Source organism: Paenibacillus sp. FSL H7-0442, from assembly GCF_038593105.1.
GTDB lineage: Bacteria > Bacillota > Bacilli > Paenibacillales > Paenibacillaceae > Paenibacillus > Paenibacillus polymyxa_D.
Window position 1 is genome coordinate 2485172 of record NZ_CP151963.1, and the last position, 57671, is coordinate 2542842.

At 44.6% G+C, this 57671-nt stretch carries 52 protein-coding genes and 1 pseudogene (2 of these 53 running past the window's edge); 35 read left to right on the forward strand and 18 right to left on the reverse strand.

Annotated elements, in window-relative coordinates:
- From MHH57_RS11185 to MHH57_RS11195, 3 genes are all read left to right on the forward strand, one after another.
- A protein-coding gene (locus tag MHH57_RS11185) for an amino acid adenylation domain-containing protein (RefSeq protein WP_342435093.1) crosses the window boundary here: on the forward strand, positions 1 to 4238 show its end. It extends 6982 nt beyond the left edge of the window; the window shows 4238 of its 11220 coding nt (coding positions 6983-11220); its start codon lies beyond the left edge, outside the window; the stop codon is at positions 4236 to 4238.
- A 266-nt stretch (positions 4239 to 4504) separates the two neighbouring features.
- Positions 4505 to 6406, forward strand: a complete 1902-nt coding sequence (locus MHH57_RS11190) for a serine hydrolase domain-containing protein (protein ID WP_069011683.1) — start codon at positions 4505 to 4507, stop codon at positions 6404 to 6406.
- A 99-nt stretch (positions 6407 to 6505) separates the two neighbouring features.
- Entirely contained in the window at positions 6506 to 9562 is a 3057-nt protein-coding gene (locus tag MHH57_RS11195; RefSeq protein ID WP_342435094.1) for an endonuclease, read from the forward strand.
- 220 nt (positions 9563 to 9782) lie between these two features.
- On the opposite strand, the gene MHH57_RS11200 is transcribed toward MHH57_RS11195, so the two are convergent.
- Positions 9783 to 10142: a hypothetical protein gene (locus MHH57_RS11200; RefSeq protein WP_029514846.1), complete on the reverse strand. Its 360-nt coding sequence runs from the start codon at positions 10140 to 10142 to the stop codon at positions 9783 to 9785.
- Between the two features lie 365 nt (positions 10143 to 10507).
- On the opposite strand from MHH57_RS11200, the gene greA reads away from it, so the two are divergent.
- Positions 10508 to 10987 (forward strand): transcription elongation factor GreA, encoded by a 480-nt coding sequence (greA, locus tag MHH57_RS11205; protein WP_013310174.1) that lies wholly within the window; start codon positions 10508 to 10510, stop codon positions 10985 to 10987.
- 134 nt (positions 10988 to 11121) lie between these two features.
- On the opposite strand, the gene MHH57_RS11210 is transcribed toward greA, so the two are convergent.
- Together MHH57_RS11210 and MHH57_RS11215 are read right to left on the reverse strand one after the other, a co-directional pair.
- Positions 11122 to 11661 carry a transcription repressor NadR gene (locus MHH57_RS11210; RefSeq protein ID WP_029514848.1) on the reverse strand — a complete coding sequence of 180 codons (540 nt, stop codon included), beginning with the start codon at positions 11659 to 11661 and terminating at the stop codon, positions 11122 to 11124.
- Positions 11658 to 12812, reverse strand: a complete 1155-nt coding sequence (locus MHH57_RS11215; RefSeq protein WP_069011676.1) for an IscS subfamily cysteine desulfurase — start codon at positions 12810 to 12812, stop codon at positions 11658 to 11660. The genes MHH57_RS11210 and MHH57_RS11215 overlap by 4 nt, the downstream gene beginning before the upstream one ends.
- Positions 12813 to 12978: 166 nt before the next feature.
- On the opposite strand from MHH57_RS11215, the gene nadA reads away from it, so the two are divergent.
- The 4 genes and pseudogenes from nadA to MHH57_RS11235 all read left to right on the forward strand — a co-directional run bounded on the left by nadA (position 12979) and on the right by MHH57_RS11235 (position 16444).
- Positions 12979 to 14085, forward strand: a complete 1107-nt coding sequence (nadA, locus tag MHH57_RS11220) for a quinolinate synthase NadA (RefSeq protein WP_165150061.1) — start codon at positions 12979 to 12981, stop codon at positions 14083 to 14085.
- Positions 14086 to 14246: 161 nt separating this feature from the next.
- The gene (locus tag MHH57_RS11225; RefSeq protein WP_223830783.1) at positions 14247 to 14576 is read left to right on the forward strand and encodes a hypothetical protein; all 330 of its coding nucleotides are present in this window, start codon (positions 14247 to 14249) and stop codon (positions 14574 to 14576) included.
- Entirely contained in the window at positions 14542 to 15375 is an 834-nt protein-coding gene (gene yidC, locus MHH57_RS11230) for a membrane protein insertase YidC (protein WP_069011673.1), read from the forward strand. Before MHH57_RS11225 ends, yidC begins: the two co-directional genes overlap by 35 nt.
- A gap of 342 nt (positions 15376 to 15717) precedes the next feature.
- Positions 15718 to 16444: pseudogene (locus MHH57_RS11235) on the forward strand (phosphatase PAP2 family protein).
- Positions 16445 to 16484: 40 nt separating this feature from the next.
- Here MHH57_RS11235 and MHH57_RS11240 read toward each other — a convergent pair.
- Positions 16485 to 17135, reverse strand: coding sequence for an undecaprenyl-diphosphatase (locus MHH57_RS11240; RefSeq protein ID WP_029514856.1), 651 nt, complete (start codon positions 17133 to 17135; stop codon positions 16485 to 16487).
- A 146-nt stretch (positions 17136 to 17281) separates the two neighbouring features.
- Here MHH57_RS11240 and MHH57_RS11245 point away from each other — a divergent pair, with 146 nt between their 5' ends.
- Together MHH57_RS11245 and MHH57_RS11250 are read left to right on the forward strand one after the other, a co-directional pair.
- Positions 17282 to 17995, forward strand: a complete 714-nt coding sequence (locus MHH57_RS11245; protein WP_069011671.1) for a response regulator transcription factor — start codon at positions 17282 to 17284, stop codon at positions 17993 to 17995.
- Entirely contained in the window at positions 17992 to 19368 is a 1377-nt protein-coding gene (locus MHH57_RS11250; RefSeq protein ID WP_029514860.1) for an ATP-binding protein, read from the forward strand. Before MHH57_RS11245 ends, MHH57_RS11250 begins: the two co-directional genes overlap by 4 nt.
- Before the next feature lie 82 nt (positions 19369 to 19450).
- On the opposite strand, the gene MHH57_RS11255 is transcribed toward MHH57_RS11250, so the two are convergent.
- Complete coding sequence (locus MHH57_RS11255) at positions 19451 to 19924, reverse strand: C40 family peptidase (RefSeq protein ID WP_029514862.1); 474 nt, start codon at positions 19922 to 19924, stop codon at positions 19451 to 19453.
- Positions 19925 to 20277: 353 nt separating this feature from the next.
- Here MHH57_RS11255 and MHH57_RS11260 point away from each other — a divergent pair, with 353 nt between their 5' ends.
- Both MHH57_RS11260 and MHH57_RS11265 read left to right on the forward strand, forming a co-directional pair.
- Positions 20278 to 21312 carry a glycosyltransferase family 4 protein gene (locus tag MHH57_RS11260; protein WP_342435095.1) on the forward strand — a complete coding sequence of 345 codons (1035 nt, stop codon included), beginning with the start codon at positions 20278 to 20280 and terminating at the stop codon, positions 21310 to 21312.
- 5 nt (positions 21313 to 21317) lie between these two features.
- Positions 21318 to 22013, forward strand: a complete 696-nt coding sequence (locus MHH57_RS11265) for a succinylglutamate desuccinylase/aspartoacylase family protein (protein WP_069011670.1) — start codon at positions 21318 to 21320, stop codon at positions 22011 to 22013.
- A 229-nt stretch (positions 22014 to 22242) separates the two neighbouring features.
- On the opposite strand, the gene MHH57_RS11270 is transcribed toward MHH57_RS11265, so the two are convergent.
- Positions 22243 to 23586, reverse strand: coding sequence for a sugar phosphate nucleotidyltransferase (locus MHH57_RS11270; RefSeq protein WP_029514867.1), 1344 nt, complete (start codon positions 23584 to 23586; stop codon positions 22243 to 22245).
- A gap of 62 nt (positions 23587 to 23648) precedes the next feature.
- Positions 23649 to 24485 carry a DUF6492 family protein gene (locus tag MHH57_RS11275; RefSeq protein WP_029514869.1) on the reverse strand — a complete coding sequence of 279 codons (837 nt, stop codon included), beginning with the start codon at positions 24483 to 24485 and terminating at the stop codon, positions 23649 to 23651.
- 208 nt (positions 24486 to 24693) lie between these two features.
- On the opposite strand from MHH57_RS11275, the gene MHH57_RS11280 reads away from it, so the two are divergent.
- Positions 24694 to 25539, forward strand: a complete 846-nt coding sequence (locus MHH57_RS11280; protein ID WP_069011669.1) for a YheC/YheD family protein — start codon at positions 24694 to 24696, stop codon at positions 25537 to 25539.
- Positions 25540 to 25719: 180 nt separating this feature from the next.
- Positions 25720 to 26499, forward strand: coding sequence for an ABC transporter ATP-binding protein (locus tag MHH57_RS11285; protein ID WP_069011668.1), 780 nt, complete (start codon positions 25720 to 25722; stop codon positions 26497 to 26499).
- A gap of 17 nt (positions 26500 to 26516) precedes the next feature.
- Here MHH57_RS11285 and MHH57_RS11290 read toward each other — a convergent pair whose 3' ends face one another.
- Entirely contained in the window at positions 26517 to 27443 is a 927-nt protein-coding gene (locus MHH57_RS11290; protein ID WP_069011667.1) for an AEC family transporter, read from the reverse strand.
- A gap of 209 nt (positions 27444 to 27652) precedes the next feature.
- The gene (locus tag MHH57_RS11295; RefSeq protein ID WP_209950193.1) at positions 27653 to 28546 is read right to left on the reverse strand and encodes a rhodanese-related sulfurtransferase; all 894 of its coding nucleotides are present in this window, start codon (positions 28544 to 28546) and stop codon (positions 27653 to 27655) included.
- A 200-nt stretch (positions 28547 to 28746) separates the two neighbouring features.
- Here MHH57_RS11295 and MHH57_RS11300 point away from each other — a divergent pair, with 200 nt between their 5' ends.
- The 3 genes from MHH57_RS11300 (at position 28747) to MHH57_RS11310 (ending at position 33581) form a co-directional block, all read left to right on the forward strand.
- The gene (locus tag MHH57_RS11300; RefSeq protein WP_069011665.1) at positions 28747 to 30036 is read left to right on the forward strand and encodes a glycoside hydrolase family 27 protein; all 1290 of its coding nucleotides are present in this window, start codon (positions 28747 to 28749) and stop codon (positions 30034 to 30036) included.
- A 256-nt stretch (positions 30037 to 30292) separates the two neighbouring features.
- On the forward strand, positions 30293 to 31336 hold the full coding sequence (locus MHH57_RS11305; RefSeq protein WP_039274589.1) for a carbohydrate kinase family protein: 1044 nt from the start codon (positions 30293 to 30295) through the stop codon (positions 31334 to 31336).
- A gap of 505 nt (positions 31337 to 31841) precedes the next feature.
- Positions 31842 to 33581, forward strand: coding sequence for a proline--tRNA ligase (locus MHH57_RS11310; protein ID WP_342435096.1), 1740 nt, complete (start codon positions 31842 to 31844; stop codon positions 33579 to 33581).
- Here the strand turns inward: MHH57_RS11310 and MHH57_RS11315 are convergent.
- The gene (locus MHH57_RS11315) at positions 33578 to 34342 is read right to left on the reverse strand and encodes a fused MFS/spermidine synthase (RefSeq protein WP_080658550.1); all 765 of its coding nucleotides are present in this window, start codon (positions 34340 to 34342) and stop codon (positions 33578 to 33580) included. The two genes, MHH57_RS11310 and MHH57_RS11315, sit on opposite strands and share 4 nt — an antisense overlap.
- A 218-nt stretch (positions 34343 to 34560) precedes the next feature.
- On the opposite strand from MHH57_RS11315, the gene MHH57_RS11320 reads away from it, so the two are divergent.
- Positions 34561 to 35280: a YebC/PmpR family DNA-binding transcriptional regulator gene (locus MHH57_RS11320; protein WP_013310214.1), complete on the forward strand. Its 720-nt coding sequence runs from the start codon at positions 34561 to 34563 to the stop codon at positions 35278 to 35280.
- A 128-nt stretch (positions 35281 to 35408) separates the two neighbouring features.
- On the opposite strand, the gene MHH57_RS11325 is transcribed toward MHH57_RS11320, so the two are convergent.
- From MHH57_RS11325 to MHH57_RS11340, 4 genes are all read right to left on the reverse strand, one after another.
- Positions 35409 to 36769, reverse strand: a protein-coding gene (locus MHH57_RS11325; protein ID WP_342434813.1) for an IS1182 family transposase whose coding sequence is annotated in 2 segments (ribosomal slippage) — positions 35409 to 36199 and positions 36199 to 36769 — 1362 coding nt in all. Because the reading frame shifts where the segments join, the coding sequence is not laid out codon by codon here.
- Between the two features lie 117 nt (positions 36770 to 36886).
- Entirely contained in the window at positions 36887 to 38113 is a 1227-nt protein-coding gene (locus MHH57_RS11330) for an oxalate decarboxylase family bicupin (RefSeq protein WP_342435171.1), read from the reverse strand.
- Between the two features lie 86 nt (positions 38114 to 38199).
- On the reverse strand, positions 38200 to 38679 hold the full coding sequence (gene ybaK, locus MHH57_RS11335; protein WP_069011189.1) for a Cys-tRNA(Pro) deacylase: 480 nt from the start codon (positions 38677 to 38679) through the stop codon (positions 38200 to 38202).
- Between the two features lie 17 nt (positions 38680 to 38696).
- A complete protein-coding gene (locus MHH57_RS11340; RefSeq protein ID WP_069011188.1) occupies positions 38697 to 39032 on the reverse strand; it encodes a ribosomal protein L7/L12 in 336 nt (111 codons plus the stop codon).
- Between the two features lie 314 nt (positions 39033 to 39346).
- Here MHH57_RS11340 and MHH57_RS11345 point away from each other — a divergent pair, with 314 nt between their 5' ends.
- The 10 genes from MHH57_RS11345 (at position 39347) to MHH57_RS11390 (ending at position 50197) form a co-directional block, all read left to right on the forward strand.
- Positions 39347 to 40255, forward strand: a complete 909-nt coding sequence (locus MHH57_RS11345; protein ID WP_080658555.1) for an ROK family protein — start codon at positions 39347 to 39349, stop codon at positions 40253 to 40255.
- A gap of 35 nt (positions 40256 to 40290) precedes the next feature.
- The gene (locus MHH57_RS11350) at positions 40291 to 40899 is read left to right on the forward strand and encodes a DUF1349 domain-containing protein (RefSeq protein ID WP_029515109.1); all 609 of its coding nucleotides are present in this window, start codon (positions 40291 to 40293) and stop codon (positions 40897 to 40899) included.
- Between the two features lie 211 nt (positions 40900 to 41110).
- Entirely contained in the window at positions 41111 to 42526 is a 1416-nt protein-coding gene (locus tag MHH57_RS11355) for a glycoside hydrolase family 1 protein (protein WP_029515108.1), read from the forward strand.
- A gap of 231 nt (positions 42527 to 42757) precedes the next feature.
- Complete coding sequence (locus MHH57_RS11360; protein ID WP_029515106.1) at positions 42758 to 43138, forward strand: VOC family protein; 381 nt, start codon at positions 42758 to 42760, stop codon at positions 43136 to 43138.
- Positions 43139 to 43493: 355 nt separating this feature from the next.
- Positions 43494 to 44045 (forward strand): phosphodiesterase, encoded by a 552-nt coding sequence (gene yfcE, locus MHH57_RS11365; RefSeq protein WP_029515104.1) that lies wholly within the window; start codon positions 43494 to 43496, stop codon positions 44043 to 44045.
- Positions 44046 to 44163: 118 nt separating this feature from the next.
- Positions 44164 to 45195, forward strand: coding sequence for an agmatine deiminase family protein (locus tag MHH57_RS11370; RefSeq protein ID WP_342435097.1), 1032 nt, complete (start codon positions 44164 to 44166; stop codon positions 45193 to 45195).
- 29 nt (positions 45196 to 45224) lie between these two features.
- The gene (gene aguB, locus MHH57_RS11375; RefSeq protein WP_029515101.1) at positions 45225 to 46100 is read left to right on the forward strand and encodes an N-carbamoylputrescine amidase; all 876 of its coding nucleotides are present in this window, start codon (positions 45225 to 45227) and stop codon (positions 46098 to 46100) included.
- Positions 46101 to 46241: 141 nt separating this feature from the next.
- Entirely contained in the window at positions 46242 to 46772 is a 531-nt protein-coding gene (locus MHH57_RS11380; protein ID WP_342435098.1) for a hypothetical protein, read from the forward strand.
- Between the two features lie 286 nt (positions 46773 to 47058).
- A complete protein-coding gene (locus MHH57_RS11385; RefSeq protein ID WP_342435099.1) occupies positions 47059 to 49080 on the forward strand; it encodes an NAD(P)/FAD-dependent oxidoreductase in 2022 nt (673 codons plus the stop codon).
- Positions 49081 to 49276: 196 nt separating this feature from the next.
- Positions 49277 to 50197 (forward strand): phosphotransferase family protein, encoded by a 921-nt coding sequence (locus MHH57_RS11390; RefSeq protein ID WP_318628351.1) that lies wholly within the window; start codon positions 49277 to 49279, stop codon positions 50195 to 50197.
- A 104-nt stretch (positions 50198 to 50301) separates the two neighbouring features.
- Here the strand turns inward: MHH57_RS11390 and MHH57_RS11395 are convergent, their stop codons facing one another.
- Entirely contained in the window at positions 50302 to 50457 is a 156-nt protein-coding gene (locus MHH57_RS11395) for a hypothetical protein (protein ID WP_245231687.1), read from the reverse strand.
- A gap of 86 nt (positions 50458 to 50543) precedes the next feature.
- Here MHH57_RS11395 and MHH57_RS11400 point away from each other — a divergent pair, with 86 nt between their 5' ends.
- The 4 genes from MHH57_RS11400 (at position 50544) to MHH57_RS11415 (ending at position 54183) form a co-directional block, all read left to right on the forward strand.
- Positions 50544 to 50993: an Imm63 family immunity protein gene (locus tag MHH57_RS11400; RefSeq protein WP_029515094.1), complete on the forward strand. Its 450-nt coding sequence runs from the start codon at positions 50544 to 50546 to the stop codon at positions 50991 to 50993.
- 134 nt (positions 50994 to 51127) lie between these two features.
- Positions 51128 to 52120 carry an ABC transporter substrate-binding protein gene (locus MHH57_RS11405; protein WP_039274566.1) on the forward strand — a complete coding sequence of 331 codons (993 nt, stop codon included), beginning with the start codon at positions 51128 to 51130 and terminating at the stop codon, positions 52118 to 52120.
- Between the two features lie 33 nt (positions 52121 to 52153).
- Positions 52154 to 53179 (forward strand): iron ABC transporter permease, encoded by a 1026-nt coding sequence (locus MHH57_RS11410; RefSeq protein WP_165150091.1) that lies wholly within the window; start codon positions 52154 to 52156, stop codon positions 53177 to 53179.
- Complete coding sequence (locus MHH57_RS11415; RefSeq protein ID WP_029515089.1) at positions 53176 to 54183, forward strand: iron ABC transporter permease; 1008 nt, start codon at positions 53176 to 53178, stop codon at positions 54181 to 54183. The genes MHH57_RS11410 and MHH57_RS11415 overlap by 4 nt, the downstream gene beginning before the upstream one ends.
- Before the next feature lie 162 nt (positions 54184 to 54345).
- Here MHH57_RS11415 and MHH57_RS11420 read toward each other — a convergent pair whose 3' ends face one another.
- Positions 54346 to 54921: an NAD(P)H oxidoreductase gene (locus MHH57_RS11420; RefSeq protein WP_029515088.1), complete on the reverse strand. Its 576-nt coding sequence runs from the start codon at positions 54919 to 54921 to the stop codon at positions 54346 to 54348.
- Between the two features lie 234 nt (positions 54922 to 55155).
- On the opposite strand from MHH57_RS11420, the gene MHH57_RS11425 reads away from it, so the two are divergent.
- Positions 55156 to 55527 carry a helix-turn-helix domain-containing protein gene (locus MHH57_RS11425; RefSeq protein WP_029515086.1) on the forward strand — a complete coding sequence of 124 codons (372 nt, stop codon included), beginning with the start codon at positions 55156 to 55158 and terminating at the stop codon, positions 55525 to 55527.
- Between the two features lie 91 nt (positions 55528 to 55618).
- Here MHH57_RS11425 and MHH57_RS11430 read toward each other — a convergent pair whose 3' ends face one another.
- Complete coding sequence (locus MHH57_RS11430) at positions 55619 to 56047, reverse strand: VOC family protein (RefSeq protein WP_039274565.1); 429 nt, start codon at positions 56045 to 56047, stop codon at positions 55619 to 55621.
- Positions 56048 to 56257: 210 nt separating this feature from the next.
- Between MHH57_RS11430 and MHH57_RS11435 the strand changes: the two genes are divergently transcribed.
- Both MHH57_RS11435 and MHH57_RS11440 read left to right on the forward strand, forming a co-directional pair.
- Positions 56258 to 56455 (forward strand): DUF3934 family protein, encoded by a 198-nt coding sequence (locus MHH57_RS11435; protein WP_029515083.1) that lies wholly within the window; start codon positions 56258 to 56260, stop codon positions 56453 to 56455.
- Between the two features lie 115 nt (positions 56456 to 56570).
- The gene (locus tag MHH57_RS11440; protein WP_165150095.1) at positions 56571 to 57263 is read left to right on the forward strand and encodes a pseudouridine synthase; all 693 of its coding nucleotides are present in this window, start codon (positions 56571 to 56573) and stop codon (positions 57261 to 57263) included.
- Positions 57264 to 57322: 59 nt separating this feature from the next.
- Here MHH57_RS11440 and MHH57_RS11445 read toward each other — a convergent pair whose 3' ends face one another.
- Positions 57323 to 57671 carry the 3' portion of an endospore germination permease gene (locus tag MHH57_RS11445; RefSeq protein ID WP_069011181.1) on the reverse strand. It continues 752 nt past the right edge of the window, so the window shows 349 of its 1101 coding nt (coding positions 753-1101); its start codon lies off the right edge, out of view; its stop codon occupies positions 57323 to 57325.

The following is a 57671-nucleotide window of genomic DNA, read 5'->3' on the forward strand; positions in this document are numbered from 1 at the left end:
ACCCCGAAATCAGCTTTAACTATTTGGGACAGTTCGATCAGGATATGAAAGGGAACGACTTGCAATCATCCTCATATGAGGGTGGGATGCCGCTGAGCCCGACCATGGCTCGAACGTATACGCTGGATTTTGGTGGCATCATTTCGGGAGGTCAACTGGGTCTGACGATTAGCTATAGCCGTACCAGCTATAGACCGGAGACGATCGAGCGATTGGCGAAATTACTGGAATCGAGCCTGCGCGAAATTTTGGTGCATTGCATCCATAAAGAACACCCGGAGCTTACCCCAAGTGATATTTCCTATAAAGGAATGAGTGTGGAGGGCTTGGACAGCCTCTTATCTGAAATGGGTGCTGCAGGTGAGATCGACAATGTATATGCACTGACCCCGATGCAGAAAGGGATGCTGTTTCACAGCCAGCTAGATAGTCAAGCAGCCGCGAATGACGCGTATTTTGAGCAGGTTTCTTATGATATGCGAGGTCAGATGGACATTCGGGCTTTTGCAGAAAGCCTGAATATTCTGGTTCGGCGACATGAGGCGCTGCGTACACATTTTTATTTTGGCAGAGATACGGAACCATTGCAGGTGGTGTATCGAAATCAGGATTGCGGCTTTCAATATGAAGATTTACACCATCTGGAGAAGGATGAAATAGATACCCGGGTGGAAAATTTCAAGCTACAAGATAAAGCACGAGGTTTTGATCTGCGTAGGGATGTTCTGCTGCGTGTAGCGATTTTACGTACCGGAGAAGACAGCTATCATTTTGTATGGAGCTTCCATCATATCGTCATGGACGGCTGGTGTCTGTCCCTTATAAATAAAGAAGTGTTTGAAAGCTATGCAGCACTTCAGGAGGGCAGAGTACCAGAGCTGGCACCCGCAGTGCCGTACAGCCGCTTTATTGAATGGCTCGAAGCACAGGATCGCAAGGCGGCAACCGACTACTGGAGCAGCTATTTATCCGGATATGAGCAGCAAACAGCATTACCAGCTGTAAAATCCGGTCGCAAGAGTGGAGGCAACACGGCTAGTGATTGGGTGACGGTTTTGGAACGTGAGTTGACCCTCCGGGTGGAGGAGACGGCTAAGCGATATCAAGTGACCATGAATACGTTACTACAAACCGCATGGGGGATTTTACTGCAAAAATATAACAACCACAGTGACGTCGTATTTGGCAGTGTCGTCTCAGGCCGTCCATCGGATATTATCGGGGTAGAGGATATTATCGGCTTGTTTATTAATACCATTCCTGTTCGCATCCTTAGTGAGGCAGGGGAATCTTTTGCAGAAGTTATGAAGAAAACGCAGGAGCAGGCTCTGGCTTCTCATGCGTATGATACGTATCCACTGTTTGAGATTCAGGCATTGACCGATCAGAAACAGGATTTAATTAACCATATTATGGTGTTTGAAAATTATCCGGTAGATGAGCAGGTCGAAGAACTGGGAAGTGACGGGCAGGAACTATTCCCGATCTCCAACGTGGTGGCTGCGGAGCAGACTAACTATGATCTGAGCTTAGTCGTTATGCCAGGAGAATGCATCAAGATTCGTTTTATGTATAATGCGTTAAGTTATGATCAAACAGGCATTAAGCGTCTGCATGGACATTTTGTGAATCTGTTGGAGCAAGTTTTGCTTAACCCGAATGTTTGCATAGAAGAGCTGGAACTGGTTACAGCGGCGGAAAAACAACAAATTACAGGAGAGTTTAATAACACTGCCTCTGCATATCCAAGCAATCACACGATCCAAAAATTGTTTGAGGAGCAGGCAGAGCGTACGCCGGATCATATTGCCGTCGCTTTGGGTCATCAATCATTGACCTACCGGGAGCTCAATGAGACAGCCAACCGATTAGCGCATACGCTGTGTGATGCAGGGGTGAAACCCGATGAACCTGTTGGCATTTTGACGGAGCGCTCGCTGGATATGATTACGGGAACACTCGCTATTTTGAAGGCTGGTGGCGCGTATGTGCCGGTAGATCCACAATATCCGGAGGACCGTATCCGTTATATGCTGGAGGACTCGGGAGCCAAACTGCTGCTGGCTCAACAAGATTTGCTGGATCGTTGCTATTTTGACGGACAGATTGTTAATCTGAATGAGGATACGTCCTACAGTGCAGATGCTTCCAATCTGGGTATAGATGGAGCGGGTAATCATGCTGCTTATGTTATTTATACCTCAGGCTCAACAGGTAAGCCTAAGGGTGTCGTTGTTGAGCATCAAAGTGTCGTGCGCCTTGTCCGCAATACCGATTATGTGCCATTTGATGAATCGACTCGAATGCTGCAGACTTGCGCGTTTGTATTTGATGTATCTACGTTTGAAATTTGGGGCGCGCTGCTGAACGGCGGTCAGCTTGTTCTTGTGCATAAGGATGATCTATTGGACGCGGCCAAGCTTAAAGAGACGATACGGGATCATAGCATCACCATGATGTGGCTGACCACACCGTTATTTAATCAGCTTTCACAGCAGGATAGTAAACTTTTCGGCGATGTGAAGTATTTGCTGGTTGGTGGTGATGTTTTGTCTGCACCCCATATTAACCGGGTTCTGCGTGATAATCCGGACATGAACATCATTAACGGCTATGGACCAACGGAAAATACAACTTTTTCGACGACGTATCACATTACGGAAGAACAGCTAGATTCTGTGCCGATCGGACGTCCCATCTGCAATTCGACGGCGTATGTTGTGGATTCGTCATTTAACCTGCAACCGGTCGGAGCCTGGGGTGAGCTGGTTGTCGGCGGAGACGGAGTTGCACGTGGTTATTTAAATCGTTCTGAGCTGACGGCTGAGAGATTTCTTGCTAACCCGTGGGTGGACGGAGATCGCCTGTACTGTACAGGAGATCTTGTTCGCTGGCGTGAAGACGGCATATTGGAATACGCCGGACGGATTGATCAACAGGTTAAAATTCGCGGTTACCGGATTGAGCTGGGCGAAGTGGAGGCGCGGCTGGCAAGTGTACCGTCCGTGCGGGATAGCGTCGTTATCGCTTTGCGGGATGGAACGGGTCAACAGCAATTATGTGCTTACTTCACTGCCGATGAACAGCTGACCGTCCGTGAGATTCGAGCTGCGATGTCGGCCAGTCTGCCGAGCTATATGATTCCATCCGCATTTGTACAACTGGATCGGCTTCCGCTGACGACAAACGGCAAAATCGATCGCAAAGCTTTACCTGTGCCGGACAAAGGGCTGCACACGGGTATAGAATATGTCGCCCCGCGAACCGATGTGGAGCAGTTGCTGGCATCCATTTGGCAGGAAGTGCTTGAAATTCCACAAGTGGGTATCCATGATGACTTTTTCACGTTGGGTGGACATTCCTTGAAAGTACTGGAGCTTATACGCAAAGTTCACCTTGCCACAGACATTGAGCTCCCCATCCGTAGTGTTATGGACTTCCCGACTATAGAAGAGCAGGCGCTCACATTATTGAAAGCGGATCTGGAATACAAGGCCGATAGTCCAATCATACGGTTGAATGAACACGGTCCGATCTCCATCTTCTGCTTTCCTCCTATGCTTGGATACGGGCTGTCGTTCGCGGAGCTGGCCAAACAACTGGATCAGGACGCAGTCGTGTATGGATTGGAGTTCGTGGATGATGCTGCCGATGAGCAGGCCATGCTGGCACGTTACGTTGATTTGATCGTCAGCACGCAAGCGCAAGGTCCGTATGTACTGCTTGGTTATTCCATAGGTGGTAATCTGGCGCATAAGGTTGCTGACACACTGGAACGTCAAGGTCATACCGTATCAGATATTTTTATGCTCGATTCGGTCAAAAGGGCGGAAGCCCTGCCCTTCACAGCTGAAGAAACAGAGCATGAAATTCATGACATGCTGGAACAGGTTCCCGACTCCTACCGTGAGCTGTTGAATGAAACGTACCAACGTAAAATGATCGCTTACGCGGTGTATGGCAACCAGCTTGTGAATACAGAGAGCGTTCAGGCGAATATTCACGGCTTTGTCGCCGTTGGATCGGAAACGGTGAGGGGTACAGGAGATAATCGACTTTTATGGAAAGACGCTACACAAGGTAGCTATGAAGAGCATAGCTTGATTGGTAATCATTATGAACTACTGGAACCCGGATTTATCGAGAAAAATGTAAAAAGTATCCGTGCCGCAATACAAAAGATAACTCGGAACACGGACAAAGACATGACACAAGATTTAGCACATCATAAATCTTGAAAATCTACGGTTGATGATTTTAAGAACTGAATCACTAATTTTTTAATCTGTAACACATGAATCCTGATCGACAGGTAAGATGCCGTCTGCTTACACGACTCGATCAGGATTCGCTTTATTATGTGCACTCCCGCGATGGGAAGTGCGATGATTCCATAGCGCCATGCTGATGGCTTCCATACGGAGTATAAATATCTGCTCGCTATGCAATCACCGCACGGTTCAAATCATTAAATCAACTTCATACGTAAGGATGGTACTTCAATATGAAGAATAAAGGCATTTGCTACCTATCCGCATTTTTAGCAGCGTTGTTTCTCTGGAACCTGCTCATTGCTCCGGCATGGGCAATAGACAGCATAACACCTAATTCATTGGAAAAAAAAGTGGACGATATCATGGTTACAAAATTGGAAAAATTGCATATTCCGGGGGCTGCGGTCGTCGTGACTCAGGGAACCCAAATTCTTTTTAGTAAAGGCTACGGATATGCAGATCTGGAGCGGAAAATGGCATTCGATCCAGCAAAGACCATTGTTCGTGTCGGCTCTCTAACCAAATCATTTAGTGCAAGCGCCACGATGCAGCTGGTTGAGCAAAACAAGCTTGATTTGAATGAAGACGTGAATAACTATCTCCACAGCTATAAAGCTACGCAATACCAGAATCAGCCTTTCAATTTGCATCAGCTTTTGACACATACCTCAGGATTGGATGAAGCGCTGTACGACATTAACAGCTCGACTCGGGCAGGCGTTTTACCCACAGAACAGTATCTCAGCACGTATTTTCAAAATCAGCCACCTATCCGCAAACCTGGAATTCAGTATGAATACAGTAATGTCGCCTTCGGTCTGATCGGTAATATCGTGGAGCAAGTAAGCGGTCAGGGACTGAATGATTACCTTCGTACACATCTGTTCCAGCCGATGAATATGCCCAGCGCGACACTGGAATTGCCGTTAAATCATCCTGCACAGGCCCAGTCGTATCAGTGGAAGGATGGAGCGTATTTGAAACAGCCTTTGTCGTATATCAATCTGCCCGGAGCAGGAGCGTTGAACGTCACACCCAACGAGTTTTCCCATTACTTGATCACTCATTTAAACCAAGGCAAGTATGAGGGCAAAGTGGTGCTCCAACCACATACGGTAAAAGTGATGCATGCGCAGCAATTTGCAGTCGATGCACGCCTGGATGGCGTGGGCTACGGATTTTTTCGTGGTCATTTGGAGACAGGAGTACCTATGCTGTGGGCTACCGGGGAAATTGATGATTTTATTTCCGAAATGGTACTGATTCCGTCACAAAAGATCGGCATTTTTGTGATCATTAATTCAGCTGACACGGACACTCTGCTTCATGGAAAAGTCATCGATGCGATAGCCCAAATGCTGCCCGCAAATCCGCAGGCCGCTTCTCAGTCACTGGCTCGTTCTACCACGCAAGTGAAGCTTTCGCCAGAGATTGAGGGTGTATATCAGGTGGATTCTAATCCTGTTCATGGGTGGGGAAAATGGATTCGAATACTGGGAAACATTACATACACCGTGCGAATTCAAGATGATCATACGTTAATTGTTAAAGGAAAATACCCAAATGAGAATGAAGCAACAGACAAAGTTTTTCAAGCAGCAGGCGATGGATTGTTTGTGGAAAAGGAGGGCCAGCTTAAAATTTTGCTGTATCAGGAAAACGGTACGTGGATGATGGTTGCCCCGGATAGTAAAACCATGAAGCAAACGACACTTTGGCACCGCACCTGGACTCTGCTTGTCAGCTATGCAGCCGCCTCCTTATTTTTCATCACAACCTTGCTAATTTGGATCGTAAGATATGTGATCAAAGCTATCCGTAAAACGAATAATCACATTTCGTCCAACCTTGCATTCATTGCGTCACTAAACACGATTTTTCTCGGAGTGCAGGTCGTCTATGGTAACAATCAGATCGTGTATGGCTATTCCGCGTGGTATATCTGGGGAATTTGCACACTGCCACTCATTTCAGCACTCATTGCCGTGTGGGTATTGATCGTGAATGGCGCAAAGCTGATTACAGGGGAAAGAAGAACCCGGGCTGCCGGGAAAATCCTATTTGCGGTGCTCACATTGCTGCATACAGTGTATCTTTTTTATTGGAATTTCCTTCCTATCCATTATTCCTAAAGATTTACAAAACAATGCATATTCGAACATAAATGAATGCTAAAATTTGTATCTGATGCCCCCCAGAAGGGCTTTAAACCAACAAACAGGAGGGAAAGAATGGGAATCTTTCGTCGTTTTACATCCCGTAGCTTCAAATATGCAACTGCTTTGGTTTTCACTTTATCGTTGTATGCTGGTGTTGCGGGCAGCATGCAACCGGTACGGGCAGAAGGTCCGGCGGACCCAGCCCCCTTCATTGCAGCGAAAGTGGTCAATGAGAACGCTGGTAAAAAAGTGCTGTTTGATAATACTCATGGACAGACAGCTGGCGCAGCAGATTGGGTGATTGATGGTGGATTTTCAGACTTCGGCCAAGCCCTCGCGAGCAATGGCTATGATGTACACGAGCTTCGCCAATCTACGCCCATTACTTACAATGATCTAAAGAATTATGATGTATTTGTTACAGCAGAGCCGAATATTCCTTTTAAACAGAGCGAACAGGCTGCAATGGAGCAGTATGTAAAAGCAGGCAATAGTATTTTTTTCATTGGAGATCATTATAACGCGGACCGCAACAAGAATCGCTGGGACGGATCGGAGAGCATTAATGGCTATCGTCGTGGTGCATGGGAAGACCCTGCGAAGGGAATGAGTGCGGAAGAAAAAAGCTCGGCAGCAATGCAGGGCGTAGTCAGCTCAGATTGGCTGGGCAGCCAGTTTGGTGTGCGCTTTCGCTACAATGCATTAGGCGATATCACGGCCAATCAGATTGTCGAGCCAGCACAGGCGTTCGGCATTACAGCTGGAGTGAGTAATGTGGCAATGCATGCAGGATCAACACTCGCAATTATCGACCCAGCGAAAGCCAAGGGAATCGTATATCTACCTAAAACCAATCAGGCTTGGGGCAACGCGGTAGATCAGGGCGTGTATAATGGAGGCGGCATTCCGGAAGGACCTTATGCAGTTGTATCGAAAGTAGGACTAGGCAAAGCTGCTTTCATTGGGGACTCGTCTCCTGTCGAAGATGCAACGCCAAAATATTTGCGCGAAGAGACAGGAACCAAGAAGACAACCTATGACGGCTTTAAGGAGCAGGATGACGCCGAGTTACTGGTCAATATCGTAGACTGGTTGTCCAAGAAGGAGGAGTATACCAGCCTGACGGAAGTGAAAAGCTTACAGCTGGACCAGCCGACGGCATTACTGCCTTTTGAAGAGCCACAGGCTTCCACGGAACCACAAGCCGAGCCTTGGTCCGCTCCCGCAGCTGGCTACAAATGGTGGGATCAGCGAACCTTCAAAGCAGGGTCCTATGGCGGACCTACAGCCAGTGCGCAGCCTGTGTACAACATCGTTCGTCAAGAGCAGCTGCCCAATGCACAGCCTTTTCAAATTCGAGTTACTGCCGATCAGCTGGCTCCCAATAGTACGATTAGCGGATTCAGCACAGGTATTTATATAGAGGGCGGCAATCAAGTAGCCCAGATTCAAAATCCGGATGGAAGCTGGCCAACCTCTTACGGCTATAGCGGAACATTTAGTCTGGAGTCCAACGGCAAAGGGCATGCCTATAAGGACTTGACGGTGCGAATCAAGCCGGGAACCAGTGGTTCAGCTAATCTTAGACTGAGGCAAAACGGCAGCAATCTGCTGACTCAATCCGTCGTGTTGGCTGATGTCCCGGCCCAGCCGTTGCCTGAGGAAGGCAATACGGTTCCAGCTCGTATCAGTGTCGCAGAAGCACGGAGTCTCCCGGCTGGTAAAGTCGTGACCTTAGAGGGTGTTGTGACGACAGAACCAGGTGTATTCGGTGGTCAAGCCTTTTACATGCAGGATGAAAGTGGCGGTATTTATGTATATCAGAACCAAAGCGGCTTTCACCAAGGGGATCGAGTAAAGCTTACAGCAAGCTTGGCACTGTTTAATAGTGAGCTAGAGTTAACCGATCCAGTGGCAATTGAAAAAACGGGAGAAGGACAACTTCCAGAAGCTGTACAAGTCACCCAACTCAGTGATGCGAGCCAAGGACAGTTGGTTGAGCTTCCTACGGCAATGATTCGTAATGTGATAGACGCGACTCCCGTAGGTTCGTTTGAATTTGATGCAGTATCAGGTGAAGTAAGTCACCATGTGCGTGTCGATGCACGTACAGGCTTAACACGGACAACTTTTCCATATCAAGAAGGACAGCACGTGAAGCTAAAAGGAATTTCGGCGATTTTCAAAGGGAATTATCAGTTGAAACCGCGTGGACTGGATGATTTTTCAGCTCAGGCAGGTGCAGAGTTGCAAGAAGTAGAGCTTTCACTGGATCAAACGACCCTCAACATTGGGGATACGGCAGTGACACATCTCAAGGGTACGCTGACAGATGGCAGCGAAGCAGATTTAAACCGCGCTTCTGTTCAGTATGTCAGCAGTCATGAATCCGTTTCGCTGGATACGTATGGAGAACTTAAGGCCCTAAAAGAGGGGAGCGCGGAGATTACAGCCAGCGTTACCTTGGATGGTAAAACGGTCGTATCCAATCCTGTAACTGTTAGAGTCGAAAAGACTGGTGTAGGTGAAGTGCCGAGTAAACCTGTGCTGTCGCATGATAACGGGCAGGACACTGGGCTGAAGGACGGCAATTACAACATCACTATGGATCTGTGGTGGGGTACGAATGGTGATGAACTCAAGTTGTACGAAAATGACAAGCTGATTGGCACTCAATCGTTGCAAGCGGCTTCTCCTGGAGCACAGCATGCAGTCATTCCTGTTACAGGTAAGACCAACGGTACCTACACGTATACTGCAGAACTGATCAACGCTTCTGGTAAAACGACCAGCGACCCGTTAACTGTCGAAGTGACCGATGCTTCTCCTGGCATTCCAGTGCTGTCTCATGACAATTGGGATGGTGATGGTGCCTATACTCTTGCTATGAACATGTGGTGGGGCACAAATGCGACGAAATACAACTTGTATGAAAACGGAAAGCTGATCGACGCGCAGGATCTGCTGAGCCAAAGTCCGCAGGCCCAAAGTGCAGTGACCAGCATCCAAAATCAAAAGCCGGGTACATATGAGTACCGGGCCGAGTTAGTCAATGCTTCAGGAGAAGTTTCTAGTCAAACGATAAGTGTAGAAGTAAAGGGCCATGAAGTAGAAATGATGGGCCGTTAAAAAGTAAGAGCATCTATTGACCTCGTGAGAGTCTATAGATGCTTTTTTATTTTTTACGAAGCGGGAATTATCATTTTAGGATTGGGTTGGCGAAGCGGAAAGTCCCTCTATATCTGAGGAGCCATAGAAGAACATGGCAACTAGAATCACAATAATGACAACCTCTGCAAAATATTCTCCATCAAACTCACTCACCACATAAGTCTCCTTTCGCCACTTGTTAATTATTTATTTTCTGTGAAAAGGCTTGTATCACCTGGTCCAGTGTCATATTCCCGTTATCATTTAAAAATTTCACCATATTATCGACATTGGATGGAGTGGATGCTAGTGTTTTGTATTTTCCTGTGAGTCCTAAAAACAATGTTGCTTGTCTGTATAAAGTCACCGAATCGACGTTTAGTTTTCCTGTTAGTAGGAGGGCTGCCACAAGGACCTCCACATTTTTTCCTTGAAGCGCGGAAAAGATAGCCGAATTACTGTTTAATCCATTTTTCTTTTGACCGTTAGGTGGGGATTTGGATTTACGATTCCCGTTTCCATTGCCATTCCCATTGCCGTTCTTTCCTAAGGAAGCCATTGAATCTTCCTCCCGCCATATACTGTTCTTGCCTGGTTTTTATGAAAATTCGGGACAAGGACAGCGGCACTACAGTGCTCATCAAAATACGTTATGATCATACGATATGCGAATAAGAGAGCATTGGTTACTATAAGAATCACCCTGGCTGAAGGCAGTTGGCTACTGTTATCCAGTAATTTATTTCGCATGTTGGTCCGATTTAGAGTAAACTACAATAAAGCAAGCCAAATGATCAATTGCATAAATCCCAGAGCGTTTTCAATCAGCAATGTTTAGACTAAAACGGTTTAGTTCGTTTATTGTATTTTTGAGCGTTGAATTGGAATTAAGCAAAATGCTGAAATAGGAGTTGTAGATAAAATATGTCGAATGAAGAAGTATTGTTAACTAAAGAGGGATTGGCCAAGCTGGAGGATGAGCTAAAGGAACTGAAGACCGTAAAACGCAAGGAGCTAGCCGAACGCCTTAAGTTGGCTATCAGCTACGGCGATTTGAAAGAAAATAGTGAGTATCACTCAGCCAAGGACGACCAAGCGTTTATGGAAACCCGCATTCTCATATTGGAGAAGATGCTGACCAAAGCCCGGGTCGTGGATGAGAGTAATTTAGACCTTAGAACCGTTAGTATTGGATCGACTGTCATTTTGAATGACATCGAATTTTCAGAAAAGATGGAATACAAAATTGTAAGTCCTGCTGAGGCGGATGTTCTTGATAACAAAATTTCCTATGAGAGTCCTTTAGGCAAGGCACTTTTGGGAAAAGAAGTGGGCAGTATCATTCATGTGGATGCACCCATGGCTGTAATTAAATATGAGCTGCTTGAAATTAAGCTCACATAGTTCATTCCCGATTCCCTTATATGAGGGGGCCGGGATTTTTTTATTTCTCGCTGCTTACATACCGTCCATGTGGAGCACAGTTGCACTCCACATACACTGGACAGGATTTTCTTTACTCCGCTAAGTGCACTAAGTTAGTCCGTCATTAGGAAGCCTGCTTGCTCCAATGCAGCGCAGGCATCATTAATTTTATCTTCATCCGAGGCATTCAAGGTGTGCAGGTGGATGCCTCCCGTCAGCTGGGACAAATAAGTGGCCTGGGTGGAGCTGATTTTACGGATAAAATCGTCCACTTCCTTGCGAGTTCCAACCCGTATCGGAGCAGTCAGATCCCCGTATACCGGATGCTCAACAATAACATCCTGCACACTTACACCGTAGTCCACAATCAGCTTTAGTTCCTCTTCTGTCTGTTCAGGTCGATGTTTACACACAATAATACGTGAGGCTAAGGGAGTTGCCTGACCCGCAGGCTCCATATAAATGTATCCTTGACTCGTTGCAAGGATAGGCTCTTGGCTTGCTTTTAACAGGGAAATATCCTGTACAATTACTTGTCGGGAGACGGAGGATCTGCGCGCCAGTTCGCTCCCGGTCAGTGGTGATTCGCTCTTGAGCCACAATAGTAGCTGTTCGCGGCGATCCGTACCTGACCGTTTTAAAGATTCAGTCAACGGGATAAGCTCCTTTCTTTTCGATGCGTCAGGTCTGTCAAAATATCTACCAATACATTCAATTCCTCGATGGTGGTCGTTCTTCCGAAAGAAACACGGATAAATTGTAACGCTTCACGGCCGGATGCTCCAAGCGCCTGTAAGGCAGGCGAAGGATCGTGGTGTCCGGCAGCACATGCGCTTCCAGTGGATATACAGACACCTCTGCGATTACATTCCAGCATAACATATTGTCCCTCGTAACCGTGAAAAAAACAGCCTACTATATGATGAAGCGCTGCTTTATTCTCGCTTTCCTGTACCACCCAACGTAACGGAATGGATCTTTCCCGAATTTTCGTAATAAAGTGTCTTCTCAGGGAAGCATATCGCTCCTGATGCGACTCCATCTGTTCGGTCATCATTTCTGCCGCCGCGACAAAGGCTGCAATCCCGGGAACATTAACCGTTCCAGGACGAAATCCGTTTTCATGTATTGTATCAGGGTACACGGGACGCCAAGGAGTTCCGGGTTTGAGATATGCAGCTCCGACGCCTTTGGGGCCATACACTTTATGGCTCGATACAGAGAGTGCATCTACTCCCATGGCTTCTACATCTACGAGAATATTCCCAAATGTCTGTACCGCATCACTATGCAGCAAAATACCCCGTTCGCGTAGTAGGGGAGATAAGGCAGCAAGGTCCTGAACCAATCCCGTTTCCGAATTGGCGTGTTGTACGGATACAAGTCCGGTGTTTTCTCTCAGGTGAGGTAAAAGAGCTTCACGAGTCACTCGTCCTTCCCGATCCGGTTGCACAATGGTCAGCTCATAGCCCTGACGTTCCAGCAAAGTGGCAAGGTTGTACATCGAGTGATGTTCCAAAGCGCTCATGATCCAATGCTTTTTATGCTGCGGCAACCCGTTCAGGATCGATTGCACAATCAGCATATTGGATTCTGTTCCCCCTGTCGTAAAATAGATGCCTTCCTTTTGCCCGCCAATCATATTTGCTATTCGTTGCCTGCTGTAATCCAGCGTGTAGGCTGCTTGACCGCCCGCATCATGAAGGCTGCTGGCATTTCCGAACATTTCCTTATTTAATACGTTAAACATATTTAAAGCTTCACCACACATAGGTGTAGAAGCGGCATAGTCGAGATAAATCACACCAAATCCTCCCTGCTTAAAAATAATTCCATTCAAAAACTCTTGAGATTATTGTAGGCATGTGTAAATATAAGTGTCAAGACACTTGTAAATATGAATGTACACAAAGCGGTTATCTGTTCGCTGAGAGCGGAACGATCAGCCGCATCGATATGGAGGGATTCTAATGTCTATGCTTGACGTTTTACAAGGAAATCGAGGGCTTATGCCAGAGCATTATAAGACACTGACGGTTGCTGAAATGGAGCAGCGAGTGGCCGAACTGAAACAAAAATGGGGACCCAAGCTGCTTATACCGGGCCACCACTATCAGAAGGACGAGGTTATTCAGTTTGCTGATATAACAGGAGATTCTCTACAGCTTGCTCAAATGGCTGCACAAAATCAGGAAGCGGAGTTCATTGTATTTTGTGGGGTACATTTTATGGCGGAGACAGCGGATATGCTGACTACCGATCGACAGACTGTTGTCCTGCCGGATATGCGTGCAGGTTGCTCGATGGCAGATATGGCGAATGTGGAACAGACAGAACGAGCATGGAAGCATTTACAGGAGTTGGTAGGAGATACGATCATTCCGTTAACATATGTAAATTCCACAGCAGAGATCAAAGCCTTTGTAGGACGGCATGGTGGGGCTACCGTGACTTCTTCGAATGCTAAGCAAGTGCTGGAGTGGGCGCTGAAGCAAAAGGAACGTATTTTGTTTTTGCCGGATCAGCATTTAGGTCGCAATACAGCTTACGATCTTGGAATTCCGCTAAATGAAATGGCCGTGTGGAATCCAATGACAGATCAGCTTGAGACTGAACAGGACCCAGCAACCGTAAAAATTATTTTATGGAAAGGGCATTGCTCCGTTCATGAAAAGTTTACAGTAGATCATATTCGCAACGTTCGCGAGCGTGATAAGAACGTCCGGGTCATCGTTCACCCCGAATGCTCTTATGAAGTCGTACAGCTCGCAGATTGCGCGGGCTCCACAAAATTCATCATCGATACCATCCGTGCGGCAGAGCCAGGGACCCAATGGGCTGTTGGCACAGAAATGAATCTCGTGCAACGAATCAAGCAGCAGTACCCTGAACAGCACATTGAATCGCTCAATCCAGATATGTGTCCCTGCCTGACCATGAACCGGATCGATCTTCCCCATTTGCTGTGGGCAATGGAACAGTTTGACCGGGGTGAGCCTGTGGGTGTGATTCGTGTGGATGCTCAGATCAGACAGGATGCTGTACTAGCATTGAATCGTATGCTTGCTATCCGTTAAGTTTTTACCGTAATATAGAGCGTCCTTCCACCGGATTTGAGCATTAGACCGAAGGAGCAGAAATAATTATTTCAGTTGCTTGTGATCCAACCCGTATCTCTAATTAAAGATTAGTCGCTTGTCCGGTTTCGTGCTATAATTGTAGCAACAAACCGAAGGAGGTGAATCCCTTGTTTGAGCTTCAAGACCTACTCCCTTATTTATTTACAATCGGTTTGCTGTGCACAGTGACTTATACGTATCTCGCTCATTTGCACGGCAATGTACCCGAATGCTGGGTCGAAGGTGGGCCCGTGAGGTCTCATGCCTCTCCGCAGATGCCGATGTCTGCCCGTGGACAGGACATGCCTGTCCGGCTGGCCCGACATATCCGGCGTAAAGAAGCGCCGGATGAAGATGCATCCGATTGTTCTCCCTCGTTGAACGATGGCACAGCCAATCAACGAGGAGGAACATATGAAACGATTCAAGGGATTCACCTTTTGGGGTAAAAAAGAACGGATATTTGGATTAATGGTAGCGTTGGCGGTGGTCATGCTACTGTCTGGTTGTGGTGCGAATGCTGCGGAGATAAATGCACAGACACCCGGATTTTTTAATCATTACGTGGTGTTCCCGCTTTCTTGGCTTATTCAGCAATTGGCGCAATGGTTTGGTGGAAGCTTTGGGCTGGCGATTATGACATTGACATTCATTGTCCGTCTGGCCTTACTGCCTCTTATGATGCGTCAAACGCGTGCCCAGCAGGGTATGAAGCGCAAGATGAGCGCTATGCAGCCCGACTTGGACCGAATTAAGAAGAAGTATGAAAACAAGAAAGATACCACCAGCCAGCAGAGTATGCAGCAGGAAATGATGTCGCTTTACAAAGAACATCAATTCAATCCGCTTAATATCGGTTGTCTGCCTATTCTCATTCAGCTCCCGATCTTGAGCGGTATGTATACAGCAATCCGCTTAACCCCGGAGCTCGCATCTCACTCTTTCCTATGGTTCCGGCTCGGACAGCCGGACTGGATTTTGTCAATCGTCGTCGCAATTGTATACTTGGCACAGGCCAAGCTTTCTCAGTTTCAGATGACGCCTGACCAGCGCAAGCAATTTGCGATCATGGGCTATCTTTCACCGATTATGATGGCGGTCTTTTCCTTCAATGCCCCTGCTGCCATGCCATTATATTGGACAGTAAGCGGCACCTTCTTGCTGCTTCAGTCGCTGTGGTTCCGCAGACGCTATCCAATAGAGGAAGCAGAGAGTAAGGTTAAACTTGGAGAAGTCACACCAACCTAATTAGTAGATGATGCTTGTTTAACTTGGGAATTACGTTTGTAGTATGCCACGTGTAATCATAGGATGTCATTCGAGCCGTTTATAAGGCTTGAATGGCGTCCTTTTTTGTTGCTGCTTTTTTCGCTACAGTCCGCTTGCGATTTTGTAGTCAATATGAATTTCTTATATTATAAAATGATTCTGAAAGTGATATTTTTTGAAAACGGGTTTCATTATGTGGAGGATGCAACTAATTCTTTTAATGAAATGATAAGGGAAAAGTGGGCAAAGTAAGACCTATATCTAAGCTAATGCTGCACTTTGTTTTATCACGCAATGAATATTATGGAGGAACTACAGAAAATGAAGCAAACATCAACAAAGCTGCCCATTTCCTTGGCTCTGCTCACATGTATAGTATGTGCATTCGGTTTTGGCTTAATCGCATTATGGGTGAGTGACCATCAAGTTCGGCATTTTGACCAGGAAATTATTTCGGTTATTGGACAACTGGAGTCGCCCGCCATGACCCGTGTAATGAAATTTTTCACCATGATCGGCAGCGGAATTCCAGTTGTGATCATTGTTTTAATGGCCATGTTCGTGCTCTATAGAGTATTGGGACACCGCAGAGAACTGCTTTTTTTGGCGGCTGGTGTATTGGGATCGGTAATGCTGAATACGATACTGAAAGTACTTTTTCAGCGTGCGAGACCGGAGATTCACCGTATTATTGAAGAGAATGGATACAGCTTTCCAAGCGGACATTCCATGACAGCTTTCCAAGCGGACATTCCATGACAGCTTTCCAAGCGGACATTCCATGACAGCTTTCAGCATGTATGCGGCGCTGACATTTTTAGTGTGGAAGCATGTTCCTTCTAGGCTGGGGCGTATCCTTCTTATTGTACTCAGCAGCCTGCTGATTGTAGCAATCGGGACGAGCCGCATTTATTTGGGCGTACATTATCCGAGCGACGTTGTGGGTGGCTATTTTATGAGTGGCTGCTGGATGGCAGCTTGTATTTGGTTTTATCAGCGGTACGAAGAACGACGAATGCTGTCACTTCGCTCTAAATCGACAGCATAACGGGTTGCATAAATAATGAAGTTTCTAAAAAGCAGACGCTTTAGCGTCTGCTTTTCATTTGGACAGAGGAAGTGTGTTCAGTCATCTTGGTTCTGGCCTGTTCACCAGGCTTGAGCCCCAGCTTCTGCTCCCATTTTTCATAAAATATAATAGCCGCCTGCATAAAGATGCCAGGTAGCTTCCGACTTCGAATGAATTGATGAACGCCGATGGCACAACCTGCACCAATAAGCGCACCTGCCAAAATATCCGAGGGATAATGCACTCCGGTCCATACGCGGGATACTGCGATGAGTACAGCTAAAATAACCCAGAGAACACGAAATTTTTGATGATGAAGCCATAAAATGGCAGCCAGAGAAAACGCTCCAAGTGCATGGTTACTCGGGAATGAAGCATTGGGATCATGATGAATAAGCTGAATGACTGAATGTCCGACAAAAGGCCGATCTCTGTAAAACAAATGTCCAAGACCCCAACTAATTACAAAGCCGATACAAACCGTTATAACGGCTTCTAAAACCATCATTCGATGCGGCATTTTAAAGGTGAACCAGTAAATCAGCAAAGCCACTCCGAATAAATACGGTGCATATTGCGCCAAGAAACGCATGGTTCCATTCAAAAAGGCGAGGGAATTAGCGAGTTCATTGATCCAGTGAAATAAAGCATAGTCTACATTAATTAACATGAATAAATTACTCCTTAACATCAAAAAATTGAATAACAAAGTTATATTATAGAGCGACTACACGGATAAAAGCTTAAAATCAAATAAAAAATGAATGTCATTTCCGTTACTCATTTGCTTTTTCTATAGAAATAGGTGGTTTTGCGATGGAAAAGTCGGTGCTGGTCATTGATGATGAAGAGAAGATATCCAGATTGCTTCAGTTGGAGTTATCCCATGAAGGATATGCAGTTGAAATCGCACAAACGGGCAGAGAAGGATTGGAAAAAGCTCTAGCACGTACATGGGATATCATCATTCTGGATGTCATGCTGCCGGAAATGAACGGGGTCGAGGTGCTGAAGCAGATTCGAAAAGTGAACAATCATACACCAGTAATTATGGTCACTGCACGTAACACGACTCCTGATAAGGTTTCAGGTCTGGATGAAGGTGCCAATGATTACATTACGAAGCCTTTTGAGATTGAGGAGTTATTAGCGCGGATGCGGGCCAGTATGAGGCATCAAATGGAGCCAACAGCTACCGCTTCACAAAAAGAGGACAAGTTGTCGTCCAGGCTCCAAGTGGATAGCTTGGTGTTGGAACGCAAGACTAGGTCAGTGGTGCGGGAAGGAAACCGAATCGAACTGACGCCCAAAGAATATGATCTGCTTCTCTATCTGATGGAGCACAAAAATCAGGTATTGCAGCGGGATGAATTGATTCAGAACGTGTGGGGGTTTGATTTTGTTGGTGATACGAATGTCGTAGATGTGTATATCCGGTATGTTCGCAAAAAAATTGATCATGGATACAAAAAGAAATTAATTAAAACCGTACGTGGTGTGGGGTACTGCATCAGGGAGGAAGAACATTGAAGCTGCGGACCAAAATCACCCTGCTCAGTTCTATTTTAGTGATGATAATACTCCTGTTTGTGGATGTCACGGTTCATTTGTTGTTCGTCAAAATCGCTACGCGAAATGAAAGAGAAGTGCTGCAAAATAAGTGGACTGAAATCATTGCCGAAACCGGACATACCATGATTCTGAAGAATGCATGGAGTCCAAAATTGAAAGATGAGCTTTCCGGAGATACTATTCTGAGGGTGTTTGATCAGCAATCCCGACTTCTGTATGAAGTAAGTCGCCAGTCACGCTTTAAGCTGGGCGATATTCGTTTTAACACTTCTCAAAGCTCTCAATTGACTGATGTACAGGGTCATAAAATTCTGGTAATCCATCTCCCCGTGCTTTCTCCGGAGGGCAATCAGAAGGGAACGCTGGAGATCGTGGAAAAATGGGATGCACTCGAAACCAATCTCGATATTTTAAATACGATTCTCATCACTTCGACTGTAGGAGCAATGATGCTAAGTTTGGTAGGGAGCACGATTTTGGCGAATGCCATATTGCTGCCGATTTCCAGTAGTATTCAAACGATGCAGGAAATTGAGAGAAGCTTAAAATTTAAAAAAATCCCCGCTGGCAGTCATAATCAAGATGAATTGTCCCAAATGACCGCTACTTTTAACCGAATGATGGAGAGATTAGAAGAAAGCTTTCAGAGCCAGCAGCAGTTTGTTTCAGATGCCTCACATGAACTGAATACCACACTTATGATTATTGAGGGCTATGCCAACATGCTGCGGCGGTGGGGCACGCGTGATGAGGACATTCATAAGGAATCCATTGAATCGATCTATGAAGAAACTCAGCGAATGCGTACGATGACACAGCAGTTGCTGACTCTTGCCTCCTCACAGCAGAAAGACCCTGAGCCGCATGAGCGGATAGAAATGATCGGTTGTTGTCAACAGGTAGTAGCGCATCTCAAGCCTGTACATGATCGTCAAATTTCTATTTTAACCGAAGAGAAAGAAATTTGGCTGGATGCCAACCTGACAAAAATGAAGCAATTGCTAGTGATCCTACTGGATAATGCATTAAAATACAGCTCGGATGAGATTGAAATAGGCTTATCTAAAGATAAAAAGGATGTCTATATCCGGGTTAAGGATTATGGGATCGGAATACCTGAGGGCGAGATCAAGCGGGTCTTCGAACGATTTTATCGGGTAGATAGCTCCAGGCATCGTAAAACTGGAGGGACCGGGCTGGGGTTGCCGATTGCCAAGGCAATTACAGATGCTCATCAGGGTACGATACGTATGGAGAGCGTAGAAGGAGAAGGAACGGTAGTCATCGTCACGCTGCCCCAAAGACAAAAGGAAAGGCTGTCCCTCCAGTAGAAATATCTACTCGCGGAACAGCCCTTTTTATTGTTATTTGTAAGTTAAGCATTCGGTGGATGGGAATCAACTAAAATTTATCCTAGAGGACACGACGTGCTGTTGTGTAATTGCGGCTCCACCAGCCCGAATTTAGATCTGTAACCGTTACGCCGCCTTTACCATACGTATGCAGAATTTTGCCGTTCCCCATGTAAATGGCTACATGATGAATTGGCGCATAGAAAAAGACCAAATCGCCTTTTTTCAGCTGACTACGCGGTACGAAAGTGCCAACAGTTGATTGCTGTCTGGACGAACGTGGAAGCTTGATGCCATTTTGTGCAAATACATATTGAGTGAACGAAGAGCAGTCAAAAGATCTTGTATTGCCTGCTGGGGCTCCATGCTCATAACGCACACCCATAAACTGGGAACCTTTAGAAATAATCTGATCAGCTTTACTTGCCGAAGCGGCATGAGTGGTGGCTGGCCCAACGACGAAGCTCCCTGCGCTCAATGCCAAAGTCATAGTAAAGCAAATACCCATCCACAATTTTTTTGAAGTACGTTTCATATATAAATTCCTCCGTTATTCGTATTGTGTTGATGTCCTGAAATGACAATAACACAAATAAAATGTCCGGAATTTACCACTCATGGTTACAAACCTGTTACCCCAACGCTTTGTCCTCATTTATTAGAAAACGATGAGAATTTTCTCCTTAATTTTAGCTTGACAAATTGTATAGACTCCCCTTATAGATAGGCTCGTATGGCAAAAAACGACTTGCAGACGATTGGCACAAGCAATCACGCAAAATATACATACCTATATACTACAATTTATAACTTGTACGGGAGTATGCTCTGATTCCCGTTGACATCGTAAGGATCACACCGTATTTCCGGTCAGGAAGGGGAATTCGTATGGCTTCAAGGCAGAATAAAGCACTCAAAAAACGGCGTCTAACCATTGTTCAGGTCATTTCCAACTATCCCGATGCACAGCCGGTACCCTCTAACAAAGGCGGAACGGAAAAGGTCGTGCATGAATTAACTGAGGAATTGGTGAGACGAGGGCATCATGTATCGCTGTTTGCCGCCCGTGGGAGCAGGAGCAGTGCGCGGTTGATTACCTACCCCAAGGGTTTGAAACAAAGTCAGATCCCCCAATATGTACTCCGGCATATGCCTTCCAACACACATATCATTCATGATCATACTTTTCGTTCTTCTGTGGGACGTAGGAAGCTGCCTTGTCCATCAGTATGCACCGTTCATCTTCCAGTGAAGAGACACGGTAAAAACCCGGTATATGTCAGTAAACGAGCGCGTCAGCTGATGGGCAGGGGCAAAGGTTTTTATATCTATAATGGTATCAACACCCATGAATACGAGTTCAGCAGTGAGAAGCGTGGCTACTTGCTGTTTATGGGCAGAATCATACGAGATAAAGGTGTATTGCAGGCCATTCAGGTTGCAGAACGAACAGGAAAAAAACTGCTTATTGCAGGTCCTATCAAAGCTCCAGAATTTTTCCGTAAAGAGATTCAGAAACGAATTCAGCGTAATCCGAATATACGCTATGTAGGTGCAGTTGGAGGTGCTCAGAAACAGAAGCTGCTGAAACATGCAGAGTGTCTGCTGTTTCCGACACTGTGGGAAGAGCCATTTGGACTCGTAATGGTCGAGGCCATGGCTTGTGGAACACCGGTGCTGGCATTAAAAAATGGCTCCGTTCCCGAGGTACTCTTGGGCTTTCCACAGTTGATTTGCAAATCAGTTAGCCAAATGGCAGGAAAGGCACAGCAAAAAAATTATCCGTCACCAGTGCAGCTTCGTTCATATGTCAACCAAAGATTTACCAACAAACAGATGACCAGTAACTACTTAAGACTATACCGTGAAATCATCCGTCGGCGAGAACAGAAGAGAGGACAACGACAGCCTATACGGAGGTGAAGGGGATGCAGGTCAAACGATATATGCTCGGAAATGGCTCTTGGGCAACTCCTTATTATATAGTCACAGGGGGGCAGAAAGGTCCGTGTGTGATGGTGGTCGCGGGGATACATGGTAATGAAATAGCTAGCATACGAGCTGCTGAGAAACTGGTGAAGCTTTTGAATCAGCAAAAACTGCGAATTAGCCAGGGTAAGCTTATAATTGTACCGATTGTAAACCAAAAGGCTTACCGCAAACGGATTAGAGGAATACCTGATCTTAATCGAACCTTTCCGCGCAAAAAAAAGCAGCTGGCAACACAACCACTTTCCGCTGCTCTATTCAAATTAACACAAAAGCATCAACCTGAATGGTATCTTGACTTGCATGAGGCCAATGGATTGTCACAAAAGGATGCCGAGGTGCTTGGTCAAACGCTAATCTCCAACAAGGCCAACCCGGTGGTTCCTGCGGTTCGTCGGGTTATTAAGCGAATGAATCGCTCCATACAGGTGAGCGACCGACATTTCAACCTTCGGCTGCATGAGCTTCCAGGTTCCTCCCGCACCGCTGTAGCCCGTATTTTAGGTGCACGCGCGGTTACCGTGGAAACGGGTTGGAGCCTGCCCAAGAAAGTACGCATACACTATCAGTTGGAGATCGTTCAGCATTTTTTAAAAGAAGCCGGAATAGTCAAAGGTAACTGCATCACAAAATAAAATCGCTTCTGGAGCAAGGACTTTTTCACCTTGCTCAGGAGCGATTTTTTATGTGCGACCTGCGACCTTCGTTCAGAATCCGTAGCGTGCATTATATCTGAGGATTTTGCAAAAATCCAATAAGCGACTTCCAATGAACAATATATAGATCGAAATGCTCTAGTTCGTCTATATATTGCACTTTGGAGCGACTGGAATCAAATTTTGCAAAATCCTGATCTATGTGTTGTCAGGACTCGGATTTATAGAAGGCGTTCACCAAGCTGTTTCCCAGACGTACCTCAATTAGCTCCAGTGGTGTATCCAGATCGGCACGGATTGTGTGATGCGTATCGACCGGAATGCTAAATACAGAACCGCTTGCCGCAGCAAAACGTTCTCCGTTCAGCATGACCTCTCCCCGGCCGGACACGATCGTCCATACTTTAAGTCCACTGCCGTGAATACGGCCATTCAAACGTTGATCTGGCAGTACCGTCAGCCGTATGGCCAGTATATCGCTCAGACTCCGATGATCAAATTCGTCCAGCACTCGGTAACTGCCCCAAGAGGTTTCACCATGCATGGGGTGAAGTTGAAGTTTACCTAGCTGCTCCTTGATTACGTGGGCATGGCTCTTGGACGCAATGAGAATGCCATCGGGACTCGCGGCAGCAATAATATCTTCCACACCAATGACATGAAGTGGATAGGGCAGCTCATTAACGATATGCGTGCCGTGAGTCTGCCCACTAATCTGTCCACGCCCGATTACTTGACTGTTTAGCTGCTCTGTTAGAGCCTGCCAGTTGCCGATGTCGTGCCATTCGCCATCGTAGGGCAGGACGATGGCATGTTCGGCACGCTCTGCAATCTCTTCGTCGAAACTGCGAACGGGGAGGCTATCATACATCGCGCATAATGCTTTATCGTTCAGCGGCAGATCACTTCGCTCCATACAGGACAACATATACCGTAATGTAAAAGCGTAAACACCACAGTTCCAGAGCGCGCCCTGATGAATAAGCTGTTGTGCTCCGGGGAGATCCGGCTTTTCTGTGAAGCGAGCAACTTGCGCATAGGAAGTTTTCCCTTCCCGTATCATTTGCAGACCCGGAACGACGTAGCCGTATTGGTCGGAGGGATGAGTGGGCCTTGTCCCAAGCATAGCCAGATCGGCTCCGCTCTCAAACAATATGCCGGAGAGCGCTGCTATGCTATGGAAGAAATCCTCTCCTGCAAACATGTCCGCTGGGGCAATGCAGAGAACTTCATCCAGCCCTGTGCCTCTGGTGTGAAAATAAGCAGCTGCCAGTGCAGCAGCGGTGAAGGTTCCACGTTTGGCAGGCTCGCCCAGAACGGGCAGACGACCTTCTGTATGGCGAAAGGCTAGATTTACCTGACTCCGATGAGCCAGAAGCAGGGCAGAGGAATCCAGCCCGGTTAAGGTAAGCTGACGGTACACCCGACCGAGCATAGATTCCTTATGCCCGTCAGGAGCGGACAACAACCGGAGAAACAGCTTCGACCGGATTTCGTTGGATAGTGGCCATAGCCGTTTTCCGGCACCACCGCATAATAATACGATGCGCACGGACGTTTCCTCCTTCAATGCAGATCTATTTTGGACTGCATCATTTTGCAGGATTTTAAAAACTATTTTAGCGATGATTCAATCTTTGTTTTTGGAGTAAGCTGGTACACCTTGCGTTGATGAAAAGATAAGGAGCGATAGCTCTTAGCCAAGACATCCAATTGTTTTTGCGACAGGGAAGAAGCCCGACGATGAAGCGCTTTATTCAATGACTTGCGCAAAATCATCCGAGAGGGCTGATTACTGTATAAATAGTTGGCATACGTTTCATATTCGGAAAACCCAAACTGTTTTGTCCGGTCTATACTGTGGATAATTGCGTTGTACCAAGGTTTTCCATGACGGGCCTCGATAACTTGCTTGAGCTGGGTAAGCCGCGCTTTTTCAAAAAGCATATAATGAGTAACAAAGGACTTTGGTGAGGGAGCTTTAACGCCCATCAGCTTGTGATGGGTGCGAAAATACTCAGGCTGGCTCCAGCTGCGGTAGTAAAAAATCGTTTTTCCGTCTTTACGGAACGTATGTGGACGAATCAAAACCGTGTCCGCGTCAATGACGAGGAAAAAAGAGGCTTTACTGATTTTGTCGCCATTCATTTTGAGCAATTGTTGATACAGCCAGCCTGAACGGTCCCAGCGCGTTGTTCCGTAATGGATATGTTTTTTGGTAATGGGCAGCACCGTTTTTTCGTCTATAAATGTACATTTCTTGTTTACGCACAGACGGCGAATCCCGGTGCTTTGCGGTGAAACGATATAAATATTTCCAATTCGGTGCTGCACGTGACGGCGCAGACTGTCAATTACCAGCGGTAGTGTGGCAATATCTTTATCAATTGCGGGAATCAGAACATCGATTGTAAGGGAACCCTTCCGTGGACCATCCGATTGCGCTGACATGTTATTCACTCCCTATATGTGCAAATATACGCTCCCAGCGTCTCCCAATATCGTATGCTTGGACAGGCGCTTTCGACCGGGCAAGGTCAAACGTCCATTTCTATGCAGGACAGGGCTGATGAAGCTTCGAATGGGGAGTTAGCGCATACGATAGATTGATCTTTTTTAACAAGAGCGTTCTACCTGAGAGTAGAGAGGAGAGGGGCAAGTGAATTCTTCACAAGCGCAGGCGTCGCGCAGCAAATGGCATAAAACCCAATTGTTGCTTCAGAATGGAAGCATCAAACCTTATGTACCAGAAACTCGCAAATATAACAAAGCAAATTTGAAGTCAATGCTGGAGAAATACGGTATGGTCTATGTAAAACCCGAGCGAGGTACCTTTGGTAAAGGTGTAATGAGAGTAGAGCAGGAGGCTGGCCAGCGTTTCGCCTATCAATATGAGGAAACGCGTCAAGAATTTAAACATTTGGATGCACTATATACCAGCCTATCGAAACATACGGGGAAGAAAAGTTATCTTATTCAAAAGGGAATCCATTTACTACGCCATCAAATGCGTTATTTTGATATTCGGGTCATGGTGCAGCGTAATGAAAAAGGGCTATGGGAGTCTACTGGAATTATTGGACGTCTGGGTCATCCCCGTAAAATCGTGACTAACTATCATAGTGGTGGCAAGCCGATGGCCTTGGAGCAGTTACTAAAATCCCATTTATCGCAAAGCAAACAGGCGGAGCTGGTCAAGAAACTAAATGAACTGGGTCTTACCATCGCCAAACAACTGCAAAAAACATATCCAAATTTCCGGCAAATTGGTGTGGATATTGGACTGGATCATCGCTTTACCCCATGGATTATTGAGGTGAATACGAAGCCAGACCCATATATTTTTAACCAATTATCAGATAAGTCCATGTACCGTAAAGTATTAGGCTATTGGCGACTGGCTAATGAAAGAAGGAAGGTTAGGGTCCCAAGCAAAGACACAAATAAAGATAAGAACAAAGATAAGAATGTAATTAAGGATTCTAAAAAAGAAAAAGTATCTTGATTAGTGGATTGCTTCATTGCCAGCCCACTCCTATATGAACAATGGAGTGGGTTATTTAAAATTGAACAACCTGTGACCCTGTGCTATGCTTACATGAAAGAGAAGCTAGACGTACTAATGATGATCTTTACTATGCGTATAAACATCTGATGATACGACGAATAGAAAGGATGTACAGCCATGAATTCTGTCATTGAACTTAACAATGTAAGCTGGAAGAGAGATAACCGCACCATACTAGATCAAATCAATTGGCAGGTAGCTGAGGGAGAGCACTGGGCTGTACTCGGCTTGAATGGGTCAGGTAAAACAACGATGCTCAATATGATTAACGGTTACATATGGCCAACCACAGGTAGTGTTGATGTATTGGGCCATACCTTTGGGGATGTGGATCTGAGGGAGCTGCGCAAATCTATTGGTTGGGTCAGTTCCTCTTTACAGGAAAGAATTAATGGGAGTCAGCGTACGCAGGATGTTGTTATTAGTGGCAAATTTGCCTCCATTGGACTTTATGATCAGACGACGGATACAGATTATGAACAGGCCGTTCAGCTTATGACGCAACTGGGGTGTGCTCATCTCGTGGATCGGTTGTATCAGGGATGCTCACAGGGAGAAAAGCAGAAAGTGCTTATCGCCCGCGCATTAATGGCCTCGCCCAAGCTACTGATTTTGGACGAGGCGTGTAATGGTTTGGACTTTTTTTCCCGGGAAGCATTGCTGGATAGCATTCGCCAGTTATCGGAGTCGCCGGCTTCGCCGAATTTACTGTATGTTACACATCATATCGAAGAAATTCTACCGATGTACACGCATACGATTTTAATCCGCCGGGGCACGGTATTTGCTAAAGGTAAAACGACTGATATTCTAAGCAGTGAAACGCTTAGTGCTTTTTTTGAAACGCCTGTGCAAGTAGAATGGAGACAGAATCGCGCATGGCTCTCTATGGTGTAGAGAGTCTTTTTTTCTCGCTAACCTGCCACCAACATAATCAGAATAGGCAATATCAGGAATGAGGCAAGCGTGCTCCACAGGATGCAGGTGGAAACCAGTTTTGGCGATGCATTAAATTTTTCTGCTAAAATGACAGCATTTACAGCAACCGGCATTGAGGCCAGAATGAAGAGAACGGAGAACAAAAGACCTGAAATTCCCAGTATCAGCATAGCAAGACAAGCCGCAAGTGGGGAGAGTAGAAGCCGAATTGTTAGTCCGGCGTAGCTGGCTTTTTTAATAGACGACTCCAACTTAAATATTTTTACATAAGCCATCTGGGTACCCAGAATCGCCAGCACGACCGGAGAATAGGCAGCAGCAATCATCGAGACGCCTGATTGAATCCCTGAGGGAAGATGCCAGTCCAGTAGCCGCAGTCCCATGGCGAGTAGAGCTGCATAGATCGCAGGAAGTGAAAACACCGACTTAACAGCACTTTGAACAGAAAATTCAGAGCGGGCTGCAAAATAAACGCCAATGGTATTGACTATAATTATCTGGATGACGACATACACGGAGGCTTTATCCAGACCGAGCTGCCCAAAGGCAAGTAAAATTAGGGGCAGGCCATAATTTGCACTATTGGTGAGTGTGGAGATTAAGGTAAGTCCAGCCGTTTCCGGAGTGCTCAGTCTAAAGATTTTCCCTGCTAATTGTGCAATTCCCCACAACAGCAGCAGGTTTAATATTGAAAAAGCGGCAGTCTGCGCCACATCATGCCAGGTAAGCTGTGCTTTGAGTAGCGTGTCCAGAATCATGGCGGGGCTTAAAAAATATAAATACAAAGTCGAGAGCGGTTTCGTTTCCAGCTTCATGAATTTTCCAAGTAAAAATCCGGCGATCACCGGAATGGACAGCGGAACGATAACCGATAATAGAGTTGAAAGTACGATTTGAATCATGAATTCCACCCATCCTTTCTGTAATGACATTTTCCATTATAAGACGCTACTTTCGAGCCCGTCCAAGATGAAAATACAATCAAGGCCATAGGTATATACTATGAAGCCTACGACACTTATTGTGAAAACAATAAAAGGGATGCCCACAGCCATGATGAACGGCTAATAGGGCATCCCTTTTATTATAATGAACCAATGATACTGCCAATTTATGCAGTAGCTACGGTTTCCGCTTTGGTTCGGCAATCGTCAGAGCAATAGTGCTGATGCTGTTCTTCGCAATCTGGACATGCAATATGCTGGAGATTGCACACTGGGCAGTTGATATAATGATCGCTCGGCGTTTCACAATGGAAGCACTTGCCGACAATGACGTCCTCATCCGTATGATTGATCGGAATCGAGATTCGTTCGTCAAATACGTAGCATTTACCGTCAAACAAACGTCCTTGTACTTCCGGGTCCTTGCTGTAAGTCACAATGCCGCCATCCAACTGGCCTACATCGTTAAATCCTTCTTTGATCAGAAGACCCGATAACTTTTCGCAACGGATACCTCCGGTGCAGTACGTCAGAATTTTCTTGTCTTTGAACTGAGTCATATTGTTGCGAATCCATTGTGGAAATTCACGGAACGATTCGACTTCGGGGCGAATAGCCCCGCGGAAATGACCGATGTCATATTCATAGTCATTACGTCCGTCCAGAACAACTACATCTTCATCTTGAAGCTGTTCATAAAACTCCTTTGGTGACAGACGCTTACCGCTAATTTCATTAGGGTCCAGCTCATCTTCATGACGCAGCGTAACAAGCTCCTGACGATGGCGTACAAATATTTTCTTGAACGCATGACCGTCAGACTCATCTATTTTAATAACGATATCGTGGAATTTCGGATTGGCGCGCAAATCACGCATATATTGCTCCGTTTGCTCTACTGTACCAGACAGTGTTCCGTTGATTCCTTCCGCAGCAATCAAGATTCTTCCCTTGACGCCCAGCTCCTTGCAGTAAGCCAGATGCTCTGCCGTAAAGGTGGCAGGATCTTCAATGTTGACATATTTGTAAAACAACAAAATTCGATAAGTATGTTCACACATGTAAAATCACCCTCTGATTCAAGTCAAAGTTTTTTAAAAGCAATTTTAAATGTACCACATTCTTTTAGTTAGTCAACTTAAATGTATAAAAAGTGGAAATGAAAAAGGAGACGAGCGACAAAAGTAAGGGTTTACATTATAATAGTTACGTACTGATGAGGGTAGCAGGATGAGATCTACTGGATGAAAGGATGAATGAAATGAAGCATCATTTGACAGCGCATACACCACCTATGGGGTGGAATAGCTGGGATTGCTACGGTGCAGCAGTACGGGAAGAGGAAGTACGGGGAAATGCTCAATATATGGCGGAGCATCTGAAGGAATATGGTTGGGAATATGTCGTGGTAGATATTCAGTGGTATGAGTCAGGAGCAGTATCTTCACAGTATCGCCCGTTTGTCCCATTGGAAATGGATTCATTTTCACGTCTTATTCCAGCAGTGAATCGGTTTCCTTCGGCAGCAGATGGACGAGGCTTCCAAGCTCTTGCGGAATATGTACACGGTCTGGGATTGAAATTTGGTATACATATTATGAGAGGCATCTCCCGTCAGGCGGTGCATCAGGATACCCCGATTTTGGGAACCACAGCCACGGCGAGACAAATTGCGCATCCCAACTCTATTTGTCCCTGGAACACAGATATGTATGGGGTAGATGCATCCAAGGAAGGCGCACAGGAGTACTATAATTCGTTGTTTGATCTGTATGCGGAATGGGGTGTGGATTTTGTCAAAGTAGATGACATTGCTGCATCACGTCTCTATGGTATTCATTTGGCGGAAATTGAATTGATTAGGCGGGCTATCGCCCAATGCGGACGTCCGATGGTGTTGAGTCTATCGCCTGGTCCTGCACCGCTGGAGCATGCATCTGATTTAATCGCAAACGTGAATATGTGGCGTATGACTGATGACTTCTGGGATGTATGGCCTTTACTGTATGGTATGTTTGAGCGCTGCGAGAAATGGGCGGAACATGTAGGGCCGGGTCACTGGCCGGATTGCGACATGCTACCACTGGGTCATCTGGGTATTCGTTCGGTAGATTCGGTAGATTCCGGCAGCCATGACAGATGGACACGCTTTACTAAGGATGAGCAGCTAACGATGATGACCTTGTGGAGCATTTTCCGGTCTCCCCTGATGTTCGGGGGCGAACTGCGGGATAATGATGCATGGACTCTTTCTTTGCTGACTAATGAAGAAGTGTTAAATGCTCATCGCAACGGTTTGAATGCACGGCAGGTGTATAGAAAGGATGAACATATCGTTTGGACTTCACATAACGGGAAAGGGCATGTATATGCAGCTTTGTTTAATGCTGGGGATGAATCTTCAAAGGTGCGTGTATCCTTAAAAGACCTTGGTATTGAAGGTCAGGCAAATGCCAGAGATTTATGGAACCATGTAGATTTAGGTGTTTTAGCACAAGAGCTGTCCACAGATTTACCTCCTCACGGAGCAGCTCTATTTATTTTGAAATAGAGGATTTTGCAAAAATCCTGAATAACATAATGTAAGGAAGAACTATACTGTAGTTCCAACCCAATCACCCTATCGTAAAAGTGAAAGATATCTTTACAATAGGGTGTTTTTTTGCATGTGTAACTTTAGGATATTTTAACGAACTCGACATTATTCTTGGGAATATGACATTTGGAACGTGTTAATTTTATATAGTGCCTATTTCTGTACAAATTTAAATCATTTTAACGAATAGACTCGAGAAAGGAGTCAAATGATGAAATTAAAAAAAATCCACCAAAATGAACAGGACGAGCCTTGGCCCTCTAGCAAACCAATACTATGTATCGGGGGGGCCAATTTGGATCGTAAAATCATGATTAAAGGTACATTTCAGCTTCATACCTCCAATCCGAGCAGTACAAGACTGCAATCTTGCGGTGGGGTAGCACGAAATGTAGCCGAAAATTTAGGGAGGTTGAGCCAGCGGGTCAGCTTGCTGACCGCAGTTGGGGACGATGCGGAAGGTGAATTTATTATCGAACAGTCCAGCCGTTACATGCACGTGGTTCCTCTGCAAGTCAAAGGTGAACCGTCAACTGGGGTTTATACTGCCTTGCTGAACGAGCGTGGTGAACTGATTGTAGCGACAGCAGAAATGGAGATTTATGATCAGATTCGTCCTTCAGTAATTTTTGAAAATGCTCCTTTAATTGCCTCATCCCGACTCGTTCTGCTGGACACTAATTTCTCTATGAACGTAATTGCAGCCACCATACATGTCTGTCATGAGCATCGGATTCCGATTGTCGTTTCTTCGGTATCGGCCTCGAAGATGAGAAAGCTTCCCCGAAATTTGCATGGAGTGGAGTGGCTGGTATGTAAACCGGTGGAGGCTGAAGCCTATTTGGAGCTAGAACTTACAGATGATCAGCATATGTTGGATGCCACCCGAATTTTTCACAAACTTGGAGTTCAGAATGTCATTTTTATCTGCGGTGCTGATCGTGTTTTGTACGCCTCTCAGGATGGAACTCATGGCCAAATTCCCATTCATCCCGTTCAAGAGGTCATTGATGTCACAGGCGCAGATGATGCTTTTATTGCCGGGATGATATATGGAATTACCCAAGGTTATCCTATGGAGCAAGTGTGCCAATTTGGAATTAGCTGTGTCGACTTGACCCTGCAAACGGATCGGACGGTCTCAGAGACTCTTTCTATGAATAAACTTCATTCTAGGTTTCAGGAGCTGTATGGCACACATACGCAAAATTTTGTGTTTTTCAAGGGCGTGTATTTTAAAAAGAATGATACATAATTAATCAAGAGAACTCTAACCTACAACAGCGCATATTTGGAGCTTCACGTATGTAATGGCCTCAATTATTGAATTTGTAAAAGGAGCATGTTGTATGATGGACAGACTGATCTATTCTATGCGGCCCTTACAGGCAGAGCAGGGTAACGAGTTTCTTGCTGTGTTGCAGAAGATTATCTCCTTGACTAGAAATTACATTTCGTGTAAAGTGGTGAAAATTGAAATATATAGGAATAGTGTAGACCAAGGATCAAAGGTTCAATACTCGCTGTACAGAGAAGAAACTCATGGGCTGAAAGGTTTCTCGCCGCGAATGAACGTTTCCCTGCCTTGCGAGCTGTAGCGGTTTGTATGATAAACCGTTACCGGCTAGACGCCGTAATCTAATGAAGGACCGTTCCGTGTATGGCTACGGTCAAATGAAGGGTGGTACCACGACACATTCGTCCCTGACGGATGTGTCTTTTTGCGTACATTTTATCGTCCAACAAGGAGGAAGCTACACATGCGCCAAAGCCAATTATTACTGACAACCTTGCGTGAAGCACCCGCAGAAGCTGAAGTGATCAGTCATCAGCTTATGCTGCGGGGAGGATTTATCCGCCAACTGGCGGCTGGAATGTACACCTATATGCCCCTGGGCAGACGGGTGCTCAGAAAAGTAGAGCAAATCGTACGGGATGAAATGGATCGCGTAGGGGCTGGGGAGCTGCTGATGCCTGTATTGCAGCCAACGGAGCTGTGGCAAGAATCAGGAAGATACGATGTTTATGGTCCTGAGTTGATGCGTTTGCAAGATCGGCATGGTCGGGAGTTTGCTTTGGGGCCTACACATGAAGAGGTCATTACGTCTTTAATACGAAATGAAGTGAATTCTTATCGCAAATTGCCTGTAACGTTGTATCAAATTCAAACCAAATTTCGGGATGAACGACGTCCGCGATTTGGCCTGCTTCGCAGTAGAGAATTTTTGATGAAGGATGCCTATTCGTTTGATGCACATTGGGAAGGACTAGATCATACCTATTCGACCATGTTCCAGGCATATCATCGCATTTTCACTCGCTGTGGTCTAAACTTTCGTGCAGTAGAAGCAGATGCGGGTGCCATTGGTGGCGAAGGTGAAACCCATGAATTTATGGCTCTAGCTGATATTGGAGAGGACACCATTGTAGCATGTACCTGCTGTGAATATGCAGCTAATCTTGAAAAAGCCGTGGCGCGATCGACGGGAAAAATAGAAATATCTCCTGTCTCATATAAAAATGAACAAGTCAGCCCTCCTTCTTTTGATACAGCTAAAATGGAAAAATTCCATACTCCAGGCCTGTGTACAATAGATCAACTGGTTGAATCGCTTCACATAGAGCCCAAAGAAATCATCAAAACACTGATTTATATGGCTGACGATCAACCTATTGCTGTAGTTGTTAGGGGGGATCATGAGGTTAACGAAGTGAAAATTAAACATATTTTAGGTAGTGGAAAATTCGAAATAGCAAGTACAAACATCGTGTCAAAGGCGACTGGAACCCCCTCGGGGTTCATAGGCCCATGCGGATTGACAATCCCTGTGTGGGTGGATTACGCCGTTGTCCAAATGTCCAGCGGTATCGCAGGCGCGAACGAGCTGGATTACCATTATCGACATGTGAACCCAAGGCGCGATATAGATCTTCGGCATGTGGCTGACTTGCGCAATGTCATAGAAGGGGATAGATGTCCTCGATGTGACGAAGGGGAATTGAAACTTCATCGTGGAATTGAGATCGGACACGTATTTAAATTGGGCACCAAATATAGTGAGAAGCTGGGTGCGACCTTTCTGGATGCGTCTGGAGCTGAGCAAGCGATGATTATGGGCTGCTATGGCATTGGCTTATCCCGGATCCTTTCTGCCATTGTAGAGCAAAATCACGATCAGAACGGAATGATATGGCCTTATGCACTAGCCCCGTTTCAAGTTCATATTATTCCGATTTCTGTGAAAGACAGGCTTCAGATGCAAATAGCCGAGAAATTACACAACCAGCTGCAGGATCGCGGTGTGGAGGTGCTGCTGGATGATCGGGAGGAACGGCCTGGGGTTAAATTCAAAGACTCCGATTTAGTAGGTATTCCCGTGCGCATCATCGTAGGTAAAGATGCCGAACACGGGAAAGTAGAGTTAGTGGAACGAAAAAGCTGCAACAAAGAGACGATTCGTATTGAAGATGTAGAGAGACGAATATTGGAACTACACTAAGCATCTATATCCCGTAGAATATGGCCTTCTCCGAGTGTAATCTCATGAAAGTCCGCCATCTGACGTGCCTGAAACCGGATTGGCTTGTCCCGACCTATCATAATGATATTTTGAACGTCGGCAGCGCCTTCCGAGGGGAGCGAGAAAGTTGAGACATAGGCAAATTCTTCACGTAACGTTGTATGAATGGCATTGATCAAATGGTCGTGTTCACTTTTGCCCATTAAATTCATGATCAGGGAGCCTTCGGAATCCAGCTTTTCTTTGGCCATCTTGAAAAATTCCCAGGATACTAAATGCAAGGGCGTACCCAGCTCCGTGAAGGCGTCCAAAATAACATAGTCATAAGCATCCGGCGCTTCCTTCTCCAGAAGGCGTCGTCCATCGCCAACAGTCACATTATCCTGATCGTATCCAAAGAATGTTCGGCTGAACTCTACAACTTGTGCATCCAGCTCGGCAATCTTAAAACGTTTATCTGTAAAATGACCCGCTATTGTACCTATACCGTGCCCGATAACAAATACATCTTCAAATGATGGATCGTTCAGCTCCATAAGATGGATAATTGCTCTCGGATATTCGAACAAAATGCGTTGTGGATGATTCAAGTCCACCGCGCCTTGGACGGCTGTATTTGAAAACTGCATCACCCGAAATAATCCCTTTTCACCATACAGCTCGGTGGTTTCGTATACTGTGATTTCATGATTATGGCTCAACTTTTTGTACAAGACATCCAAGTGAATGATCTCCTTCAAGTCAGACTTCCTCTTCATCTTAGACATGGATAGGGAGATTGTCCATAGATGAGGAGAAATGAAAGTACACATTTTCAAGCATCCCTAATTAGGTAGAATTGTTTATTTTTCCATAACAGAGTTGTTTAAACTTGTTCGTATGTCCTTTAGGAGATATAATATACAAGGATATAATGAAGTTCGTTGTGTATATTCATATAGGAAGAGAGCGGGATATTATGGGACGTAAGTGGAATAACATTAAAGAAAAGAAGGCATCCAAGGATGCTAATACGAGTCGTATATATGCTAAATTTGGCGTGGAAATTTATGTGGCAGCCAAACAAGGCGAACCTGATCCTGAATCCAATCGGGTACTAAGAGTAGTTCTAGAACGTGCAAAAACGTACAATGTACCCAAAGCAATCATTGACCGTGCTATTGAAAAAGCAAAAGGTGCTGGCGATGAAAACTACGTAGAGCTTCGTTATGAAGGTTTCGGACCGAACGGTTCCATGGTCATTGTAGATGCGCTGACCAATAACGTTAACCGTACAGCATCGGATGTGCGTTCTGCTTTTACTAAAAATGGTGGTAGCCTGGGCGTGAGCGGATCTGTAGCCTACATGTTTGATTCAACAGCAGTTATTGGTCTGGTGGGTAAAACCGCAGATGAAGTGCTGGAGCTACTGATGGAGGCAGATGTAGAGGTACGTGACATCATTGAAGAAGATGAAGCCGTCATCGTATATGCAGAGCCTGATCAATTCCATGCTGTGCAGGAAGCTTTCAAACAAGCAGGAGTAACTGAGTTTACCGTTGCGGAGCTCACCATGCTTGCCCAAAATGATATTTCTCTTCCAGAAGATGCACAGGTTCAATTCGATAAATTGATTGATGCATTAGAAGATTTGGAGGATGTTCAGCAGGTTTACCACAATGTAGACTCTGAGGAATAGTCTTTGTTAATTAGTTTGTAAAAACACCGTATTTAGATACGGTCAGATTGTCGAGAAACCCCGTCATTTTGAGACGTGGGTTTCTTTTTCACATCATAATGCTCTGGTCTCTGGAGAAGCAGGGGGGGTTACCCCTGTTTCTCCAGGCGAGCTAGGTGGATCGCCATCTTCTTCATGTTCTGCACGGCTGCCGTCATAAGGGCTTGTTCCCTGACGTTTGGAAGACCGCGCAAACGGCAATAGCGAAACCCATGGAGCTCTTTGGCATCCGCGAAGCTTCGCTCAATCGTCTCTTTTCGTTTGCGGTACAGCTTTTTACCAGATGGGCTCAGCCGGTTGCTCCGTACCCACTCTTTGCTGTCTTCCCAGACATGCCGAGTCACCACTTTGCGGTGGTTTCGAGACTGGGTACACTGACTTAGCAGTGGGCAATGCTGGCACTGAGCTGGGTCAGAGGCATACTGCCGGTATCCCTTACGGTCCGTCGTTCGGTAGGGCAGTTCCTGTTGGGCTGGGCATCTATACGCATTGCGTTTGGCATCGTATTCAAACTTCCATTTCGGAAACAGTCCTTGTCTGGGATGGAATCTTCGGTGAGCAATCACGGCAAAAATCTTTCGGTTCTGCAACCCTCGGCAAATCGGCGTTGTTAAATAACCTGAATCTAGTGCAACAGCTTCTACTTGAAAACCAAAACGTTCTCTTTGGCGATCCAAACGGGACAAATAGGGGACAGAATCATGTACATTCCCTGGTGTCACATGCACGTCCGTAATCAGATTGTACTTCATATCCACCGTGCGGTGGTCCAGATAGAAGAAGCCTTCGGGCTTGCCATCACGGATCATATAGCCGCTGTCCGGGTCTGTTTTGCTCACTTTAATTTCTTTTTCTTCGTTCACTTCCTCTCGGGATTTTAAGGCTTTTTTCCGTGGTTTCTCCGGTCATCCTTCACCGCTTCGTTCAGCTCGTCCATATAGTCTTTAGTATTCTGCAACACTTGTTCTTTGGTGTACTGGTGCCTGTTAGCATTGGCTTTGACGTGTGTGGAATCGGTGACGAGAACACGCCCACCCACCATTCGGTGAGAGATCGCCTGCAGCACAATTTCATCGAAGATATCTTGAAAGATCGTGGTGTCTTTAAAGCGAGTGCGACGATTCCAGCTCATCGTCGTATGGTCCGGAACTTTATCCGTTAAGCCCAACCCCAGAAACCAACGATAAGCTAGGTTCGTCTGAATTTCTCGCTCGAGTTGCCGTTCTGAGCGAATGCCATAGAAATAACCGAGAAAGATCATTTTAAACAATACGGTAGGATCAATGGCAGGACGCCCGTTGTCTGCACAATACAGTGGTCGAACTTTATCATCGATAAACGAAAAATCGATATACTTATCTACTTTGCGGAGCAAGTGATCTTGAGGAACCAGATCTTCGATGGAAACAAATTCGTAGGATTGTTGTTTTTCGCGGTTGGAGCGTAGCATATCAACACCATCCGTTCTACAATAGTTACCTATATTATACAACATTAACGCGGTGTCGTCTTAAACAAAATTAACATAAAATAGGCTGTCGAGACTTTCTCGACAGCCTGACCGTATTTAGATACGGTGTTTTTTTGTATAGTAATCATCGGACCTCTTATGGTTAGGGTCATAAGAATAACTGGGATATTTGACAACGGGCCATTTTACCTTTCGTAAATTTGAGATCACATCAGTACCTACATGTAAATTACTCTGAATCAGTTCTGTAGGCGTAAGGGCCATCCATTGATTCAAGGAAACATCTGCAAAACGGTCACTTTTAAACATTTCAAGAAACCAAAGTGTGCTGGAGCCTGTATTTTGAATGTAATGACCGTAAGCAAAAGGCACATATCCAACATCTCCGGCTCTAAAATCAAACGTACGGGCTGCACCATTACCGCCAAAGACAGTCATCCGTCCTTGCCCGGCAAGATAGTATTGCCATTCGTCATTATTAGGATGCCAGTGCATTTCTCGCATGGCGCCGGGCTCAATCTCAACAAGAGCAGCTGCAATGGTTTTGGAAATCGGAAAATTGGAGGAGTCGACGATTCGTACGCTTCCGCCCGGCGTTTTGATTGGGGGCTGGGCTAGTAATTCATGCTTGAAGGACTGAGGTATCGTACCATAGGGAGAGGAAACCGCTTGGCTTTGAAGAGAACCGGGAACGGAATCCTGATAGATATATACTTGGTCTTGAGGAATTGCTGCAAAATCAGCTTCTGGTACACCAAAATTTGCAGAAAGTACGTCTTTGGGAGTATGTGCGAACCAATCGGAGATGGATAGGGTGTTCAGATCGGAGAAACTACCATCATCAAAAACCAGCAAAAATTCGCACCCATCCTCAAGTCCCTGTATAGAGTGCGGAATGCCAGGAGGGAAATACCAGAGATCTCCGGGACCCACATCAGCAATAAAATTACGTCCATTTTGGTCTACTGCCGTAATGCGAGCACTTCCCAACAGCATATATGACCATTCCGCTTGCTGATGCCAGTGAAGCTCACGTACACCACCCGGTGTCAAACTCATATTCACCCCGGCAAGGGTTGTAGCAATAGGTAATTCCCTTACCGTTACTTCTCTTGACCACCCACCGTGATTAAGCTGCATATGGGCATCAGAAAAAGAAAATCTCATATTTGGAATGAGACCATTGTCCGTTACGGGGGGAACCAGCATATCGGGATTCTGTAGATCCCTCATCACATCACGTGGACCCTTGTCGATGCCCCCAGCACCATCACATCTGATGGGTTGGGGGATTCTTGCATTTTTAGGGCAATCATTATGCATCATTAAATCTTCCTCTCCAGGTTGAAGCTTGATGAAGTATGGGATAAGAAAATACGCATAAAGATTTTATGATCATGTAGTGAGTTTTATGCTGTATGCGTTAGATCTGTAAACTGAGCCTGAATGATTTGAGCTAAATCGTGCGGACTTAACTCCAGTTGGGTCCCAATTTTCCCACCGCTTACAACGATGGCTTCCAGTTCCAATGCAGGCTGGTCGATAAAAGTGGGGTAGAGCTTTTTCATTCCAATGGGGGAGCAGCCACCGCGAATATATCCCGTAAACTTTTGCAAATCCTTAACTGGAAGCATTTCAATTTTTTTCTCTCCCGCGGATTTGGCTGCTTTTTTGAGATCAAGCTCTTTATGTACAGGAATTACAAAAACAAACAGATTTTGTTTGCTGTGTGCAACCAAAGTTTTGAAAACTATCTCCGGGGCTCTATCGATTTTCTCAGCCACATTCATACCGTCTATTTTTCCATCTTGATGATCATAACTCAAAATATTGTATTGTATATGTTGCCCGTCCAATATGCGCATGGCGTTTGTTTTGCTGGCACTCATCTTATTTCTTCCTTTCTTTAGAGTTTTTCCAAGTGATCCACATAATCCTTTGCATCCTTAAGGGAAAGATCCTTAGCCGTTCTCAGTTCTTTTATGGCTTGAATCTTTTTTCCTTCCCTAATGAGCAGGAGCAACCTTTCATTGATATCTTCTGAAGCTCCTGCATCTAGAATATGTGGAGGAGAGGCAGGGATGGTGCCTGACAGCGATGTTCCTTGTATTCCTGAACGATTTTCTAGACGCTCCACGTCGGATTTCAAGTCATTAAGCCGAGATTGAAGGCTGTAGACCTTAATTAAAAGTATGACGGAGAGGAGCAATGCGATGATTGCTATATACTCAATAGCTGACAACAGAATTCCCCCCTATTTAAGTGACTTTCAACGCAGAAATGCTGCACTAAAAATTTATTTCTTATTTATAGTATAGCATGATGATAGAGGAGAAGAGGAAAAGGCGTACAAATTGACTTTTTACAGGCAGAGCGTTATATTACAACTTATTATAAACCTTTTAATAAATACTGGAAAAGGAGTGTATTCAAATACAACCAGTCTCCAATAACACCATTCGGGTTAAACAAATTAATGTAGAGTTAGTTAAAAACACACTGAAATCCAAGGAATATGCAACCAAGTCATCGATAGCCAGTATCACAGGTCTTAGTGTGGCAACCTGCGGAAATATTCTGAATGAGCTTCTTCAAACCGGGGAAGTATTAGAGACGGAATTGGAAGAGTCGAACGGCGGACGTCCGGCTAGACGTTACAAATATAACGCTGATTATTCTTATATTATCTGTTTAAATGTGAAAACGGAAGGCGGTATACATTCTCTTACTTATGCTGTTGCTAATTTGCTTGGTGATATCATCATCGAGAATACTTCCATTGTGCCTCATATTGATTATGAGGTCATAGAAACCAAAATTGGAGAGCTGATTAATAACTATGGAAACGTCAAAGCCATTGGAATTGGCATCCCCGGGGTTGTTCATCAAGGAATTATCGATGTTTGTGATCTCGACCTGCTCATAGGAGTCCCTGTAGGTCCACAGCTTCAAGATAAATACGGATTAGAAGTTACCATTGAAAATGATATGCATTTAACAGTCTACGGATTTTATAACATGCAGAATTATGATGAGGATAAAACCTTTGCTATTGTTACGTTTCCAAAAGACAATTTCCCCGGAGCGGGTTTTATTGTCGATGGACATTTGTTAAAAGGAAATACCAAATTTGCGGGGGAAGTTTCCTTCTTACCTTTTGATTTAACAAGAGAGGAACAGCTTAAACAGTTAAATAGCACAGAGGGATTTGTTCCTCTGGCGATCCAAACGATAACTTCCATTATTGCAATTATAGACCCTGTATCTATCGCTTTGACTGGAGAGTTATCCAAGCCGAATCTGTTGGACGATATTTATAACGGCTGTCTAAAAGATGTACCCAAAGAACATATGCCCGAAATTTTTGTGAAAAACGATACTCATGATGAATACATGTTTGGGTTGATTTCAGTGACCCTTGAAAGTCTGACGTACAATTTGCAATTGGTGGAGAAAAGGAAATAGGGCATCGTTCAATAAAGCATGAGAGGATGAGATTAATGAATCAAAAATCGATTGCATGGACTACAGGGACATGGACTAATCATCCTGTATCATCCATAGAAGAAGACCAGTTCCTTAAAGTTGAAACCAGAGAAGGAAGCGACTACTGGGAAAAAACTTTGTATGGGTTTGAACGCAGTAGCGGACATTCCCTGCTTACAGACTGGGAAGAAGGCTCTGCCATCGAAGTCACGTTTCAATTAGGCTCATTTACGGAGCTTTACGATCAGGCCGGTATAATGCTGTATCAAGGACAACAAAAGTGGATTAAAGCCGGAATCGAATTAAATGACGGAATTCCTCAACTGGCAGTCGTAGTCACAGATGGCTATTCCGATTGGTCATTAGCTCCTGTACCCGATTGGGTAGGGAAAAATGTCACGATCCGTGCTTCACAACTACAGGACGCGGTTATCATTAGAGCCCGAACCGAAAATCAAAGCTGGCGCACTGTACGTGTAGCACGTTTTCCTTATGAAACGGGACAACAGGCAGGTCCTTTTGCCTGCGCGCCGACTCGAGCCGGCTTTCAGGTTATCTTTACACGCTGGGTAAGTACTGAACCAGATAGAGATATTCATGTAGATCCGCCATTTGAAGAATAGTCATTTTACTCAATAATAGAAGAGTTATAAATATGGGAGTAATTATTGGAGATAATACTGTGATAAGTTCTGGATGTTTTTAAAATAAAACTTGACATGAAACGCGTTACAAACCTTAAGATTCAATTAGAAGTACTTTATAACACATTTGCATAAGGGTAACGTGTTTCTATCCTAGTTAATAAAAAACATCAGCAAAGGCGGAGAAAATATGAGTACACAGTTTCCAAAAGATTTCCTGTGGGGCGGAGCAGTTGCTGCTAATCAGCTCGAAGGCGCTTATCAAGAAGATGGAAAAGGCTGGTCCATTCAGGATGTAACTCCTCGTGGTGGTTGGGGGCCCGTTACGGATGTACCCACAGAAGATAACATGAAATTGATCGGTATTGATTTTTATCATCATTATAAAGAAGATATCAAACTCTTCGCGGAAATGGGTTTCAAAGTATTCCGTACTTCTATCGCATGGTCACGTATTTTCCCTAAAGGTGACGAACTGGAGCCTAACGAAAAAGGCTTGCAATTTTATGATGATTTGTTTGATGAACTTCACAAATATGGAATTGAGCCACTCGTTACACTATCTCACTATGAAACACCTTTACATTTGTCCAGAGAATACGATGGTTGGGTAAACCGTAAGCTTGTTGATTTTTATGAGCGCTATGCTACAACTGTATTTAATCGCTACAAAGATAAAGTTAAATACTGGTTGACTTTCAATGAAATCAACTCCATTCTTGAAGCACCATTCATGAGTGGAGGAATTAGCACACCAAAAGATCAACTTAGTGAGCAAGATCTTTATCAAGCTATTCACCATGAGCTTGTAGCGAGTGCAAGAGCGGTAAAAATCGGTCATCAGATCAACCCTGATTTCAAAATTGGCTGTATGGTGCTGAGTATGCCTACTTATCCGCTGACACCAAATCCAGACGATGTCATTGCTGCGATGGAATTTGATCACAGAAACATGGCATTTGCCGATATTCACGCAAGAGGTCAATACCCAGGTTACATGAAACGTTTCTTTAAAGAAAACGGAATTACTATTCACTTTGAACCAAGTGATGCCGAAGATTTGAAACATACCGTTGATTTTATCTCGTTCAGCTATTATATGAGTACTTGTGAGACAGCTGACGAAGCTAAAAAAGTCAAAGGTGAAGGTAATATCCTTGGTGGTGTCATCAATCCGCATCTTGAGGCAAGTGAGTGGGGCTGGCAAATTGATCCGCAAGGTTTACGTTATGTCCTGAACACGTTCTATGATCGCTTCCAAAAACCACTATTCATCGTTGAAAATGGTCTGGGCGCCGTTGATGAACTGATTACAAATGAAAAAGGCGAAAAAACGGTTGAAGATGACTACCGGATCAACTACCTGAATGATCATTTGGTTCAAGTTGGAGAAGCTATTGAGGACGGAGTAGAGGTTTTGGGCTATACGTCTTGGGGATGTATTGATCTTGTCAGCGCATCGACCGCTCAGCTTAAGAAACGTTATGGCTACATTTACGTAGATCGTCACGATGATGGCAGCGGTACACTTGAAAGATATCCGAAGAAATCGTTCCATTGGTATAAAGAAGTTATTGCTACGAATGGTGAAAGCTTGAAACGTTAATTTATAAATAATCCAGTGATTAATTATATATAAATGAAGGCTTATAGATAGCGACCGCTTTTTTTCTTTTACGAAGCGGTTGCTAATTTTTTAGGGGTGTTAGAATTGGACAAAAATTAATTACTAATATATATTAAGACTTATTAAAACGATAATAATAACTATACAGAAAATAGAGTCCAGTATAAATTAATGATTTTTAATGATGAGGGCTACAGAAGGAGGAAAATAATGAAGATTGAGCATGTAGCGATCTGGGTGAGAGACTTAGAAAAGATGAAGAGTTTTTACGAGCAATACTTTGATGGGAAATCTAATGATAAATATTATAATGCGACAAAAGGGTTTGAGTCCTATTTTATCACCTTTGAGGATGGAGCAAGGTTAGAGGTTATGCGTAAAACGGGAGTAGATCATTCTCCACAGATCAATATTACTGGCTGGGCTCATGTGGCATTTTCCGTTGGAAGTAAAGCACTGGTGAATGAAAAGACAGAGCAGCTTATGCATGCAGGATATGAAGTAGTGGGTCAGCCAAGATTGACAGGTGACGGCTATTATGAAAGCGTAATTAAAGATCCAGAAGGTAATTTGGTGGAAATTTCAATGTGAGTAGCTTTCCAGTTCTGAAGAGTGAGCATGTGGAATCCTACAATGAAGCTTTAAAAGAAGATCTGACTTCTGTATCTAAATAAGCGAAGCGAGGATGGATCGGTGGTAATGTGCCTTCTGGTGTGATTGCGGTTAAAAATCCCTTGCAAGGTTATCCGTAAAATCACCGAAGATGATAAGTACAAATATAAAAGGAATAACAATAAACTACAGTTCACTCGGAGCTGTAGTTTATTGTCTTAAAAAGAGTATGACCAAACGAAAGAACATTTTTGCACAGATTTGTTTAGGGAATAATGCAATAATGTGGTTAAGTGGAATATTTTTTAGCCTATTCAGAAAGGAAAGAATAATTATGAAATTGATGTTTATATCAGATATTCACGGCTCACTGCACTGGTTGCAATTGGCACTGGAAAAGTTCAGGGAGGAGAAAGCCGATCGTCTTGTCCTGCTCGGAGATTATATGTACCACGGACCACGTAATCCGTTACCAGAAGGGTATAATCCCGCAGAAGTGGCCGCACTGCTGAATAAGCACAAGTCCCATATTGCGGTTTCTGTGCGCGGAAATTGCGATGCAGAGGTGGATCAGATGCTGCTGGAGTTTCCTATGATGGGTGATTATGCTTTGCTATACCATGAAGGACGGAGAATCTATGTCACGCACGGACATGGCTTTAGTATCGGAAATTTACCACCACTAGAAGCGGGAGATGTGTTTATCCAGGGACATACTCATATTCCGGTAGCGGATGTGGAAAATGGGATCTTTATACTGAACCCCGGTTCGATCTCGCTGCCAAAAGAAAACTATCCATCCTCTTACGGTGTGCTGGAGGGTGCACAATTCACTGTGAAGGATTTTGATGGGAATACAGTGAAAGCAATCACGTTTTCAAAGTAATTTACTCCAATGTGAATGTAAATTATTGAAAGTTTTCCGCTTCGATTGAGACAAAGATCATATTATTGTATGATAGGAGCGGAGTCTACATTATGAAAAAGAAAGAGAGCTTCAATACATGCAAATTAAGGATTCACATTATAAGATGCCGCCTGAATGGGCGCCACATGAACGCACGTATATTTCTTGGCCTGTAAAATCTTCAATGGTTTACCCGGATATGCATGCTGATGTATGCAAGGGCTATGCCGGAATTGTACGCGCCATGGCGGAATTTGAACCAGTTACTGTGGTCGTAAATCCGGAAGATTTGGAGAGCGTTAAGGCGCTTGAACTTGGGGAACGGGTAGAACTGCTGTCGATTGAGCACAGCGATGCGTGGCTGCGTGATAACGGCCCTACTTTTCTCACAGACGAGCATGGTCAGTTGGCAGGTGTTAACTGGAAGTTTAACGCCTGGGGTGGCAAATACGCCCCATGGGACCTGGATGACCAGGTTGCACCGCAAATTTTGGACAAACTTAGAGTTCCACGGTTTGATGCACCGGTTGTGATGGAAGGCGGCTCACTGCACGTAGATGGCGAAGGTACACTGATTACAACCGAAGAGTGTTTGCTCAATTCCAACCGAAATCCGGAATTAAGCAGAGAAGAAATTGAACGGCATGTATGTGAGTATACAGGTGCCGAGAAGATAATATGGCTAAAACGTGGTCTTAGTGGCGACGAAACAGACGGTCATGTGGACAATATTGCTTGTTTTGCAGCTCCTGGCAAGGTCATTATGCAAGTGTGTGATGATCCTGAGGATGAAAATTACGAAATCACGCAGGAAAACCTGCGCATTCTGGAGCAAGCAACGGATGCCAAAGGCCGTAAGCTGGAAGTGATTCGAATCGGTCAGCCGCCGCGTGTGGATTATGAAGACAGCCGATTGACACTGAGTTATATTAACTTCTATTTTGTGAATGGCGGTATTATTTTGCCAGTGTTCGGCGGCACTGCCGCTGAGAGTGATCTTGCAGCTGAGCAAGTGCTGGCAAATGTATTCCCAGATCGCACCATTCGTACTGTAGACGGTATGGCGGTCATCCGTGAAGGCGGTAACGTGCACTGTACGACCCAGCAGATGCCTGCTGTAAAGCGTTGAACGATACAACATCTAAAAGGAGGACTAAAGTGAGAAAAGTAAAAGTTGCAGCAACTCAAATGAGCTGTTCTACCAATATCGAAGAAAATATTAGTAAAGCAGAGAAGTTAGTACGTGAAGCGGCTGCGCAGGGCGCACAAATTATTTTGCTACAGGAGTTGTTCGAGACTCCATATTTCTGCCAGAAGGAAAAGTCTGATTATTATTCATATGCCACTGAGCTGGAGCACAACAAAGCGGTTAACCATTTTAGGAAAATCGCCAAAGAATTACAGGTTGTGCTGCCAATCAGCTTCTATGAAAAGAAAAACTACGCGCGCTACAACAGTCTTGCCGTCATTGACGCAGACGGTGAAGTGTTAGGTAAATACCGCAAAAGCCACATCCCGGACGGTCCTGGGTATGAGGAAAAATTTTATTTTAATCCGGGCGATACCGGTTTTAAAGTATGGAATACACGTTATGCCAAAATTGGGGTAGGCGTGTGCTGGGACCAATGGTATCCTGAGGCGGCCCGCTGTATGGCGCTCATGGGCGCAGAACTTTTGTTCTATCCGACAGCTATTGGCTCGGAACCGCAGGATTCTGCCATTGATTCCAAGGATCACTGGCAGACTTGCATGCTGGGTCATGCGGCTTCCAACCTGATTCCAGTCATAGCTTCCAATCGGATCGGAACTGAAACGGACGAAGACTCCAGTATTACATTCTACGGTTCATCCTTTATTGCCGGACATCAAGGTAACAAGATCGCAGAAGCGGGTCGTACCGATGAAGAAGTGCTTACTGCTGAATTTGACCTGGATGAGCTGGAAGTAGGACGGATTGAATGGGGCATTTTCCGTGACCGTCGTCCTGAACTGTACAATATGATTGCCACCTATGATGGTGATTTAAAAGTATAATCTTGATACGGATAGACAAGTCTCCCTTGACGTCAAGCCGGGGTGTTTCCTTTCATTGGACTCACCCGGCTTTTCGGGCAGGGGATTTTTGGTTTCTGAATGGAGCACTTCTAGTGATGGATAGGAGGAAAGAAAACAGCAATGAGACATAAGGGGATAGACCAATCACTCGCACAGTTCTCAACTTCGACAGAAGAGGATCAAGAGTGGGAATACTCGAATGAAAGAGATATGGCTATTCTGGGCTTGTGGGACGAATACACACTATCTGCTCAGCGTTTATGTGAACGAATGGCTACCGAAACCCACCAATTCAGACCTTCTGAGTTTGATCCGTTCCCAACTCAGTTTGAATGGCTGGAACAGAAAGAAACAGACTTGATTATTGATGGAATATGGTCAGCTGATTTGCATGGTGATCATTGTCTGTTTATGAATATTGGGGAGCATCACCCAGAACGGCATACATCTATTGAGGCTTATATTTACGATACCCAGGTGATCGACGAAGGATTTTTCCTTAAATATCTGAATACCTCTCCTAAAGCCTCAGCCTACGCACCTTTATTCAGAAAAAATGGATATGCCACAATGTGTGGGCTGCTGGACAGATATGTTAGGAAAGGGATTTTGGAGCGTGTACCCAACGGTTTTAAAAGAACGGATCGGTAGGTGGATACCGGAATATAAGCATGTTTTTTCACACCAAAGGGACATTCCTCACAGGATTGTTCCTTTTTTATTTTATTTCTAACTCCAGTTAATCTATAGATTGAAACTATGATTTAGTACATAAAATAGCATTAGAATTTATGGATTAGATGATATAAAATCAAGTCATAAGGAATGATCGTACTCAATAACATCTCGATATTCCAAAAGTGAAATAAATCACATATGAGAATGCTTTAATGGAAGCTTGAACATGAAATTTGTACACTCGCAAGGAGGAAGAACAATGAACCACTATCCTGCTATCTTTGAACCTCTAACCATACGACGCATGACCTTGAAAAATCGGATTGTTATGCCCCCAATGGGAACTAACTTTGCTGCCATGGACGGAAGCTTTGTTCAGGATCATATTGACTATTACGTGCAACGGGCCAAAGGTGGTACCGGCTTGATAACAGTAGAAAATGTTTGTCTGGATTTCCCAATGGGTACAAACGGAACAACCCAGCTGCGTATGGATAACGATCAGTTTATTCCCGGACTGTTTAGATTAACAGAAGCCCTACACTCTTATGGAGCTTGTGTTTCTGTACAAATTAACCATGCGGGTGCTTCAGCTTATGCGGGACGACTGAACGGAATTCAGCCTGTATCTTCTTCCAATATTCCTTCTAAAAAGGGCGGAGCGATTCCAAGACCTTTGCAAAAAGAAGAAATTTACGCCATTGTGCGCAAATACGGAGAAGCAGCGGGAAGAGCGCAACGAGCAGGATTTGACTGTGTTGAAATTCATGCGGGACACTCCTACTTGCTGAGTCAGTTTCTTTCGCCGATGTATAATAAACGCACGGATGAATTTGGCGGCAGTGCAGAAAACCGTACCCGTTTTGCCAGATTAGTCATTGATGAAATTCGTTCAGTGGTAGGCCCATTCTTCCCTATTTGCTTACGTTTTAGCGCGGAAGAGTTCACAGAAGGTGGGAACACACTGGAAGATACACTCGAGTTATTGGAGTATCTTAATGATGAGGTAGATATTTTGAATGTTTCTGCTGCTCTGAATGATTCCATCCAGTTCCAGATTGACGGGATGAACCTGCCAGATGGTTGGCGCTCATATATGGCCAAAGCGGTAAAAGAAAAATTCGGGAAGGTAACGATGACCTCAGGTAATATTCGGAGCCCACAGGCTGCGCAGGATATTTTGGTGAGAGGTGACGCGGATCTTATGGCAATGGGTAGAGGCTTGATTGCAGAACCGAACTGGGTGCTTAAAGTGCAAAACGGCTACGAACATTTGCTTAGAAAATGTATCTCTTGCAACATTGGTTGTGCCGATCATCGTATCTCCAAAAGTAAACCGATTTGCTGTACGGTAAATCCGGATCTGTTCAAGGAAGCTGAATACCGGAAACAACGTGTTAAAAACAATGTTCAGGTTGTTGTGATCGGTGGGGGTACCGCTGGGATGGAAGCAGCATGTACGGCAGCCGAAGTAGGCTGCAAAGTAACCCTCTTTGAGGAGAAACCAGAGTTGGGCGGTTTGGCCCGTGATATTGCCCGCTTGCCAGACAAAACACGCATCAATGATTTCCCTGATTATCTGATTCAACGCACCAAACAGTTAACCAATCTGAACATTGTAACAGGGAGCCGAGCCGATTTGGCGATGATTAGTGCCCTGAATCCTGATATTATTGTCAATGCGACGGGGGCCATACCACTTCTTCCGCCTATTGCAGGTTTGCATGAGCAACTGGGCAAACCGGGGACAAAAGTGTTCTCCATCTTTGATCTTTTGCACAACATGGAGAAATTCCAGGAGTTTGAAGGTAAACGCATTGCTGTAGTTGGTGGCGGGGCTGTGGGACTGGATGTCGTCGAATATTACGCAGAGCGTGGAGCACAAGAGGTTTCCATTATTGAGATGATGCCGCTACTCGGTAAAGATCTGGATATGATTACCCGAATCTCCATGATGAAAATGGTAGAGGAGCGGGAAGTGAACGTCCATACGGAAACAGCTTTGACAGAAGTGTGTAGCGACCGTTTCAAAGTAAAGCATGGAGAACAGGAGTTTGAGATTCCTTTTGATCTTGGATTCGTATGCTTGGGTATGCGTTCATACAGTCCGCTGATGGACAGCTTGCTCGAATATGGTAAAAAACATCAAGTAGAAGTTATTAATATTGGGGATAGTAAACAAGCTCGTCGTATTATTGATGGTACACGTGAAGGTCGCAATATTCTCAAAACCATTCAACGGGTAGACGAATTTAAACATGAGTTTTCGTATTCTTACTGATTTTATAATATAAGTGATGGGTGTTCACGATGGCAACTCAGTGAATATTGAGGTTGAAGAGACAGCTTGTCTTTTCAGCCTTTTTTATTTGAGTTTTTTCTGGAAGAAGATTGATTCCTCTGTCATTTCAAAGGTAAACTATGGAAAGCATATAGTAAGTTAGTAAGTAAGGCTATTTTAACGTGGGGGGATGAGCGTGAATCAACTCTTTAGTGAAATACCGGGTGCCAGCAAGTGGAGCAACGTGGAAGAGATTCATAGAGGCTGGTCCAGTGACAAAAAATATTATATTCGAACCACTGATGGTAGAGACTTGCTGCTAAGAATGGCGGATATGGTTCATTATGATAAAAAGAAACGCGAGTTTGAAGCTGTAAAAAAACTGAATCACGTGGAGAATCTGTTCATGTCCCGGCCGCTTGAATTTGGGTTTTGTCATGAGGGTCAATCTGTATATTCCTTGTTCACCTGGATCGAAGGGAAAGATGCTGAAGAGATGATCCCCACGTTAGCTGCAGCACAACAGTATCAACTTGGAGTTCAAGCGGGAGATGCATTGAAAAAAATGCATGAGATTCATGCAGAGCCAGATCGAGCCCCATGGGCTGAGCATTATAATGGCAAAATCAACAGGTATATTACAAACTATAAGTCATGCGGTATTTTCTTAAAGGGAGCAGATCAAGCCATAAGCTTTATTGAGCAAAACCGTCATCTATTAGAAAATCGTCCTCAAACATTTCAGCATGGGGATTATCATGTGGGCAATATGGTGGTTACCCCATCTGGTGAACTGGGTATCATCGATTTTAATAGAATGGACTATGGTGATCCTTGGGAAGAATTCAATAGAATTACCTGGTGTGCAGCATTAAGTCCTTTATTCGCTTCGGGCCGAATCCACGGTTATTTTAATAACAATGTACCTGATTTATTTTTTAGATTAATGGCTCTGTATATTGCAAGCAATCAGCTTTCATCGATCCACTGGGCCATTCCATTTGGCAAAGAAGAGGTAGACGATATGGTGCAACGAGCTGAAGAGGTATTGGAGGCATATGATGACTTTCAATCCTATATACCGAAATGGTACCTGCCCAGTTACCGCGACTTGTAAATATGAAGACCGCTGCTCCTGGGAGTGACGGTCTATTTTTTAGCATTCTATTATCGTCACTTTTAGCTTAACGGTAGAACCTTTGGCAGAAACGGAGGAGGCCTTTACGCTGTTACCTTCACTAATGGATTGACCTGCCACCTGGACAGCAATGGCCTAATCGTGCCTACGTGATCGTTGTATACCAAGGTTGCTTGTTGAAACGTAACGATAAACGTTGATGTTGCTGAAGCTGCGAGCGCGTACGTTCCATTGAACATCAGGGATACCACTACCCATAGAATAGCCGATGCTTTCGTCCATATGACTTGAATTTATTTAGTAGAGAGAGGGAAGGGAAAATCTGATGAAAAAAATATATAGCGAACAAGAACTCATAGATATGACGATTAAACTGCTTGAACAAACTTCAATATATGAAGAGCAGTATGAGCAATATGTAAGACGACCTTTCTGTACGGATTTTTATGATGATCTGAGTCCGTATGTGCAAGTGAGCAAGCGGGGTTATACGCTCCAAATGTATGAAAGAGGCATACAGATGCTGAACAAGCTTACGAAAGAGGAAGAGGATGTGATTTATTGGATCATCGAAGATACAATTCACATCATTGCCCATCTGAATCTGCTTCGCAAATATAAAGTGGATAACATAAATACTCATTTAAAATATACAAAGGAGATCATGAAGGAGCTGACAACTTCAATGAACAAAGCATTTTATGAAATTGGAGGAATCTATCAGGAATGGCATGAAGCGAATAGAAGAGCCACACTGGAGAACCCATTAAAGTAAAACAAAACAAGAAACAGTTGACAATCAGTGAGGTAAAATTTACAATTTTATATTATTGATAATGATTATCAATATCATTATTATTAATTTTAAGTATGCTTTGCACTTACTATATTTCAAAGGAGATTTACAACATGCATCGTATGATGAACAAGAAGTTTCACATGATTTTATGTGCACTATTCGTAGTGATTTTCGTTATTTCAGGTTGTGGGAATGCTGGCAGCTCCTCTGATTCATCTGCTAAATCCGCTAAATCCGCGTCGTCCACGAAGGAAGAGGTAAGCAGTGATTCTGATACGCGTACAGTCTCTACGGTAAAAGGAGATGTGAAGGTGCCCGCTAATCCTCAACGGGTAGTCGTGAACTGGTATGTTGGCGATGTATTTACACTAGGGATTAAGCCGGCCGCAGTCATGGGGTGGAAACAAGAAACGATGCCTTTTTACGATAAGTTTAACGACGTCCCCAATATTGAAAAGTGGGAAACTGAGGAAATTATGAAGTATGATCCTGATCTTATCATTACATATGATACAAAGGATTATGATAAGCTGTCTAAAATTGCGCCTGTTCTTGTGATACCTGAGGATAAAATGACCTCCCTAGAACGTTTGAAATTTCTTGGTCAGGCCACAGGACATGAAGCAGAAGCGGACAAAGTGATTTCACTGTTTGAAAGCAAGCTGAGTCAGGCCAAAGAAAAACTAAATTCCGACATATTCAAGGACAAAACGTTTAGCATTTTCGAGGACTGGGGCAGTGGCTCCTACGGAATTTATTATGAAACAGGCTCACGCGGAGGAACGTTGCTTTACAATTATCTTGGACTTCACAAACCGGAAAAGCTCAACACATTGGTTAAAAACTCCGGAGAGAATCGTGGTTCTTTATCCTACGAGGTAGCTGCTGAATACTTTGGAGATTATGTCCTTTGGTTTAAGCAGGAAGGCAAGGAATCCGAATATGCGAAGACAAAAATCTGGAGCAGCATTCCAGCCGTTAAAAACGGACATATCATCGAAATTCCAGCGAAATATGCAGGACTGTTCTATTATTCGGACGTTGCTAGTATGACGGGACAGCTAGATTATATGATTAGCAAATTGCTGGAACAGACGAAGTAACGATGCATAATTGACCAACTAAGGGTGTAATCGATGTCTACTCACAAAGAACCAAATAAAAAAGGAATATTTCATTTTATAGGCTGCATGATCGTGGGCGTGTTCCTGCTTCTGGTGGTTACCGCAGCATCCATTACCTTTGGTGCTGCGGAAATGAGCTTGAAGCTGGCGTGGGGGGCTATATTTCAGTTTGATCCCAACATTACGGAACATCAGATTATTCACACCTTGCGGTTTCCACGCACCGTGGCAGATATCATTGTAGGGTGTAGCTTGGCTGTGTGTGGGGCGATTATGCAGGGAACCACTCGTAATCCACTAGCGGATTCGGGACTCATTGGCATAAGCTCAGGCTCGACATTTGCTATTGCGTTATGTATGGCCTTTTTGCCTGGTCGCACCTACGGAGAAACCATGCTGTATTCTTGCCTAGGTGCAGCAATCACTACGGGCATTACGTATTACATCGCATCTATAGGCAAGCGAGGCATGACGCCTCAGCGACTGGTACTGGCAGGAATGTCCATCTCCATGCTTTTTGGTGCATTTAGTACGTTTATCGCTATTAAGTATGAGATTGGCCAAGCCCTTGATTACTGGTCTGCTGGTGGTACAGCCAGTGCCAAGTGGGGTGAATTAGCTTTCATTGCGCCACTGTTTGTAGTGGGTTTGGTCTGTGCCATCGCGCTTTCTCCCTCAATTACGATTTTGAGCTTCGGGGAGGATGTAGCATCAGGCTTGGGTATTCGTGCCAATAGGATTAAGTTGTTTTCAACCCTAATTGTATTAATTCTGACGGGGTTATCGGTTATTGTCGTCGGTCCTGTTGGCTTCGTGGGTTTGATCGTGCCACACATTATGCGCCATCTGGTCGGAACGGATTATCGGTATATTATCCCGGCCTCAGCTTTGTATGGAGCAGTCTTTCTGTTGGGGGCGGATTTACTTGGACGACTGATCAATCGCCCTCATGAAACACCCCTTGGCATTATTTTTGCCTTGGTGGGCGTACCCTATTTTCTCTACCTTGTGCGCAAGCAAAGGAGGGAGTTTAGTTGAAGCTGTCCCGCAATAGCAGGGGTATTAGCATTATTTTACTGTTAGTAGTGCTGACGCTGTTAGTGGCTATACTCAGTATGAACGTTGGGAAAATGAACCTTTCTCCACTCGAAGTTTTCAAGGTCATCATGGGCGAAGGAACGAGCAAACAGAACCTGATCGTGTTTGACTTTCGACTGCCACGTATTGTGCTTTCTATATTGGTAGGTATTGGCATGGGGATATCAGGCTGTATCATGCAAAGCTTGCTCAAAAACGACATGGCCAGTCCCGGGACACTCGGCATCAGCTCAGGCTCGGGGCTATTTGTACTTATGTATATTACGTTGTTCGCTAGTGAAGGATTGCTATCGCCGATTCTTCTTCCAGGGTTAGCTTTTGCAGGCGGCCTCACGGCAGCTTTCTTGATTTTTATGTTTGCTTTCAGGCGGGGAAGAGACATCTCGCCTACAGGCCTAATTTTAACCGGTGTCGCTATGGGGAGTGGCTACAGCGCATTATCTCTGATGTTGACACTCCGGCTAGACAAGCAACAGTATGACTTTGCTCTGAGATGGCAGGCTGGAGACCTGTGGGGGGACGACTGGAGCTATATTATGGTGCTGCTCCCGTGGGTGTTTATCATCTGTTTTTACGTTTTTTACAGGTCTAACACACTCAATACGTTGAATTTGGGGAATCAGACAGCATCGGGCCTCGGTGTAGCAATTAAAAGGGAGTTTATCGGCTTGACGATTGCTGCCGTTGCGCTCGCTTCTGGTAGCGTGGCACTTGGAGGGAATTTCTTTTTTGTAGGCATGGTCAGTCCCCATCTAGCGCGCAAGCTAGTAGGGCCCAATCATAAGCTATTGCTACCTACGACAGCATTAGTTGGTGCACTCGTCATTTTGATTGCTGACACACTTACTCGGACGATCAGCTTTGGTGCAGATATTCCAACCGGAATTATTATCACCATACTGGTTACCCCTTATTTCCTTTACTTGCTGTCGAAAGCTAGTTAAATGCAGAATAATGAAAAGACGCTAACCCATGTCCATGCAAAATATGGCTGGGTTAACGTCTTTTTTCGCGTTACTACTTAGGTCTCCTTGCGGAAAGATAATTCTTTCTCGCATTCTGTTAGGATTTCCGGCCTTCGTGTCGGAGGGGATTGTAAATAAAGCCTAATCCTTGCCATAATTCAAACCAAAGTGATAAGCTTGGTCCAGCAGCATTACAAAATGACCGGAATTTGAACTCAGGGTCTCATCTAAGAATTCAACCTTGGAATTGGAAACTCCGCAATAATCTGCAATTCCCACATTCAGCAAATGAGTAATCATTTCATCATAGTTACGCTTTTTCAACTGTTCTTTCGAAACGCCGGCCAAGCCAAGCCACAAGATATGCTGATGATGCAGGTGATTCGAACCGTACGCAAACCCATTGTTCCATACACGGTCAATATAACCCTTCAGCATAGCTGGCAAATTCCACCACCAAAGTGGAAAAATAAATGCCAATGCATCATGCTCCTTCATCCGCCTTATTTCCATTTCTACTTCAGGGGAAAAGGACTGTTCCGCAACTGTCAAATCCGGTTCATCTACTCCTTTTAAAATAGGATCAAAACCAATCCCATGCAAATCTAATATCTCATAATCGTGGCCTGCATCGGCAAGACCCTGTACGAAACGATCAGCAACCTTAAAGGTCAAGGAATCTTTTCTCGGGTGTGAAACAACGGTTAATACTTTCATGCTTCTTCACTACCTTTCTCAATAGCTTACTTCTAGGAATGCTCAATGCTTGATGCTATTATATACAGTAGAAAAATAATCTGGAAGTACGCACTTCTAAGTTCTATAGGATGATACAGGTGCCATAGGAACATGGAAGTGCCCTAGGTAGATTCCCTAGAAACTGATCTGAGTAATGAATTGAAGTGATGGGTTGTTCTGAGCAAACGAAGCCTTCTAAAGGAGGATTAAGAAATGACTGAACAGACAAAAAATAGGGTTCAAAAGAAGTATCAAGTTGGAGTGGAAGCCGCTTTAGAGGTGATGGGAGGGAAATGGAAGCCTTTAATTATCTACCATCTGATGACAGGACGGAAACGAACGTCTGAGTTTCGTCGGTTAATACCCGGCATTACACAAAAAATGCTGACCACTCAGCTCAGAGGCCTAGAAAAGGATGAGATCGTTACACGAAAGGTTTATAATGAAATCCCTCCTAAAGTAGAGTATGAGTTAACGGACTACGGCTGGGGATTAAAACCCGCGCTAGACCATTTATGCTACTGGGGAGAGGATCACCTGGATAAGATTCATGGAGACAAATTCAAGGTTTTGGAAGAATTCTAAGGCTGCTGTATAGAGTAACTTTAAGCTGATATTAAGCCCTCACAAAGTATTAGCTTGCGAGGGCTTCACTATCGCAGGGTAATATAACAGACTAACTGTCGGTCATTCCGTTGTCATAGCTCAATTGCCACTCAATTCCAAACTTATCTTTAAGGCTACCGTAACATTTGCTCCAGAATGTTTCTTGAAGTTCCATGTTTACGGTTCCTCCTTCTTTTAATTTATGAAAGTACGATCGAATTTTCTCTTCGTCCTTATTGACGATGGCGAGGCTGATGTTGTTTCCGGCTACGAATGGCATACCAGGAAAAACGTCTGAAAACATGACATTACTACCATCAATTTGAAGCCGCGTGTGCATGACCAGATTTTTGGCTTCTTCTGGTAGAGGATAATCGGGATTGGGCGGTGCTTCACCGAACGTCATAATTTGTGGTTTCTCAGTCCCAAATGCCTCTGCGTAAAACTCCGCTGCTTCACGACAGTTTCCATTAAAGTTAAGATAAACATCAACAGACATGTGTTTCACTCCTTTAAGGATCATTATTTTTCCATACTATATGGCCTTATTTCATTATTAACCTGCAAACTAACAAAAATACAGTAAGATCCGTTTTGCGAAAGTATTTGCGGCTTAACATGTTCAATTTTTAAAACAAATGGGCATTATATTCAAAGTAATGGTATGATAGCTTAGTTAAATCTGAACGACTAGTAATGGAGTGATCATATGGGTGGAAAAAGCAAGGGCGGCGGGACCGGTAGAGGCACAGGTAGTAAGGGATGGACACGCTGGAACAAAACTGCGAAGCCAGTAAGGACAAAAAGCGCTTCTACAAGCGCACCGGGAAGCAAAGCGGCAGGTGGCACAAAAGGCGGCACTGCCAAACCAACAAGGAATAAAAACGGCGGCAACAGTAGCAAATAAGCCGGGAAAGTATAAGTTGTCGTAAACGGCGAACATCTGATTAAGCAAGAACAATCAGGTGTTTTTTTAATTATTTTATTTAAACTCACATATTATAATCAGAAGCAGGTGAATCGTGAGAATTAACAAGTACATCAGTGAGACAGGATTCTGCTCACGTCGGGAAACCAACAGACTGATTGCAGCAGGACGAATTACGATTAATGGCATTGTCTGTAAAGCGGGCGCGGAAGTAGAGCCACAGGATATCGTGCTGATTGATGGGGAAGTTATTCCGTATAATTCCAGTGAACCTGTATATTTGGCTCTGAATAAGCCTATAGGCATTGTTTGTACCGCAGCAGAACAGGTTGCTGGTAATATTATTAGTTATGTTAACTACCCTTCGCGGATTTTTGCCATTGGCAGGCTGGACAAAGCGTCAGAGGGACTCATTCTATTAACCAACGATGGAAGCATTGTCAATCAAATGATGCGTTCCGAGCATGGTCATGAAAAGGAATATGTAGTAACTGTAGACAAACCTGTTACAAACGAGTTTACGCAGGCTATGTCTTGTGGCGTTGAAATATTGAACGTTATTACCAAACCGTGCAAGGTTGATCGTACAAGCAAATACGAGTTCCGCATTATTTTGACGCAGGGTCTGAACTTGCAAATTCGCAGAATGTGTAAGGCCTTGGGGTACAGGGTGCTCAAGTTGGAACGTGTTCGAATTATGAATATTAGCTTAGATCATCTGGAGCGTGGGCAATGGAGACATCTTGAGAGGGAGGAACTGGAGTTGCTTCTTGCTAAATTGCAATAATGAGTAAGTACAACAAAAGTTTATTTGAAGGACAGTATGTTCATACGGCCAACGCAACTTTAGTGATACTTTTTGCGAAATTTTAGCGAGCCGCCTACCTTACCCACCAGCCATAGCACAATAGGAAACACGATACCGAAAATCATGGCGTAAAAAGGCCATACTGAAAAAAACTTGATTAAAAATTGCATATTTGGCCAAATAGAATGAACCATTGCCAATGCGATTAGGATCAGAGGAACTAAGAGAGAGTTAGCGCTTCGAAGACGAAAAGCATCTGCAAGCCCTTGCGCTGAAACATATAAAAGCAGTGCGAGTCGGAAAAAAATGGTGACAAACCAAAACACTGCAACGAAAATTTCAAACCGTTGAAGAAACTCTCCGTTACTGATTGTTCGGTTAATAAAA

What these genes read in the sequence shown, in the direction of transcription:
- MHH57_RS11350 (WP_029515109.1), top strand. Translation starts at nt 40,291, where the DNA reads ATGAATCAAAAATCGATTGCATGGACTACAGGGACATGGACTAATCAT.
- MHH57_RS11355 (WP_029515108.1), top strand. Translation starts at nt 41,111, where the DNA reads ATGAGTACACAGTTTCCAAAAGATTTCCTGTGGGGCGGAGCAGTTGCT.
- MHH57_RS11395 (WP_245231687.1), bottom strand. Translation starts at nt 50,457, where the DNA reads ATGTTCAATGGAACGTACGCGCTCGCAGCTTCAGCAACATCAACGTTT.
- MHH57_RS11435 (WP_029515083.1), top strand. Translation starts at nt 56,258, where the DNA reads ATGGGTGGAAAAAGCAAGGGCGGCGGGACCGGTAGAGGCACAGGTAGT.
- MHH57_RS11430 (WP_039274565.1), bottom strand. Translation starts at nt 56,047, where the DNA reads ATGTCTGTTGATGTTTATCTTAACTTTAATGGAAACTGTCGTGAAGCA.
- MHH57_RS11265 (WP_069011670.1), top strand. Translation starts at nt 21,318, where the DNA reads ATGCAGGTCAAACGATATATGCTCGGAAATGGCTCTTGGGCAACTCCT.
- ybaK (WP_069011189.1), bottom strand. Translation starts at nt 38,679, where the DNA reads ATGAGTGCCAGCAAAACAAACGCCATGCGCATATTGGACGGGCAACAT.
- MHH57_RS11310 (WP_342435096.1), top strand. Translation starts at nt 31,842, where the DNA reads ATGCGCCAAAGCCAATTATTACTGACAACCTTGCGTGAAGCACCCGCA.
- MHH57_RS11320 (WP_013310214.1), top strand. Translation starts at nt 34,561, where the DNA reads ATGGGACGTAAGTGGAATAACATTAAAGAAAAGAAGGCATCCAAGGAT.
- MHH57_RS11420 (WP_029515088.1), bottom strand. Translation starts at nt 54,921, where the DNA reads ATGAAAGTATTAACCGTTGTTTCACACCCGAGAAAAGATTCCTTGACC.
- MHH57_RS11400 (WP_029515094.1), top strand. Translation starts at nt 50,544, where the DNA reads ATGAAAAAAATATATAGCGAACAAGAACTCATAGATATGACGATTAAA.
- MHH57_RS11190 (WP_069011683.1), top strand. Translation starts at nt 4,505, where the DNA reads ATGAAGAATAAAGGCATTTGCTACCTATCCGCATTTTTAGCAGCGTTG.
- MHH57_RS11360 (WP_029515106.1), top strand. Translation starts at nt 42,758, where the DNA reads ATGAAGATTGAGCATGTAGCGATCTGGGTGAGAGACTTAGAAAAGATG.
- nadA (WP_165150061.1), top strand. Translation starts at nt 12,979, where the DNA reads ATGTCTATGCTTGACGTTTTACAAGGAAATCGAGGGCTTATGCCAGAG.
- yfcE (WP_029515104.1), top strand. Translation starts at nt 43,494, where the DNA reads ATGAAATTGATGTTTATATCAGATATTCACGGCTCACTGCACTGGTTG.
- MHH57_RS11410 (WP_165150091.1), top strand. Translation starts at nt 52,154, where the DNA reads ATGTCTACTCACAAAGAACCAAATAAAAAAGGAATATTTCATTTTATA.
- MHH57_RS11275 (WP_029514869.1), bottom strand. Translation starts at nt 24,485, where the DNA reads ATGTCAGCGCAATCGGATGGTCCACGGAAGGGTTCCCTTACAATCGAT.
- MHH57_RS11245 (WP_069011671.1), top strand. Translation starts at nt 17,282, where the DNA reads ATGGAAAAGTCGGTGCTGGTCATTGATGATGAAGAGAAGATATCCAGA.
- MHH57_RS11330 (WP_342435171.1), bottom strand. Translation starts at nt 38,113, where the DNA reads ATGCATAATGATTGCCCTAAAAATGCAAGAATCCCCCAACCCATCAGA.
- MHH57_RS11405 (WP_039274566.1), top strand. Translation starts at nt 51,128, where the DNA reads ATGCATCGTATGATGAACAAGAAGTTTCACATGATTTTATGTGCACTA.
- MHH57_RS11240 (WP_029514856.1), bottom strand. Translation starts at nt 17,135, where the DNA reads ATGTTAATTAATGTAGACTATGCTTTATTTCACTGGATCAATGAACTC.
- MHH57_RS11300 (WP_069011665.1), top strand. Translation starts at nt 28,747, where the DNA reads ATGAAGCATCATTTGACAGCGCATACACCACCTATGGGGTGGAATAGC.
- MHH57_RS11260 (WP_342435095.1), top strand. Translation starts at nt 20,278, where the DNA reads ATGGCTTCAAGGCAGAATAAAGCACTCAAAAAACGGCGTCTAACCATT.
- yidC (WP_069011673.1), top strand. Translation starts at nt 14,542, where the DNA reads ATGAAACGATTCAAGGGATTCACCTTTTGGGGTAAAAAAGAACGGATA.
- MHH57_RS11425 (WP_029515086.1), top strand. Translation starts at nt 55,156, where the DNA reads ATGACTGAACAGACAAAAAATAGGGTTCAAAAGAAGTATCAAGTTGGA.
- MHH57_RS11255 (WP_029514862.1), bottom strand. Translation starts at nt 19,924, where the DNA reads ATGAAACGTACTTCAAAAAAATTGTGGATGGGTATTTGCTTTACTATG.
- MHH57_RS11285 (WP_069011668.1), top strand. Translation starts at nt 25,720, where the DNA reads ATGAATTCTGTCATTGAACTTAACAATGTAAGCTGGAAGAGAGATAAC.
- MHH57_RS11385 (WP_342435099.1), top strand. Translation starts at nt 47,059, where the DNA reads ATGAACCACTATCCTGCTATCTTTGAACCTCTAACCATACGACGCATG.
- MHH57_RS11380 (WP_342435098.1), top strand. Translation starts at nt 46,242, where the DNA reads ATGAGACATAAGGGGATAGACCAATCACTCGCACAGTTCTCAACTTCG.
- MHH57_RS11305 (WP_039274589.1), top strand. Translation starts at nt 30,293, where the DNA reads ATGAAATTAAAAAAAATCCACCAAAATGAACAGGACGAGCCTTGGCCC.
- MHH57_RS11290 (WP_069011667.1), bottom strand. Translation starts at nt 27,443, where the DNA reads ATGATTCAAATCGTACTTTCAACTCTATTATCGGTTATCGTTCCGCTG.
- greA (WP_013310174.1), top strand. Translation starts at nt 10,508, where the DNA reads ATGTCGAATGAAGAAGTATTGTTAACTAAAGAGGGATTGGCCAAGCTG.
- MHH57_RS11295 (WP_209950193.1), bottom strand. Translation starts at nt 28,546, where the DNA reads ATGTGTGAACATACTTATCGAATTTTGTTGTTTTACAAATATGTCAAC.
- MHH57_RS11370 (WP_342435097.1), top strand. Translation starts at nt 44,164, where the DNA reads ATGCAAATTAAGGATTCACATTATAAGATGCCGCCTGAATGGGCGCCA.
- MHH57_RS11200 (WP_029514846.1), bottom strand. Translation starts at nt 10,142, where the DNA reads ATGGCTTCCTTAGGAAAGAACGGCAATGGGAATGGCAATGGAAACGGG.
- MHH57_RS11195 (WP_342435094.1), top strand. Translation starts at nt 6,506, where the DNA reads ATGGGAATCTTTCGTCGTTTTACATCCCGTAGCTTCAAATATGCAACT.